The 57,430-nt window shown below is 71.1% G+C and carries 50 protein-coding genes, 2 pseudogenes and 1 riboswitch (2 of these 53 running past the window's edge); of the genes and pseudogenes, 16 read left to right on the top strand and 36 right to left on the bottom strand.

Translation table 11 applies throughout. From position 1 onward, the window contains the following. The 3 genes from ACGFZA_RS05545 to ACGFZA_RS05535 form a co-directional block, all read left to right on the top strand. Positions 1-516: the 3' portion of an aldo/keto reductase gene (locus ACGFZA_RS05545; RefSeq protein WP_385284148.1), read on the top strand. Its footprint begins 441 nt before the window's first position; only the last 516 of its 957 coding nucleotides appear in the window; its start codon lies off the left edge, out of view; it ends in the stop codon at positions 514-516. Between the two features lie 219 nt (positions 517-735). Continuing rightward, on the top strand, positions 736-1,926 hold the full coding sequence (locus tag ACGFZA_RS05540; protein ID WP_385284151.1) for a PQQ-dependent sugar dehydrogenase: 1,191 nt from the start codon (positions 736-738) through the stop codon (positions 1,924-1,926). 47 nt (positions 1,927-1,973) lie between these two features. Beyond that, complete coding sequence (locus tag ACGFZA_RS05535; RefSeq protein WP_393677299.1) at positions 1,974-2,189, top strand: DUF6191 domain-containing protein; 216 nt, start codon at positions 1,974-1,976, stop codon at positions 2,187-2,189. Between the two features lie 57 nt (positions 2,190-2,246). On the opposite strand, the gene ACGFZA_RS05530 is transcribed toward ACGFZA_RS05535, so the two are convergent. The 6 genes from ACGFZA_RS05530 to ACGFZA_RS05505 all read right to left on the bottom strand — a co-directional run bounded on the left by ACGFZA_RS05530 (position 2,247) and on the right by ACGFZA_RS05505 (position 8,050). After that, positions 2,247-2,873, bottom strand: a complete 627-nt coding sequence (locus ACGFZA_RS05530) for a hypothetical protein (RefSeq protein WP_393677297.1) — start codon at positions 2,871-2,873, stop codon at positions 2,247-2,249. A gap of 13 nt (positions 2,874-2,886) precedes the next feature. Beyond that, positions 2,887-3,474, bottom strand: a complete 588-nt coding sequence (locus ACGFZA_RS05525) for a hypothetical protein (RefSeq protein ID WP_393677295.1) — start codon at positions 3,472-3,474, stop codon at positions 2,887-2,889. Continuing rightward, entirely contained in the window at positions 3,471-5,138 is a 1,668-nt protein-coding gene (locus ACGFZA_RS05520; protein WP_393677293.1) for a hypothetical protein, read from the bottom strand. Before ACGFZA_RS05520 ends, ACGFZA_RS05525 begins: the two co-directional genes overlap by 4 nt. Positions 5,139-5,347: 209 nt before the next feature. Beyond that, positions 5,348-6,439, bottom strand: a complete 1,092-nt coding sequence (locus ACGFZA_RS05515; RefSeq protein ID WP_393677291.1) for an alpha/beta hydrolase — start codon at positions 6,437-6,439, stop codon at positions 5,348-5,350. Positions 6,440-6,501: 62 nt separating this feature from the next. Beyond that, positions 6,502-7,746 (bottom strand): serine hydrolase domain-containing protein, encoded by a 1,245-nt coding sequence (locus ACGFZA_RS05510; RefSeq protein ID WP_393677289.1) that lies wholly within the window; start codon positions 7,744-7,746, stop codon positions 6,502-6,504. Positions 7,747-7,810: 64 nt separating this feature from the next. Then, entirely contained in the window at positions 7,811-8,050 is a 240-nt protein-coding gene (locus ACGFZA_RS05505) for a hypothetical protein (RefSeq protein WP_393677287.1), read from the bottom strand. 258 nt (positions 8,051-8,308) lie between these two features. Here ACGFZA_RS05505 and ACGFZA_RS05500 point away from each other — a divergent pair. Then, positions 8,309-8,449 (top strand): annotated as a pseudogene (locus ACGFZA_RS05500) (helix-turn-helix domain-containing protein); the annotation flags it as partial. 363 nt (positions 8,450-8,812) lie between these two features. Further along, positions 8,813-10,807, top strand: coding sequence for an NACHT domain-containing protein (locus ACGFZA_RS05495; protein WP_393677651.1), 1,995 nt, complete (start codon positions 8,813-8,815; stop codon positions 10,805-10,807). A 42-nt stretch (positions 10,808-10,849) separates the two neighbouring features. Here ACGFZA_RS05495 and ACGFZA_RS05490 read toward each other — a convergent pair whose 3' ends face one another. From ACGFZA_RS05490 to ACGFZA_RS05475, 4 genes are all read right to left on the bottom strand, one after another. Continuing rightward, positions 10,850-14,014, bottom strand: coding sequence for an AAA family ATPase (locus ACGFZA_RS05490; RefSeq protein ID WP_393677649.1), 3,165 nt, complete (start codon positions 14,012-14,014; stop codon positions 10,850-10,852). 57 nt (positions 14,015-14,071) lie between these two features. Then, entirely contained in the window at positions 14,072-14,251 is a 180-nt protein-coding gene (locus ACGFZA_RS05485; protein ID WP_385284129.1) for a hypothetical protein, read from the bottom strand. A 472-nt stretch (positions 14,252-14,723) separates the two neighbouring features. Next, positions 14,724-15,434 carry a hypothetical protein gene (locus tag ACGFZA_RS05480; protein ID WP_393677284.1) on the bottom strand — a complete coding sequence of 237 codons (711 nt, stop codon included), beginning with the start codon at positions 15,432-15,434 and terminating at the stop codon, positions 14,724-14,726. A gap of 177 nt (positions 15,435-15,611) precedes the next feature. Next, complete coding sequence (locus tag ACGFZA_RS05475; protein WP_393677282.1) at positions 15,612-17,843, bottom strand: MMPL family transporter; 2,232 nt, start codon at positions 17,841-17,843, stop codon at positions 15,612-15,614. 341 nt (positions 17,844-18,184) lie between these two features. Between ACGFZA_RS05475 and ACGFZA_RS05470 the strand changes: the two genes are divergently transcribed. Next, complete coding sequence (locus tag ACGFZA_RS05470) at positions 18,185-20,098, top strand: protein kinase (RefSeq protein ID WP_385284137.1); 1,914 nt, start codon at positions 18,185-18,187, stop codon at positions 20,096-20,098. A gap of 97 nt (positions 20,099-20,195) precedes the next feature. On the opposite strand, the gene gatB is transcribed toward ACGFZA_RS05470, so the two are convergent. The 9 genes from gatB to ACGFZA_RS05425 all read right to left on the bottom strand — a co-directional run bounded on the left by gatB (position 20,196) and on the right by ACGFZA_RS05425 (position 31,511). Further along, positions 20,196-21,704: an Asp-tRNA(Asn)/Glu-tRNA(Gln) amidotransferase subunit GatB gene (gatB, locus tag ACGFZA_RS05465; protein WP_393677279.1), complete on the bottom strand. Its 1,509-nt coding sequence runs from the start codon at positions 21,702-21,704 to the stop codon at positions 20,196-20,198. 14 nt (positions 21,705-21,718) lie between these two features. Then, entirely contained in the window at positions 21,719-21,961 is a 243-nt protein-coding gene (locus tag ACGFZA_RS05460; protein ID WP_148020961.1) for a hypothetical protein, read from the bottom strand. Then, positions 21,958-23,460, bottom strand: a complete 1,503-nt coding sequence (gatA, locus tag ACGFZA_RS05455; protein ID WP_385284142.1) for an Asp-tRNA(Asn)/Glu-tRNA(Gln) amidotransferase subunit GatA — start codon at positions 23,458-23,460, stop codon at positions 21,958-21,960. The genes ACGFZA_RS05460 and gatA overlap by 4 nt, the downstream gene beginning before the upstream one ends. Before the next feature lie 5 nt (positions 23,461-23,465). Then, positions 23,466-23,762 carry an Asp-tRNA(Asn)/Glu-tRNA(Gln) amidotransferase subunit GatC gene (gene gatC, locus ACGFZA_RS05450; RefSeq protein WP_003966094.1) on the bottom strand — a complete coding sequence of 99 codons (297 nt, stop codon included), beginning with the start codon at positions 23,760-23,762 and terminating at the stop codon, positions 23,466-23,468. Positions 23,763-24,187: 425 nt separating this feature from the next. Then, positions 24,188-26,362 (bottom strand): putative bifunctional diguanylate cyclase/phosphodiesterase, encoded by a 2,175-nt coding sequence (locus ACGFZA_RS05445; RefSeq protein WP_393677275.1) that lies wholly within the window; start codon positions 26,360-26,362, stop codon positions 24,188-24,190. A gap of 384 nt (positions 26,363-26,746) precedes the next feature. Further along, positions 26,747-28,957, bottom strand: a complete 2,211-nt coding sequence (gene ligA / locus ACGFZA_RS05440) for an NAD-dependent DNA ligase LigA (RefSeq protein ID WP_385286537.1) — start codon at positions 28,955-28,957, stop codon at positions 26,747-26,749. A gap of 30 nt (positions 28,958-28,987) precedes the next feature. Continuing rightward, positions 28,988-30,013, bottom strand: a complete 1,026-nt coding sequence (locus ACGFZA_RS05435) for a methionine synthase (RefSeq protein WP_393677272.1) — start codon at positions 30,011-30,013, stop codon at positions 28,988-28,990. A 180-nt stretch (positions 30,014-30,193) separates the two neighbouring features. Then, on the bottom strand, positions 30,194-30,883 hold the full coding sequence (locus ACGFZA_RS05430; protein WP_393677270.1) for an SDR family oxidoreductase: 690 nt from the start codon (positions 30,881-30,883) through the stop codon (positions 30,194-30,196). Positions 30,884-30,971: 88 nt separating this feature from the next. After that, positions 30,972-31,511, bottom strand: coding sequence for a TIGR00730 family Rossman fold protein (locus tag ACGFZA_RS05425; RefSeq protein WP_385286543.1), 540 nt, complete (start codon positions 31,509-31,511; stop codon positions 30,972-30,974). Positions 31,512-31,588: 77 nt separating this feature from the next. On the opposite strand from ACGFZA_RS05425, the gene ACGFZA_RS05420 reads away from it, so the two are divergent. Then, positions 31,589-31,924 (top strand): DUF427 domain-containing protein, encoded by a 336-nt coding sequence (locus ACGFZA_RS05420; RefSeq protein ID WP_393677267.1) that lies wholly within the window; start codon positions 31,589-31,591, stop codon positions 31,922-31,924. 107 nt (positions 31,925-32,031) lie between these two features. Continuing rightward, a complete protein-coding gene (locus ACGFZA_RS05415; RefSeq protein WP_385286546.1) occupies positions 32,032-32,832 on the top strand; it encodes an alpha/beta fold hydrolase in 801 nt (266 codons plus the stop codon). Between the two features lie 95 nt (positions 32,833-32,927). Here ACGFZA_RS05415 and mnmA read toward each other — a convergent pair whose 3' ends face one another. Then, positions 32,928-34,058 (bottom strand): tRNA 2-thiouridine(34) synthase MnmA, encoded by a 1,131-nt coding sequence (mnmA, locus tag ACGFZA_RS05410; RefSeq protein ID WP_393677264.1) that lies wholly within the window; start codon positions 34,056-34,058, stop codon positions 32,928-32,930. Between the two features lie 61 nt (positions 34,059-34,119). Between mnmA and ACGFZA_RS05405 the strand changes: the two genes are divergently transcribed. After that, positions 34,120-34,797 carry an N-acetylmuramoyl-L-alanine amidase gene (locus tag ACGFZA_RS05405; RefSeq protein ID WP_385286549.1) on the top strand — a complete coding sequence of 226 codons (678 nt, stop codon included), beginning with the start codon at positions 34,120-34,122 and terminating at the stop codon, positions 34,795-34,797. A 70-nt stretch (positions 34,798-34,867) separates the two neighbouring features. Here the strand turns inward: ACGFZA_RS05405 and ACGFZA_RS05400 are convergent, their stop codons facing one another. From ACGFZA_RS05400 to ACGFZA_RS05390, 3 genes are all read right to left on the bottom strand, one after another. Then, positions 34,868-36,037, bottom strand: coding sequence for a cysteine desulfurase family protein (locus tag ACGFZA_RS05400; RefSeq protein WP_393677261.1), 1,170 nt, complete (start codon positions 36,035-36,037; stop codon positions 34,868-34,870). 143 nt (positions 36,038-36,180) lie between these two features. Beyond that, positions 36,181-36,516: a DUF4190 domain-containing protein gene (locus ACGFZA_RS05395; RefSeq protein WP_393677259.1), complete on the bottom strand. Its 336-nt coding sequence runs from the start codon at positions 36,514-36,516 to the stop codon at positions 36,181-36,183. A 67-nt stretch (positions 36,517-36,583) separates the two neighbouring features. Beyond that, a complete protein-coding gene (locus ACGFZA_RS05390; RefSeq protein ID WP_385286608.1) occupies positions 36,584-36,760 on the bottom strand; it encodes a hypothetical protein in 177 nt (58 codons plus the stop codon). A gap of 87 nt (positions 36,761-36,847) precedes the next feature. Between ACGFZA_RS05390 and ACGFZA_RS05385 the strand changes: the two genes are divergently transcribed. Continuing rightward, on the top strand, positions 36,848-37,489 hold the full coding sequence (locus ACGFZA_RS05385) for a TetR family transcriptional regulator (RefSeq protein ID WP_385286554.1): 642 nt from the start codon (positions 36,848-36,850) through the stop codon (positions 37,487-37,489). A gap of 41 nt (positions 37,490-37,530) precedes the next feature. Next, the gene (locus ACGFZA_RS05380) at positions 37,531-38,394 is read left to right on the top strand and encodes an alpha/beta fold hydrolase (RefSeq protein ID WP_393677256.1); all 864 of its coding nucleotides are present in this window, start codon (positions 37,531-37,533) and stop codon (positions 38,392-38,394) included. On the opposite strand, the gene ACGFZA_RS05375 is transcribed toward ACGFZA_RS05380, so the two are convergent. The 11 genes from ACGFZA_RS05375 to ACGFZA_RS05325 form a co-directional block, all read right to left on the bottom strand. After that, positions 38,342-39,334, bottom strand: a complete 993-nt coding sequence (locus tag ACGFZA_RS05375) for a helix-turn-helix transcriptional regulator (RefSeq protein WP_385286556.1) — start codon at positions 39,332-39,334, stop codon at positions 38,342-38,344. The two genes, ACGFZA_RS05380 and ACGFZA_RS05375, sit on opposite strands and share 53 nt — an antisense overlap. A gap of 52 nt (positions 39,335-39,386) precedes the next feature. Beyond that, positions 39,387-40,253, bottom strand: coding sequence for a thioesterase family protein (locus tag ACGFZA_RS05370; RefSeq protein ID WP_385286558.1), 867 nt, complete (start codon positions 40,251-40,253; stop codon positions 39,387-39,389). An 85-nt stretch (positions 40,254-40,338) separates the two neighbouring features. After that, positions 40,339-40,998: a trimeric intracellular cation channel family protein gene (locus ACGFZA_RS05365; protein WP_385286560.1), complete on the bottom strand. Its 660-nt coding sequence runs from the start codon at positions 40,996-40,998 to the stop codon at positions 40,339-40,341. Between the two features lie 18 nt (positions 40,999-41,016). Beyond that, entirely contained in the window at positions 41,017-42,228 is a 1,212-nt protein-coding gene (locus ACGFZA_RS05360) for a dipeptide ABC transporter ATP-binding protein (RefSeq protein WP_393677647.1), read from the bottom strand. Between the two features lie 47 nt (positions 42,229-42,275). Continuing rightward, positions 42,276-43,358 (bottom strand): ABC transporter ATP-binding protein, encoded by a 1,083-nt coding sequence (locus tag ACGFZA_RS05355; RefSeq protein ID WP_385286561.1) that lies wholly within the window; start codon positions 43,356-43,358, stop codon positions 42,276-42,278. Beyond that, complete coding sequence (locus tag ACGFZA_RS05350; RefSeq protein WP_385286563.1) at positions 43,355-44,365, bottom strand: ABC transporter permease; 1,011 nt, start codon at positions 44,363-44,365, stop codon at positions 43,355-43,357. The genes ACGFZA_RS05355 and ACGFZA_RS05350 overlap by 4 nt, the downstream gene beginning before the upstream one ends. 141 nt (positions 44,366-44,506) lie before the next feature. Beyond that, positions 44,507-46,273, bottom strand: a complete 1,767-nt coding sequence (locus ACGFZA_RS05345) for an ABC transporter substrate-binding protein (RefSeq protein ID WP_385286564.1) — start codon at positions 46,271-46,273, stop codon at positions 44,507-44,509. A 72-nt stretch (positions 46,274-46,345) separates the two neighbouring features. After that, positions 46,346-47,344, bottom strand: coding sequence for an ABC transporter permease (locus ACGFZA_RS05340; RefSeq protein ID WP_385286565.1), 999 nt, complete (start codon positions 47,342-47,344; stop codon positions 46,346-46,348). A 421-nt stretch (positions 47,345-47,765) separates the two neighbouring features. Beyond that, positions 47,766-48,572, bottom strand: coding sequence for an enhanced serine sensitivity protein SseB C-terminal domain-containing protein (locus ACGFZA_RS05335; RefSeq protein WP_385286567.1), 807 nt, complete (start codon positions 48,570-48,572; stop codon positions 47,766-47,768). Between the two features lie 174 nt (positions 48,573-48,746). Further along, entirely contained in the window at positions 48,747-49,517 is a 771-nt protein-coding gene (locus ACGFZA_RS05330; protein WP_393677250.1) for an enhanced serine sensitivity protein SseB, read from the bottom strand. Positions 49,518-49,619: 102 nt separating this feature from the next. Beyond that, positions 49,620-50,306 carry an AAA family ATPase gene (locus ACGFZA_RS05325; protein WP_385286570.1) on the bottom strand — a complete coding sequence of 229 codons (687 nt, stop codon included), beginning with the start codon at positions 50,304-50,306 and terminating at the stop codon, positions 49,620-49,622. A gap of 169 nt (positions 50,307-50,475) precedes the next feature. Beyond that, positions 50,476-50,571: riboswitch (glycine riboswitch) on the top strand. Positions 50,572-50,713: 142 nt separating this feature from the next. Here ACGFZA_RS05325 and gcvT point away from each other — a divergent pair. The 5 genes and pseudogenes from gcvT to ACGFZA_RS05300 all read left to right on the top strand — a co-directional run. Beyond that, the gene (gcvT, locus tag ACGFZA_RS05320) at positions 50,714-51,880 is read left to right on the top strand and encodes a glycine cleavage system aminomethyltransferase GcvT (RefSeq protein WP_393677247.1); all 1,167 of its coding nucleotides are present in this window, start codon (positions 50,714-50,716) and stop codon (positions 51,878-51,880) included. 92 nt (positions 51,881-51,972) lie between these two features. Beyond that, complete coding sequence (gene gcvH / locus ACGFZA_RS05315) at positions 51,973-52,350, top strand: glycine cleavage system protein GcvH (protein ID WP_393677244.1); 378 nt, start codon at positions 51,973-51,975, stop codon at positions 52,348-52,350. Positions 52,351-52,369: 19 nt separating this feature from the next. Next, positions 52,370-53,629, top strand: coding sequence for a serine hydroxymethyltransferase (gene glyA / locus ACGFZA_RS05310; RefSeq protein WP_385286574.1), 1,260 nt, complete (start codon positions 52,370-52,372; stop codon positions 53,627-53,629). Between the two features lie 154 nt (positions 53,630-53,783). Beyond that, positions 53,784-55,166, top strand: coding sequence for an L-serine ammonia-lyase (locus ACGFZA_RS05305; RefSeq protein WP_385286576.1), 1,383 nt, complete (start codon positions 53,784-53,786; stop codon positions 55,164-55,166). 356 nt (positions 55,167-55,522) lie between these two features. Further along, positions 55,523-55,777 (top strand): annotated as a pseudogene (locus tag ACGFZA_RS05300) (type II toxin-antitoxin system VapC family toxin); the annotation flags it as partial. Positions 55,778-55,932: 155 nt separating this feature from the next. Here the strand turns inward: ACGFZA_RS05300 and ACGFZA_RS05295 are convergent. Both ACGFZA_RS05295 and ACGFZA_RS05290 read right to left on the bottom strand, forming a co-directional pair. Further along, positions 55,933-56,706, bottom strand: a complete 774-nt coding sequence (locus ACGFZA_RS05295) for a thioesterase II family protein (RefSeq protein ID WP_393677241.1) — start codon at positions 56,704-56,706, stop codon at positions 55,933-55,935. A gap of 14 nt (positions 56,707-56,720) precedes the next feature. Beyond that, positions 56,721-57,430, bottom strand: partial view of a beta-ketoacyl-ACP synthase III gene (locus tag ACGFZA_RS05290; protein WP_393677239.1) — the 3' portion only. The gene runs 229 nt beyond the window's last position; the window shows 710 of its 939 coding nt (coding positions 230-939); its start codon lies off the right edge, out of view; it ends in the stop codon at positions 56,721-56,723.

Here is a 57,430-nt window from a genome sequence, read left to right as displayed (position 1 = left end):
GCCCGGCGCCGGCGCGGAGCGCGCACCCACGACGAAACGATCCGGCAGCTGGAGCGGGTCCAGCAGGTCTTTCCGGTGAGCGCGGTCCAGGCGGAGCTCTCGGTGTGGTCCCCGCAAGCGTTGGAGGCGCTGCTTCCGTGGTGTGCGGCGCGTGGGGTCGGGGTCCTGGCCGCGATGCCTCTGGGCAGCGGCTATCTGACCGGGACGCTCACTCCGGGCCAGGGTTTCGAGCCGGAGGACCTGCGGGCCCGGCATCCGCGGTTCACCGCCGAGATGATGGCAGCGAACCAGCCGGTGCTGGTGGGGCTGCGGCGGATCGCGGAACGGCACGGGGCGACGCCGGCACAGGTGGCCCTGGCCTGGGTGCTGCGGCAGGGGCCGCAGGTGGTGCCGGTGCCGGGGACGAAGCAGGAGCGGTGGGCCGTCGAGAACGCGGGGGCGGCCGGGCTGACGCTGACGGCGCGGGACCTCGACGAGATCGACCGGCTGCCGGCCGCGCGGGAGTCGTGGGACTGAGCCCCGGCGGAGGGCCGTTCGCGGGTGAAGCCTGATCGCCGGACGAAAAAGTCCGCGGGCTTCGGGAACCCTGGGCGCGGCCGCGGTGTAAGAACAGAGGGACAGGCGGTCGTCGAAGGGGTCGGTGCTGTGCGCGGTGCGAGGTTCGGATCTGTGCGGGAACCGGTGGGGCGTCAGGCGGCGCCCCACGGGAGTGGTCACGGCGTGCGGCGGGGAACGGTGGCCGTGCTGGCGGCCGGCGCCCTGATGCTCGCCGCGGGATGCTCCTCGCAGGAAGGGGCCGAGAGCACGGCGGGCCAGGGGGTGAACTCACCGGCCGCCTCGTCCGCGCCCCCGTCCGGCCGGGCGGCCTCACCGTCCACGTCGCCGTCGGCCACGCCTCCCCCGGCCGATCTGCCGCCCGCGAAGGGCTCGGTGAAGGTGGTGTCGACCCTCACGGAGGGGCTGGACTCGCCGTGGGGTCTCGCGGAGCTCCCGGACGGCGACCTGCTGGTGTCCTCGCGCGACAAGGGGACGATCACCCGGATCGACGCGAAGACCGGGAAGAAGACGCTGCTGGGCACCGTGCCCGGGGTGGCACCGGCCGGCGAGGGCGGGCTGCTGGGCCTGGCCGTCTCCCCCGACTACGGCACGGACCACCTGGTGTACGCGTACTTCACCACCGCGTCGGACAACCGCATCGCCCGCATGCTCTACGACGAGGACGGGACGACCCCCGGTCAGCTGCTGGGCGCCCCGGACACGATCCTGCGGGGCATCCCGAAGGGGGCCATCCACAACGGCGGCCGGATCGCCTTCGGCCCGGACCGCATGCTGTACGCGGGCACGGGCGAGACGGGGGACGACGGTCGCGCGCAGGACAAGGACTCGCTGGCCGGCAAGATCCTGCGGATGACCCCGGACGGTGAGCCGCTGCACGGCAATCCGCGGGCCGACTCCGTGGTGTATTCGTACGGTCACCGCAATGTGCAGGGTCTGGCGTGGGACGGGCACAAGCAGCTGTGGGCGGCGGAGTTCGGCCAGGACACCTGGGACGAGCTGAACCGGATCGTGCCGGGCGGGAACTACGGCTGGCCGGAGGCCGAGGGCAAGGCGGGCAAGGCGGGTTTCCTCGATCCCGTGGCACAGTGGAAGACGTCCGAGGCGTCCCCGAGCGGTATCGCCTTCGCCGAGGGATCGATCTGGATGGCCGGTCTGCGGGGTGAGCGGCTCTGGCGGATTCCGCTGTCCGGTACGGCTGACAAGGAACCTCTGGCGGCACCCCAGTCGTTCCTCAAGGGGAAGTACGGCCGTCTGCGCACCGTTCTCGCGGCGGGCGGCAACAAGCTCTGGCTCGTGACGAGCGAGACGGACGGCCGCGGTACCCCCGAGGCGGGGGACGACAGGATCCTGGTGGTCGAGGTGCGTTAGGCCCTGCGGCCGCCGGTGGCCGCAGCAGGCGGAAGGGTGCGTGGCCCGTGTTCAACTTCTTCGAGGAACTCTTCGCACCCGGCCGCAAGCACACCGCCGAGGAACAGAAGCGGCTGGAGCTGACCCGGGTGGATCTGGGCATCGGTGACCCCGCGCGCGGCCCCATCGACCTGACCTCGGGCAAGGTCGTGGTCAGACCCTCCGATACGCACCAGGAGTCCGCCCCCGACGCGGCACCGGATACCCCGGACAGCCAGGGGTGAGCATGGTCCCCACCCGACCGACGCCGCGCTCGGCGTCGGTCGGGCAGCCGCCGCCGTTCAGCTCGTCCGTTCGATGTCGGCTCCGACGATCACACCGTCGAGCACCGTGTATGTGCCGGTGTACGCGTGCCGGGCACCATCCGTCTGGTATGCCGTGATATCCACGTACACGGTGTCGTCCTGGGCATCCGTCACGGAGACGGCATCGCGCGCTGTCTCTTCGAAGCCGGACACGTAAGTGGAGTAACTCGTGCCGAGGTTCTTGCCGCCCAGCTCCCAGGCAGTGGCGAAGTCGGCACTGTTGATCGCGTCGTAGTAGCGCTGCACCGTCTCTGTCGGTCCTTCGATCTCGGGCCGGTCTTCGTCCACCTCCGGCGGCGGCGAATCGCTCTCGGGCGGATCGGGCTCGTTCAGGTCGTCCCCGTACGGCTCCGCCACGCCGTAGGACGTGTCGGAAGGAGGCGGGGTCGGCTCCGGACCGGCGGTGAGGGCCGGGTTCTGTCCCTCGGCACCGTTGTCGTGTGCCCGCATCCAGATCGCCGCACTCGCCACCGCGACCAGGAGAACGACCATGGCCACCAAGATCAGCACGCGCGCCCGGTCGCTGGCGGGGGGCGCCTGTCCGCTGCCGCCCCCCGGTGCCGAGCGCACCCAGCGCTGCCCGTCCGGATCCCACTGATTCATCGGGAAGCACTCCTCATCCGCTCAACTGGGCGATCGCCTGGAGCACGGCCGAGGCCGAGGCGAGCCCCGCCGCCGCTGTCGCACCGAGCTCCAGCCGCTCCCGGAGCCGGTCCAGTCGGTCCCGAGGCACGCGGCCGGAGCCTTCCGTCGCGCCCTCGACCTCCGCAAGCCCTTCGTCGAGTTCCGCGACCTCCTCGGTTCTGGTGAGCACGCCCAGGTGTCCTCGCAGTGCGGTGACGGCCGCGAGCAGTTCGGGCGACACATCGACCAGCTCCCAGGAGGAGTCCACCGCACGGGCGTCGCTCCCCGAGGCCACCGCACCACCCGTCATGGCGCCGATACCGATGCCGCCCGGGACGACCGGCGGGGTGACCGCGTTGCCTGGCGGGTGAGCCCTCGTCGCGGAGTTGCCCACGCGCCGGCCGCGGTCCTCCGCGAGTGCACGCGCACCGGTCGCCGCGGCACCTCCGGCCATCAGCCCAATGGAGATCCCCCCAGGCGCAGGCCCCACCGCACCGGCGTCCTCGTCATCGGCCGCACCCCAGAACTCCTCGTCCTGCGTACCGCCCCCGGGCTCGCGGCTGTCGCTGTGCTCCGTCATCGAACGTCTCCTTTGCTGTGGGTCGCCGAGGAGCGCTCGCCCGTGGCGACCGCTCCCCCGTGCATCGTTCCGATGAACACCCCGCCCCCGCTGACGGTGACGACCTGGTGCTCGAATTCGCCCGTCTCGTAATCCTTGGCGCGCAGTGCCTCGCGTACCCCGCTCGCGATGCGGTCCTGAACCGTCCGCACGTACCGCTTGACGTCCATCTCCTGGAACACCGACAGTTCGGCCGTGCTGCCCAACTCCCTTACGGACATGACCGGTCCGTCGGGGAACGCGCGGCGCGGGTTCGCCAGCCAGGTACGGAGCTCCGCCAGGCCCGTTCCGATGAGAGAGACCCCCGCGGCGAAGTTGGCGGTGGGCGTGGCGAGCACGGCGCGTACCGCGTCCCGGAGAGGGTCGGGCTCGCCACCTGCCTCGATCACATCGACGGCCCGGAACTCGGGACGGACCGGGGTGAGAACATGCGGCACGACTTCCAGGACGAGCATGCCGCCCTGGGTGTGGACGCGGACGAGAACCGAGACCACGACCTGTTCGTCCCACGCCCCGATCCGGATGCGCAGGAAATGGCGTCGGCCCTCCGCGCCCTCGCCCACTGCCTCGTCGAGATGCCGGTCGGCTGTGCTCGGGCTGTAGTCGACGTCCCAGCGGGCCGCACCCGTCGGGAGGTACACGAACTCCTCGACCTCCAGAGTACGCAGCCGGTCCCTGCCGAAGGACGCCGCAGAGGTGCGCAGGGCCTCCAGTTGCGGCTTGATGAGGTCGATGACCTCCCGTCCTGACAGCGGACCGGCTGCCACTCCGGTACCCGGCTCCGGATGCGTGGCCGGCACGCCGTCCGCCCCTTCCCCGCCCTGCTTCTTCAGCTCCATCACCAGCGACCATGGCTCTTCGTAAGGCCGTCCGGCACCGATAAACGGGCGGAACGGATCATAGACCGTAAGAGCCGCGTACTGCTCGCGCGCTATGGCCTGGCCGATGCGCTGGTAGCGGACGGTGTCGGGCAACGCCTCACGCGGGGCCCTGGAGAATGTCCCGGAGCCCAGTTCCGTACGCATGACCGCCGTGACCTGCCTGCGGTACGCCCATACGGGCAGCGTCAGAACGGCGGGGAAAAGTACCGCTGCCCAGGCGTCGGCCCCGCCGAAGAGAGCGAACAGGGCAGCCGCCCAGTACACGAGCGCCGCGACGGCGGGCACCACCGGGAGCAGCATCTTCAGCCGCCCCCGGGTGGCCTGCTCGACCATCCGCCGGTCCAAGGTGAAGAGGGCGACCCCGAGTCCGGTCGCGCCCCGCACCACCCCCGGGAGGAGGCAGACCAGCGCGTAGGCCACCCACCAGGGCAGGGGCAGCAGGGCCTCTGAACCGATGCCGGCCCACCCCAGCCCGATGAACATGCCCCACAGAGCCAGCAGCATGAGCGCGGTCCGCGTCTCGCCGCGTCGGGCACGTAGCGCATGCACGAGGACCGGCAGCACGTCGATACCGAGCGAGGGGGCGACCGGACGCTCCTCGTGCAGAACGAGTTCCTGGATCACCCGCCCCCGGAAGTCGCTGTCGAGATGGACACCCGCGCACAGAAGCCGCGTCGCGTCACTGCGCACCCCCGCGTACGGCGTGGATTTCCGGTTCGTCCCGCCCCCGCTGTGCAGAGTCAAGGATCGCTGCCGTACGCGCTCGTTCCCCGCTCCCGGGTCGCGCCCCGGCGCCATTTGCGTCATGTGCCGCTCTCTTCCTGGTTCGCTCTTCCTCGTGTGCCGCTCTTCTCCGCGCCCCGGGTCGGACCGTGCCCCGCCTCCAGTGGTGCCAGGACACGGTCCCGTCGTGGTGCCGGGCCCTCGCCGCCCGGGGCCGGCCGCCCGCCTGTTCAGCCCGCCGCGTCGAAGGAGTCCTGGAGGCGGGGTACGTAGTCGGCGAACGCCGGTGCCCAGCAGCCGTAGTTATGGCCTCCGTCACAGGTGGGGGCGAGTGCCGCCCCGTTGCCGTAGTCGACCAGGCGGCTGGTCAGACCGAGCGTGTCCATGCGGGCCTTGACATTCCTCGCCGCGATCGCGGTGAAGTGATCGATCAGGTCGTTGTCACCGGAGTAGAGCGTGACGTCGGTGTCGGCGAGCTTGGCCAGATTGACCGGTGCGGCGGGGTCGACCGCCTTCCAGATCCGGTCCGCGTTCAGAACCGCGTACGGGGAGCCGAAGATCGCGTCGCTGTCGACCGTGGGCCCGTAACCGGTGCACTCGCCCGTCCCGGACGGGCTGGAGGTACTCACGGCGCACCAGGCCCCCGTGATGTTGAGTTCGGTGGCCAGCACCGCCGCGCGAACCTCCGCCATGCCGAAGTCGATGCCTCCGGAGAGAGAGGCGACATGGCCGAAGAGGTCGGGCCGGGCCTCGCCGTAGTGCAGGGCGCCGAACCCGCCCATCGACAGGCCGACGACGGCTCGATGACCCCGGTCGGCGAGGGTCCGCAGATTGGCGTCGATGAAGGGGACAACCTGCTTCAGGTGGAACGTCTCCCAGTTCGCCGCACCCTCTGCGGTGTTCTGCATGAGCCAGTCCGCATACCAGCCCTTGCGGCCTCCGTCCGGCACCACAGTGATCATCGAGTCCGAGTGCAGCGCCGGGGCGGCCGCGGCGTCGTCCGGATTCCCGGGCCCGCCGTGCAGGAAGTACGCCACCGGCCAGCGCTTGTCCGGGGCAGCCCGGTATCCGCTGGGCAGGAAGATACGGATCTTGTGCTTCCCCGCTACCTGAGGGGTGGTCACAGTGATACTGAAGTCGGTGTCCGAGTACACCTCGGCGCCCCCGGCCACTTGGGTCAGCCCGTAACCGTCGGTCAGCATCGGCGGGGCGGCGCCGTCGGCGTGGGCGAGCGGTGCAGCGAGGGTCACCGTCATCGTCAGCGCGGCGGTGGCCGCGGCGGTTCGGGCCCGGGTCCACCGGATGGTCGTCAGGAACTTCATCGTGCGTCCTCTCAGGGAACGGGAAGCGCTTGCGAAGCAGTTGTCGCCGTCATGACGGCCGTTCACAAGGCGCAGAACGCCTCGGTCGCGGCCTTGGTGGTGTCCAGTTGCCCCTTGGTGCCGCCGGCCAGGTGGTACTCGTTGTTCGCGAGCAGCACCTGCTTCTCGCCGTCGTCGCTGGTGAACCACTCGCTGAAGTAGCCGAGCACCGCGCCGTTGTGCCCCCAGACCCACTGCCCGCAAGGCAGTTTCATGTGTTCGACGCCCAGCCCGTAGTCGGTATCCGTGGCCGCCGGGACGGTGGTCTTGAGTTCGGCCGTGAGCTCCGGCCCGAGCAGACTCCCCGAAACCAGAGCCCGGAAGAACGTGGCCATGTCGTCCAGTGTCGACACCATGGCCCCGGCGGCCCCGCCGACCTGCACGTTGGAGACCGTGACGTCGAGCCTGAAAATAAGCGCCTGGATCGCGTAACCGCGCAGGTAGTTGCCATACAGCGCGGGATCTGTGGCGGGGAAGCCGGTGTCGTGCAGACCGAGCGGTTCGATGATGCGCCGCTGGATCTGCGTGCCCGCGTCCTCCCCGGTGACAGCCTTGATCACCATGCCCGCGAGCACGTAGTTGGCGTTGGAGTAGCCAAACCTCTCGCCCGGCTCACCGACCGGCGCATGCTGGGCCAGGGCGATGTCGACCAGAGTCTGGGGGGCCCAGGCCTTGTTGGGATCGGAACCGACGGAGTAGACCCTGCCGATGTACTCGGGCAGGCCCGAGGTGTGGTTGAGCAACTGACGGATCGTGATGGTCGATCCGTCATAGCCATTTGCGGCGACCGCTCCGGGCAGCCACTTGGCGACGGTATCGGCCAGCGAGAGCTTCCCCTCGCCCACCAGCTGAAGCAGTACGGTGGCGGTGAACGCCTTGGTGTTGCTGCCGATCCGGAACTTGGCCTTCGGGTCTGCGGGCACCCTGTTCGTGAGATCACCCAGGCCCGCGCGAATGTACTGGGCGGTGTCGCCCTTCCGTACCATGCCGATCACGCCCGGGTACCCGTCGGCGATGCCCTGCTGGGCGCCGGCCTGCAGAATGTCGGCCGGGGACTGGGCGGCGGTCGATATCCCGGCGGTCGCGGAGCCGGTGGCCGGGACAGCGGCGGTCGCCGTGCCGACAGCGGTCATCAGCAGGCAGGCAGCGGCGGCCACCGGCACCAGCCGGCGACGGCGGCCGCGCACCCACGAGGTGGGCCGGGCGGGGCCACCGGTGGAGCGGTTCGCCGCGCCGGGCTCGATGGCTGCTCCGGAATCATCGCGCATTCTCATTCTGTGTCCTGTCTCTTTCGGTCGGTCATTCCGACTGTCGGTGGGCTTCGACCACGCATCAGCGCCGATAGGCGGCCGCGATAATCAGCAGAAGGGCGAGCAAGCCCGCCACTTGGAGGCAGGCGAGACCGCTGATACGGCTATCCTGTGGATTTCTTCGACCGGTCTCCACATGGCCACCGGCGTGAATCCCCGGGTGCTGCTTGTTGTAGTGATCCAGTTGGCGTTGTGCGCCCTCTGACTCGGCGAGCCAAGGGGTCTTGAATCCGCATTCTCCGCACCAGAATCGATAGACCATGTCAGTTCCTCATGAGTTGCTGCAGAAAAGGTTCATGAGAGGCGATCAGGTCGGACGCCGGTGCCGGTCCTGCCCCGTGGACGCCGTCCGCCTCCGGGGTGCCCCGCAGGGAGCGCCGCTCCGTCTCGGCGCACTGTCCGGGCACCACTGATCGTGCTGTTCACGCCATCCGGCGAACAGGACAGGTGACCGGCCATATATGACCGGTCGCCGCCGGTAGGGTCGTCGGGACGTGCTCGGTGGCGAAGGGAAGTCGAAGTGGCGGATCAGCTCGGCACTCTGCTGCGTCGACTACGACGTCAAGCTGGGCTCACGCAGGAACAATTGGAGACACTGTCCGGCGTGAGCGTGCGGACCATCCGCAGACTGGAGAACGGCAGACCCGGCGACCATCGGCTGGGGACGGTGAACATGCTGGCGGACGCGCTGGAGGCCGGGCCCGAGGACCGTCGGCTGCTCGCCGCCACGCTCGCGAGGTCGGAGGCCGTACCGGCCGGGGAACCCGCGCCCGCCCCTGCACCGATATCCGCCGCCGTACCGGAATCCACGCACACTGTCCTACCCGTACCCGCACAGAACTCCGGGCAGGATGACCCACGGATTCCCGGACCGAGCCCTGAGCGGATTCCCGCAATGGCTCCCGCGCCACATGTCGGCCTCACTCCCACCGCTTCACCTGCTCACGGTGAACTCGCCACCGTTGCCGCCGAATTAGCCAGGGAAATCCGGCGCCGCTGGCGGCGCGAAGAAGAACATCGCAAGGTGCATGACCCTTTTCCGCTTCCGGTGCGCTGGAAGAGCGCCCCCGAACTGCTGACCGACCGTCCGGTGACCATCCAGCGTCAGCCGCCGGGAGCGACACCGGACCGCATGGACCTGAGTGGCGATCTGGGCAGCGTGGCCGAGGTCTACCGGCGGATCGGGTCCGGGCGGCTCGTTGTCCTCGGCCGGGCCGGATCCGGCAAGTCGATCCTGACGATCAGGTTCGTCCTGGACCAACTGGAGGCCCGCGAGCCGCACAACCGGGTGCCGGTGCTCTTCAGCATCGGCTCCTGGGATCCCACGGCCGTCGCGCTGCGGGACTGGCTGGTCGACCGGTTGGTGCGCGACCACCCGCATCTCACCCGCCGGACCCCCAATGGGTCGTTGCTGGCCGCGGCCCTGGTCGACGCGGATCTCGTGCTGCCGGTCCTGGACGGCTTCGACGAGATCGCGGAGGGTCTGCGCAGTACGGCCCTGAAGGTGCTCAACGCCACCTCTCTGCCGCTCGTCCTGACCACCCGAAGCGACGAGTTCGCCGAGGCCGTGCAGGAGGCCGGTGCTCCGCTGATCTGGGCCGCCGGCCTCGAACTGACCGATCTCACCCTCAAGGACCTCTCCGACTACCTGCCGCTGACGGCCCGGGCGGTCCCCCGCGGCAACGACGGCACCGCACCGGTCTGGTCCCCCGTGCTGGACCGGTTGCACGCGGGGGAAAGCGGGGCGGCCGCCCTGGCCAGGGTCCTGAGCACCCCGCTCATGGTCGTCCTGGCACGGACGATGTACAGCGAGGCACGCGACAGGAATCCGGCGGAGCTGCTGGATACCGGGCGCTTCCCCGACGAGAAGTCGCTCGAGGAGCACCTGCTGACGGGCTTCGTGCCGACGGTCTACCGGCACCACATCGCCGAGCGCGACGCCACCGGCCACCAGGAACGGCAGTGCGATCCGGAGCGCGCCGAGCGCTGGCTCGGCTTTCTCGCCCACCATCTGGCCCGGCTCGACGGCGACCAGCAGGACCTCGCGTGGTGGCGGATCGGTGATTCGCAGCGGCTGTCCACACGACTGATGTCGGTGGCGGTTTCCTCTGCCTTCTGCGTCGCGCTCGCCGTGTGGATCGTCAGCCTGGTCAACATACCGTTCCCGGTCGGCGAGACCCTTGTGTCGGGTTGCTTGATGGGGGCGACCGCCGGTCTGGCCTTCGGGTGTGTCCACTCGATCCTGACCCGTTTCGGCAGCACGGCCTTCGAACCCGCTCACGTGCGGCTGCGGCTGCACGGCGGGGGCACCGCCGCAGGCCGCAGACCAGCGCGCACGTTCCTCGCCCGGTTCGCTGCCGTACTGCCGGGTGGTTTCGTGATGGGCGTCGGATGTGCCTTGGCCTTCGCCCTCCAGCGCTGGCTTTACTACGGCATCCCACTTGCCAACGAACTGGTGATCAAAGCCACCCTCATCAACATGCTGGTCCTCGGCCTGATCCTCGGGACAGCTGCCGGGCTGGTCTTCGGGGCCGTGGCCATGTTCGAGGCGCCGCTGGACGTGTCCTCCGCGGCCACCCCGGCGGATCTCCTGGCCTCGAACCGCACGACGGTGGTCCGGCAGGTCCTCGTACTGGTCCCGATGCTCACCGCGACCATCGCGGTCGGCGGGCGCCTGATCGCCGGCCTGCTGGACGGAATCGTCGGACCCCTTGTCTGGGACGTGACGAGCGCGCTCGTCATCGGTGCCGTCGGCGGGATCGGCGGCACATGCTCGTACGCACTCTCGTTCACCGCCTGGGGACGGTGGCTGGTCCTGTCCCGGGTGTGGCTGCCCCTGACCGCCAAACTGCCCTGGGACACGGTGGCCTTCCTGGACGACGCATACCGCCGGGGTGTCCTGCGCCAAACCGGCGCGGTGTACCAGTTCCGACACATCCGGCTCCAGCACCACCTCGCCCGCTCGTACCGCGAGCACCAGAGAATGTACGCACCTGCCCGGTTCCCTCCGAGAGCGTGAGTGCGGGCCCAGCCGGCCTCAGCCCTTCCGGTGACTCGATGCCTATCGGCCCTGCACGTCCCCCTTCGGCTCCCGGTACAGCCGCAGCCGGTGGGCGAGTGCGGCCGCCTCGCCGCGGCCGGTGACGCCGAGCTTGGCCAGGATGTTGGAGACGTGCACGCTCGCGGTCTTGGGCGAGATGTAGAGCTCCTCGGCGATCCTGCGGTTGGTGTGACCGGCGGCCACGAGCCGGTGCACGTCCTGCTCGCGCGGGGTCAGCCCGAAGGACTCCACCGCGGCGGCCGCGGCGGCCCTGAGCTGATCCTCCGAGTGGTGCCGGGCGCCCTGCTCGTCACCGTGGTCCGGGACGGTCACGGCCACCGGGATCGCGTCGCCGGAGGCCGCTGCGGGGCCGTGAGCGGTGTCGGGGCCGGTGAGGGTGATACGGGCACGGCCTGCCAGCAGCTCGATGGTCTCGGTCAGCGGGCGCGCCCCGAGGCTCCGGGCGGTGCCGTGGGCGTCCCGCAGCAGGGCGGTGGCCGCGGCCCGGTCGCCGGAGGCGATGAGCAGGGCCTCGGCCCAGCGGTGGCGGATCTGCGCCAGTTCGTACGGACGGTGCAGTTCCGCGAATGCCTGGGCGGCCCGGGACCAGTGGCCGGGGGTGTCGAGGCCTTCGGCGCGGGCCAGTTCGGCGTCGATCAGCACGGCGTAGGCGGCCCAGATGGGGACGAGCGTCGGCAGCCGCTTGAGGTGGCCGCGCACGAGTTCGAGGATGCCCGGTCTGCCCGGTTCGGTGGCGGGGAGCCCCCGTGCGTCGGCCTCGGCCGCCGCGACGACGTGCAGCAGCGGGAAGGCGTACCGCTGGGTGCCGGTCGGGAAGCCCTCGGCCGCCTGGGCCTCGAAGGCCGCCCGTGCCTCGGTGAGGTTCCCCTGCTGCACAGCGATGGTGAGGGCGTGGCGGACGAGGTTGACGACGTGCTGCGGCTGCGGATCGCTGGAGCCGAAGCTCCTTCTGGCCAGGGCGAGTTGGCTCTCCGCCTCGGCGATGTCCCCGCGCGCCAACGCCACTTCGGTGCGGCGTGCGGCGACCAGACCCTGGGACTTGCGGGACAGCGCCTTGCGGGCGGCGGCCTCCGTGGTGGCCAGGGCCTCGTCCCAGCGGCCGAGGGAGAACAGCGACATCGCCTGGTTGGAGCGGGCCCATGCCTCCATGTCCGCGACACCGTGGTTGTGGCAGACCTCGATGCCGTGGTCGGCCGCGGCCACCGCGTCCAGGGAGCGGCCCATGGCTTCGAGGGTGGAGGGGAGGTTGATACTGGCGCGCCCCATGATGCCGACGAGACCCAGCTCGTCGGCCCGGTCGCGGACGGCGTACATCTCGGCGATGCCCTCGTCGACGGCTCCGGCATCGGCGTTCAGCCAGCCGCGGGTGAGCCGCGCGTGCAGCTCGATGTACTCGTCGCCGACCAGCCGGGCGTACTCCACGGCCCGGTCGGCCGCGGCGAGGGTCTCGGCGCCGGGCCGGTGCAGGGCGCCCCAGCCCGCCACGCTCATCAGGACGTCCGCGTGCACGGCGGACGGGGGCAGGCCCCGCACCAGCTCCTCGGCCCTCGCCAGTTCCTCCCAGCCGTCGCCCCGGGCGACGTCCTGGACCAGCCGGGAGCGCTGGACCCAGAACCAGGCGGCGCGCAGGGCGTCGTCCTCGCCCTCCAGGATGCGCAGGGCCTTCTTGCAGAGGGTGAGGGCCCGTTCGCGCTCTCCGCCGAAGCGGGCGGCGACGGTGGCTTCGGCCATCAGGTCGAGATGGCTCAGCGGGGTGGAGCCGTCACGGCTGCAGGCCGGGTACACCTCGGCGTAGTCGATGGGACGCAGCGTCGCGCGAATCTCGGCGGGGACGTCGTCCCACAGCTCCATCGCCCTTTCCAGCAGCCGCAGCTGCTCGGCGTAGGCGTTGCGGTGGCGGGCTTCCACCGAGGCTTTCAGTACGGCGGGCAGGGCCTTGGCCGGGTCGTGCGCCCCGTACCAGTAGCTGGCCAGGCGCGTGGCGCGTTCCCCGTCGCGGACGAGGGCGGGGTCGGCCTCCAGGGCCTGGGCGTAGCGGCGGTTGAGCCGGGAGCGCTCGCCCGGGAGCAGGTCGTCGCTGACGGCCTCGCGGACCAGGGAGTGCCGGAAGCGGTAGCCGTTGCCCTCCGGGGTGGCGAGCAGCAGATTGGCGCCGACCGCTCCGCGCAGGGCTTCGATGAGCTCGTCCTCGGCGAGTCCCGCGACGGCGGCCAGCAGTTCGTACTCGACGGTGGAACCGCCCTCGGCGACGGTGCGGGCGACTTTCTGGGCGTCGTCGGAGAGCGCCTCGACGCGGACGAGGAGGAGGTCGCGCAGGGAGTCGGGCAGCCCGTCCCCGTCGCCGCACTCCAGACTGCAGGCGAGCTCCTCGACGAAGAAGGCGTTTCCGTCGGAGCGCTCGAATATCTCGTCCACCAGGGCGGGTTCGGGGGTGCCCGCGAGAATGCCGGCGAGCTGGCGGCGGACCTCGGCCCGGTTGAACCGGGAGAGCTCGATGCGGCGTACGGTACGCAGCCGGTCCAGCTCGGCCAGCAGGGGGCGCAGGGGGTGGCGGCGGTGGATGTCGTCGGCCCGGTAGGTGCCGATCACGACGAGGCGGCCGCTGCGCAGCGTTCGGAAGAGGTAGGCCAGCAGGTGCCGGGTGGAGGAGTCGGCCCAGTGCAGGTCCTCCAGGACGAGCACGACGGCGCGGTCCGCCGAGATGCGCTCCAGGAGTCTGGCGGTGAGCTCGAAGAGACGGGCGGTGCCGTGCTCGTCGGCCGCGTCCCGGCCGGCCTCGCCGAGCTCCGGAAGGAGGCGGGCCAGTTCGCCCTCCTGGCCCGCGCAGGCGGCGGCCATCTCCTCGGGCAGGATGCGGCGCAGGGCTCGCAGGGCGGTGGAGAAGGGGGCGTACGGCAGGCCGTCGGCTCCGATCTCGACGCAGCCGCCGACGGCGACGACGGCCTCGCGGCGGACCGCCACCGCGAGGAACTCCTCGACCAGCCGGGTCTTGCCGACACCTGCCTCGCCGCCGACGAGCAGCGCCTGCGGCTCGCCGCCGCCGCCGCCGGCCGGGGCGGTGCCGGCGGCGGTGGCGCGGGCGAGTGCGTCGGCGAGTGCGGTGAGTTCACCTGTGCGGCCTACGAACACGGGACTGACTGACCTGGTCTCCACGTCGCCGAGCATCGCACATGGGTCCGACAGGGCGGTGCCGGGAAGTCGGACAGGCATGGCCGTCCGTCCTTACGCGGCGTGCGCGAACTGCTCCCGGTCCCTCTCCGCGCTCACCGTCCTCTCGCGTTCCCGGCGTGCGGTTCCCCGCGCCTCCTTGTGGGCGCGGCGGGCCTCCCGGACGAGCCGCTGGTTGTCGGCGCGGCGGACGAGTTCGGCTGCCATGATCTTGTGGAGTTCCAGCTCGTACATGTGATTCCCCCTGGGGACGGGCCCGTTGGGCCTCGGTGGCGGCAGTGCTTCTGCCGTGCCACCACTCTCGTCCCCCAGGGGGTGGTGCCGCATCGGGCGAGTTCCGCATCTGTGGCGGCAGGGGGCCTTAGGGAGGGGCTTACTCCGCCGCACGGGCCCGGCCGGGGCGCCCGCGCATGCCTTAGACCGCACCTCGGGGTGACGTACGGGAGGAACCGTGATCTCCACAGGCGGACAGAACCGGCTCGGGGCCGGGTCGCCGCAACGGCCTCCGCGGTCCGTCGTGCGGACGCCGAGGGTCAATACACCTAAGGGCTGTCCCGCAATTCCTGGCGGGCGCACGACGACAGCTACGGCACCTCGCCGCGTTGTCGAAACACCCGAATACATCCAGTATGCGGGCGCCTCTCCGCCTTGCGATGCACCGCATCTGACGCCGTGCGCTGATCCACCAGGAATTGCGGGACAGCCCTTAGCCCGCCGTCGCCGGGGCCGTCGGCAGGGCGACGATGAGGTCGAAGTACATGCACACGGCGATCAGCATACCCAGGACGGCGAGGGCGATTCCCCCCTTGGCGACCGCGCGGATCCAGCCAGGCTGCGGGTGCGCGGACGGGGCGCCGAACGCCGGACGGACCAGGACGTAGACGCCGACGAGCAGTGCGAGCAGGCCGAAGAGGCCGTTGACCAGGGCGGTGGCGTGCCACGCGTCGCCGTAGATCTCGGAGATCTGCTGTGCGGCGGACCCGCCGGACGAGGTCTTCATCTGCCCGATCAGCGTCTCGCGCTCGGCGGCTACCCGGCCGCTCCAGGCTCCGGTGAGCGAGACGACGCCCAGTCCGGCGGAGACGACGGCCGCGGCGGCGGTGGCGAGGCCGGAGGACTCCTTGTCCGACGCGTCGTCGTCCTCGTCCTTGAAGATGTCCGTATCCGGGCCGAGGTCCTGATCCTCGTCGAGATCCTGCTCCGCGTCGGCGCCGGACTCCGGGCCCGCCTTGTCGAGCCGCGTCGCCGTGCCGCTGGTCGCGGCGGTGTCGGTGGCGTCCTTCCCGGTGGTGCTCCCGGCCGTCGTGTCCGTGCCCGTGCCGGTGGTCTTGTCGAGGGTCGTCCGCGCGGTGGTCTTCGACCCGCCGTCGCCCTCGGCGACGGGAGCGGTGGGAGTAGGGGGAGTCGTGGGGTTCATCTGCCGCACGCTAGGTGCGGCAGATGAGAACCCTCTTAACGCACCGTCCGGGCTCGGCTCTCCCGCCCCGCCCCGGGCCCGCCGGGCCCGCCGTGGCGGCGCCCGCGCCGCCGGTCACCGAGTCGTGTGTCACACCGCAGGTCACGGTGATCCGGCGAGCACCGCGACCCGCTGCGCTCAGCGCACGCGCTCGACGGTCGCCGCGACGTCATCGCTCCCGGCCCCGTCCGCGTACTCCCCCGGGACCTCCGCGCGCGACGAACCGCAGTCGGGCGGCTCGATGCTGATGCGCGGCAGCCGCCGGTCCAGCCAGCCGGGCAGCCACCAGTTCGCCCCGCCCAGCAGGTGCATCAGGGCGGGGACCAGCAGGGTGCGCAGGACGAAGGCGTCCAGGGCAACGGCCGCGGCCAGCGCGATGCCGAACATCGCGATGACCCGGTCACCGCTGAGCACGAAGGCGAGGAAGACCGAGATCATGATCACGGCGGCCGAGTTGATCACCCGGCTGGTCTCGGCCAGGCCGACCCTGACCGCCCGCCGGTTGTCTCCGGTCTCCAGCCACTCCTCGTACATCCGGCCGACCAGAAACACCTGGTAGTCCATCGAGAGGCCGAAGAGCACGGACACCATGATCACCGGCAGGAAGGGTTCGATCGGCCCCGCACTGCCCAGACCCAGCAGTTCGCTGCCCCAGCCCCACTGGAAGACGGCGACGACGACGCCGAACGAGGAGGCCACCGCCGCCACGTTCATCACCGCCGCCTTCAACGGGATGCCGACCGAGCGGAAGGCCATCAGCAGGAGCAGACAGCCGAGGCCGACGACGACGCCGATGAAGAGCGGGAGTTTGCCGATGATGATCTGGGCGAAGTCGTCGTAGCTGGCCGTCACACCGCCCACATGGGCCTGGAGCGAGGTGTTCTCGGACGCCTTCGGCAGGACGTCGGTCCGCAGCCGGTCCACGAGCTCGCTGGTCTGCCGGGACTGCGGTGCCGAGTCCGGGACGACGGTGACGTACGCGGTGTCGCCGCTGGAGTTGTACGTCACCGGGTAGGCCCGGTCGACCCCGTCGGTGGCGCGCAGTGTGGCAGGCAGGGAGTCCATCGCGAGCCGGTCGTCGGCGCCGTCCAGGTGTGCGGCGACGGTCAGCGGGCCGTTGACGCCGGGGCCGAATCCGCTCGCCAGCAGGTCGTACGCCTGCCGGGTGGTGGAGGACTTCGCGTTGTTGCCCTGGTCGGAACTGCCCAGGTGGAGCGAGAACGTGGGAAGCGCGAGGACCAGCATCACGACGGCGGCGAGGCCGCCGAGCAGCTTGGGGTGCCGCTCCACGAAGGCGGACCAGCGGGCCGCGAAGCCGGTGGGCAGTTCCGGCTGCGGGCCGTGCTCGGCCAGCCGTCCGCGCTCGCGCCGGCTCAGCGCGCGCATGCCGATGAGCGACAGGAGCGCGGGCAGCAGCGTCACGGATGCCGCCACGGTCAGCACGACGGTGAGCGACGCCGCGATGGCGACACCGTTGAGGAAGCTCAGCCGCAGGATCAGCATGCCGAGGAGGGCGATACAGACGGTGGCCCCGGCGAAGACGACCGCCCGGCCCGTCGTCGCGACCGCGTGCTGCGCCGCGTCGGTGACGGTCATGCCGCGCCGCAGCCCTCTGCGGTGCCGGGTGACGATGAAGAGGGCGTAGTCGATGCCGACGCCGAGCCCCACCAGCATGCCCAGCATGGGCGCGAAGTCGGCGACGGTCATCACGTGTCCGAGCAGCACGATGCCCGCGTACGCCGTGCCGACCGAGACGAGGGCGGTGGCGATGGGCAGCAGGCTGGCGGCGAGCGAGCCGAAGGCGAGGAAGAGGACGACGGCGGCGACGGCCACCCCGACGGCCTCGCTGAGATGGGCGGCCGGTGCCTCGGTGAGGGCTATGGCGGAGCCGCCCAGCTCCACCTGGAGGTGCTCGCCCGCGGCGGCCTTCGCGGTGTCGACGACGGCCCGGGCCTGCCCGGCCGGCACGTCGTCCGCCTGCCGGTCGAAGGTGACGGTGGCGTAGGCGGTGTGCCCGTCGGGGCTGATCCGGCCGGATCCGGGGTCCGTGTAGGGCCCTTCGACGGCCCCGACGCCCGGCAGCCGTTCGACGGCGTGCAGGGTGGCGGTCATCTTCTGGGTGACGTCCGCCGCCCGCACGGTGGAGTCGTCGGTGTGCCAGACGATGGTGCCGGTGTCACCGCCGAGATCCGTGAAGCCGTTCTTCAGCAGCTCGGCCGCCCGCCCGGACTCGGTGCCCGGCGCCTCGTAGTCGTTGGAGTAGGCGGAACCCGCGAACACCGCCGCGGCCGCCGTGCCGCCGAGGGCGAGCAGCCAGATGAGGACGGCGAGGAGGCGGTGCGTGACGCACCAGCGGGCGATGGCAGCCAAGGGACGTGCTCCCTGCGGGTTCGTGGCCTCGACGCGGGTCCGGCAGAGCCGTCCGCGTGAGAACGCATGACCTGAGTGCCGTCACTCTGACAGCCAACTGAGATCATTTGCCCGTTTCGTGGCATTACTCACAGGGCCCGGATCCACATATGAGCGACACCGGCACCGCCGTACGGCGGGGGCGCACACCCGGCGCGGCAGCAGCCGCACCGCCCTCGCGGGTGGACGCCCTTCCGGCCGGAAGCCGCCCGCGCGGGAAGCCGGACCTTGTCTCCGTTGACCGGGGCCGCACCGACCCGGCAATCTTATGAGCCGTCAATTACCGTCCTCTGGGGGCCCAGTTGAACAGTGCGACGCACCACATCGGACCGGATGCGTCTCCGGACAGATACCGTCTGCTCAATTCCATCGGCCGGGGTGGCGAAGCCGTCCTCTACCGGGCGGAGATAGAGCTGGACGGGGCACCCGAGACCGTGGTCGTGAAGGTCCTGGACTCGAAGACCACGATCACCATCGAGCAGTTCCAACGGCTCAGCGCGAAGTGGCAGGAGCAGGCGGAGCTCCTGCGGTTCGTGAACCGTCCCGGTGTCGTCGGCGTGCGCGAGCACTTCGAAGGGCCGCCGATCCACAGCCGCGGCGACGCCTCGACCGCTGCCGGACGCGCCCTGGTCCTGGTCATGAACCATGTGGACGGCCTCGACCTGCGGGACTGGCGCGCCGAGCGGACCCTCTCCAGCCACGCCGAGCGCCGGGAGGTGCTGCGGACGCTCGAACAGCTCGCGGACGTGCTGGACTGGCTGCACTCGGGCCGGGCGACTCCGTCCGGGCGCACCGTCGTCCACGGCGACCTGTCCCCCGGCAACGTGATGGTCGACGAGCACGGTCAGGCCACGCTCGTCGACTTCGGGCTGAGCAAGCTGACCGCGGACCACCAGACGGCCGAGGTCTGGTTCACGCCCGGCTACGCCGCCCCCGAGGTCTTCGAGGGCAAGCGGACGCCGAACACGGACCGGTACGCCTTCGGCGCGATCGCCTACTTCCTGCTCAGCGGCCAGGCCCCGCCCAGCACCCCCGAGCAGCTGCGTGCCGCGCTGCGCGCGCTCCCGCAGGTGGCCGCCGCGGCTCCGGAGCGCTGCGAGCGCATCCTGTCCGTCTGCGCGGCCGAACCCGACAAGCGGCCGGAAAGCCTGTCCGCGTGGGTGAAGGACGTGCGCTCGGCCGTGGTGTCGACCACGACGACCGGCTCCTCGGCGCGCGACGCGGTACCGGGGGCAGGGGCAGCCGGGGAGTCCGTGCGGGACACACCGCCGGCGGTCGCCCCCGCCCTCATACCTCCGCCGCCGCTGCTCCCCCCGCCGGGAGGCCCGGTCGCCACTCCCCCTCCGGCACCCTCCACGCCGCCGCCCACGGCGCCGGACAGCCCCCGGTCCGTCTTCCCGCCGCCGATCACGGCCTCGTCGGACCCGGGTGTGTCACCGCCCTCGACGGTGAATCCCGGCACCGCGACGGCGGCCTTCGCCTCCGCCACGCCCTTCCAGGATCCGGACCCCGCCCCCCAGTCCCCGCAGGCGTCCCCGCCGCCGAAGAAGAAGCGCAGGCTGTTGCGGATCGCGCTCCCCGTGGCGGCCGTGGTGCTCTTCGCCGCACTGGGCGCATGGGGCGTACAGGCCCTGAACGGCGACAAGGACGACGAAGGGGCGGGTACCGGTGGGGCGAGCACGCAGTCGTCTCCCGCGTCGACCCCGGAGGTGACCGAGGAGGAAACCCCCGGCACCGAATCGGACACCCCTGTCGCGGAGCCGGGCGCCGAGGGCGACGACACGGCCTCCGCGTCCCCGGAGCTGACGGACCCCGGATCCGTGGAGGACGCCTCGCAGATCTCCCTGACGACGCTGAACACGGTGGCCGAGCCCGCGGCGTTCGAGGTGGGTTCCGCGAAGATCAACACGCAGTTGCACAATGACGCCTTCGTGGCCACGCCGGACTGCGACGTGGAGCCGTACATGGAGTTCAACCTCGACCGGGCGTGGACGACCTTCGATCTGACCGCAGGCATCGACGACGACTCCACCTACGAATCGGGACGGCTGACCATCAAGGTCGACGACAAGACGCTGTGGGTCGGCACCCTGCAGCTGGGCATACCGCAGAAGCTGTCACTGAAGGTGGACAACGGGCTGCGCCTGCGGATCCACATCGACTCGAACTGCGACGGCGCGATCCTCGCCCTCGGCACCCCGCTGCTGAAGCGCTGACGGTCCGGCGACGGCCTGGGGCCGGGCAACGGACAAGGGGCGGTGCACCGGTCTCCCAACCGGTGCACCGCCCCTTGCCGGACGTACGACGAAGGACTCAGCCCTCGACGCCGAGCTTCTCCAGGATCAGCTCGCGCACCCGGGCCGCGTCCGCCTGGCCACGGGTGGCCTTCATGACGGCGCCCACGAGCGCACCTGCGGCCGCGACCTTGCCGCCACGGATCTTGTCCGCGATGGCGGCGTTGCCCGCGATGGCCTCGTCCACGGCCGTGGACAGCGCGCCCTCGTCGGAGACGACCTTCAGGCCGCGCTTCTCGACGACGGTGTCCGGGTCGCCCTCGCCCGCGAGGACGCCCTCAAGGACCTGGCGGGCCAGCTTGTCGTTGAGATCGCCGGAGGCGACGAGCTCGGCGACCCTGGCGACCTGCGCCGGGGTGACACCCAGCTCGTCGAGACCGCGGCCGGTCTCGTTGGCGTTACGGGCGAGCTCGCCCATCCACCACTTGCGGGCCTGGTCCGACGGAGCGCCCGCCTCGGTCGTGGCGACGATCAGATCGACCGCGCCCGCGTTGAGGATGGACTGCATGTCGTGCTCGGAGACACCCCACTCCTCCTTGAGCCGGGCGCGGCGCAGCCGCGGCAGCTCGGGAAGCCCCTTGCGGAGCTCCTCGACCCACTCCCGGGCCGGAGCGACCGGCACCAGGTCGGGCTCGGGGAAGTAGCGGTAGTCCTCGGCGTTGTCCTTGATGCGGCCGGCCGTGGTGGAGCCGTCCTCCTCGTGGAAGTGCCGGGTCTCCTGCACGATCGCGCCGCCCGAGTTCAGCACCGCGGCGTGGCGCTGGATCTCGAAGCGCGCGGCCCGCTCGACGGAACGCAGCGAGTTCACGTTCTTCGTCTCGGAGCGGGTACCGAACGCCTCGCGGCCGTGCGGGCGCAGCGACAGGTTCACGTCGCAGCGCATCTGGCCCATCTCCATGCGGGCCTCCGAGACGCCGAGCGCCTTGATGAGCTCGCGGAGCTCGGCGACGTACGCCTTGGCGACCTCCGGGGCGCGTGCGCCCGCACCCTCGATCGGCTTGGTGACGATCTCGATGAGCGGGATGCCCGCGCGGTTGTAGTCGAGCAGGGAGTGGGACGCGCCGTGGATGCGGCCGGTGGCACCGCCGACGTGCGTCGACTTGCCGGTGTCCTCCTCCATGTGGGCGCGCTCGATCTGCACCCGGAAGATCTCCCCGTCCTCCAGCTGGACGTCCAGATAACCGTCGAAGGCGATCGGCTCGTCGTACTGCGAGGTCTGGAAGTTCTTCGGCATGTCCGGATAGAAGTAGTTCTTCCGGGCGAAGCGGCACCACTCGGCGATCTCGCAGTTCAGCGCGAGGCCGATCTTGATGGCGGACTCGACGCCGATCTCGTTCACGACCGGCAGCGCGCCGGGCAGCCCGAGACAGACCGGACAGGTCTGCGAGTTGGCGTCCTGCTTGAGCTCGGTGGAGCAGCCGCAGAACATCTTGGTCTTGGTGCCGAGCTCGACATGGACTTCGAGGCCCATGACGGGGTCGTACGTCGCGAGGGCGTCCTCGTACGACTCCAGGTCAATGACAGTCACTGAAACTTTCCCTCTCAGCCCAGCAGGACGTCGTCGTCGCCGAGACGCTTGAGCTCGCGGTAGAGGATCGCGAGTCCGGTCACGATCGCGGCGGCGGATACGGCGGCGTCGATCAGCCGCAGTGTGTCGTTGTCCTGGCGGGCCATCTTCACCTGCTTGAACACGCTGAGCGCGCCGAAGGCGGTCGTACCCATGGATACGTACGCGCCGGTCTTGGACTTCTTGAAGTTCTTGGCCTTCTTAGCCATTGCGCTCATAGCGACGGAGCCTCCTCAAGCAGCGGGTGTCCCCACTTTTCCACGAAAGCGGCCTCGACGGCGGCTCCGACCTTGTACAGCCGGTCGTCCTTCATGGCGGGGGCGATGATCTGCAGCCCGACCGGGAGACCGTCCTCCGGCGCCAGGCCGCAGGGAAGCGACATGGCGGCGTTGCCGGCCAGGTTGGTCGGAATGGTGCACAGGTCCGCGAGGTACATCGCCATCGGGTCGTCGGCACGCTCGCCGATCGGGAAGGCGGTGGTGGGCGTCGTCGGGGAGACGATGACGTCGACCTGCTCGAAGGCCTTCTCGAAGTCCCGCGTGATCAGCGTGCGGACCTTCTGCGCCGAGCCGTAGTACGCGTCGTAGTAGCCGGAGCTCAGCGCGTACGTACCGAGGATGATGCGGCGCTTGACCTCGTCGCCGAAGCCGGCCTCGCGGGTGAGCGCGGTGACGTCCTCGGCGGACCTCGTGCCGTCGTCGCCGACCCGCAGGCCGTAGCGCATGGCGTCGAAGCGGGCGAGGTTCGAGGAACACTCGGACGGCGCGATGAGGTAGTACGCCGAAAGGCCGAGGTCGAAGGACGGGCAGTCCAGCTCGACGACCGTGGCGCCGAGCGACTTCAGCAGCTCGACCGACTCGTTGAAGCGCTGGACGACACCGGCCTGGTAGCCCTCACCGGAGAACTGCTTCACGACACCGACGCGCATGCCCTGTACGGAGCCGTTGCGCGCGGCCTCGACGACCGGCGGGACCGGGGCGTCGATGGAGGTCGAGTCGAGCGGGTCGTGCCCGGCGATGGCCTCGTGCAGCAGCGCCGCGTCCAGGACCGTACGGGCGCAGGGCCCGCCCTGGTCGAGGGAGGAGGAGAAGGCCACCATGCCGTAGCGGGAGACGCCGCCGTAGGTGGGCTTGACGCCGACGGTACCGGTGACGGCGGCGGGCTGGCGGATGGAGCCGCCGGTGTCCGTGCCGATGGCGAGCGGGGCCTCGAACGACGCGAGGGCCGCCGAGGAGCCGCCGCCGGAGCCGCCCGGGATGCGGGTGAGGTCCCACGGGTTGCCGGTCGGACCGTAGGCGCTGTTCTCGGTGGAGGAGCCCATGGCGAACTCGTCCATGTTGGTCTTGCCGAGGATGACGACGTCGGCGGCCTTCAGCCGCTTGGTGACGGTCGCGTCGTACGGCGGGACCCAGCCTTCGAGGATCTTCGAGCCGACGGTGGTCGGCATGTCCTCGGTGGTGAAGATGTCCTTCAGCGCGAGCGGGACGCCGGCCAGCGGGCCCAGCTTCTCGCCGGCCGCCTTCTTGGCGTCGACGGCGCGGGCCTGCGCGAGCGCGCCCTCGCGGTCGACGTGCAGGAAGGCGTGGACCTTCTCGTCGATGGCCTCGATCCGGGCCAGGTGGGCCTCGGTGACCTCGACGGCCGTGAGCTCGCCCGAGGCGATCTTCGCGGCGATCTCGGCGGCGGTGAGCTTGATGATGGTGCTGATGTCCGTCATGGCTTTTAGTCCTCCCCCAGGATCTGCGGCACCTTGAAACGCTGCTGCTCCTGGGCCGGGGCGCCGGAGAGCGCCTGCGCGGGGGTGAGCGACGGACGGACCTCGTCCGCCCGCATGACGTTGGTCAGCGGCAGCGGGTGGGAGGTCGGCGGTACGTCTTGGTCGGCGACCTCGGAGACGCGGGCGACCGCGCCGATGATGTCGTCGAGCTGACCGGCGAAGTGATCGAGCTCTTCGCCCTTCAGCTCCAGACGTGCCAGCCGGGCGAGGTGGGCGACCTCCTCGCGCGTGATGCCAGGCATGCAGCGATCCTCAGGGGTTGGTGTGTGGTTTTGGCCGGGGACCGGCGGCACGCTTCCGCCGCCCGTCCCAAGGACAGATTGCGCGGCGTCCGGTGCGTGCGATCGCAAGGCGCCGGAGCGCCCTCGTGGCGGGACCACGTGGGCGTTTCGGCGACGCGGCGAGCGTGCGTGCCAGGCGTCGCGCGGCAGGTGGAAATATGCCGCCGGCCCCCAATCCTATGGGGTCGCCCGCACCGGCTACGGCCACCCGGGGAACACCCGCTCGGCGAAGCGGCCGCGGGACGGAGTCCGGGACCGCCCGGCACGCGGTGACGAGGCGGCCGCCGAGCGCCCATCGAGCCCGTCCACCGCTCGCGGACTCAGCGGCCGCCGGGCGCCCCCGGCCGCCTCCGCAGCCCGCGCCCCGAACCCCCCGCCACCTCGCGCTACGTCGTCGCGGGCCGCGAGTCGACCGCCCGCCCGGACGGCCGCTGCTCCAGCTCGGCCGGCGCCGTCGCGGCGGCCACACCCGCTGCCGCGGCGGCCGCCGCGGCAGCGGCTGCCAGCTCCGCCGGCCGCCGCCATCCGTGCTCGCCGCGCGCCCGCAGCCACGCCGTCGTCTCCTGGGGCGGCATCGCGGCCGCCACCAGCCATCCCTGCACCGCGTCGCAGCCCAGGTCCCGCAGCCGCTCCCATGTCTCGTCGTCCTCGACACCCTCGGCGACGACCACCAGACCGAGCGAGTGGGCAAGGTCGATCGTGCAGCGGACGATCTCCGCGTCCTCGTGGTCGATGGCGAGCCGGGCCACGAACGACCGGTCGATCTTGAGCTCGCTGACCGGCAGCCGGCGCAGATGGACCAGCGAGGAGTAGCCCGTGCCGAAGTCGTCCAGGGACATCTTCACGCCGTGTCCGGTCAGTCCCGCGAGGGTGTCCGCGGCCCGCTGCGGGTCCTCCAGCAGCACGTGTTCCGTTATCTCCAGCTGGAGGGCGCCGGCCGGGACGCCGTGGCGGGCCAGCCGGGCCGCGACACCGCCCGCGAACCCCGGGGTGTGCACGTCGCGCGGGGACACGTTGACCGCGACCGGGACGAAGAGGCCCTGCGCCCGCCACCGGGCGACCTGGGCCAGCGCGGTCTCCAGGACGTACTCCGTGAGGTGGGGCATCAGCCCGGACGACTCGGCTATGGCGATGAACTCGTCCGGGGGGACCCGCCCCCGCTCCGGATGCACCCAGCGGACCAGCGCCTCCAGGCCGGCCACCTGGCCGTCGAACCGGACCTTCGGCTGGTAGTGCAGTTCCACCTCACCGGCGTCCAGCGCGCGCCGCAGATCACCGAGGAGGCCGAGCCGGTCCGGGGTGTTGCTGTCCCGCTTGGACTCGTAGACCTCCACACCCGTCCGGTCGCGCTTGGCCTGGTACATCGCCACGTCAGCACGCCGGAGCAGCCCTTCCGCGTCCAGCGCGTGGTCGGGGTAGACGGCGACTCCGGCGCTGGCCTCCAGCACGAGCGTGAGTCCGTCGAGGTCGAGCGGCGAGGAGAGCTCGGCGACGAGATGGCGGGCGACCCGCTGGGCGCTGGTGGTGGAGTCCGCGGTCGGCAGCAGGACGGCGAACTCGTCGCCTCCGAGCCTGGCGGCCTCCGCACCGCGCGGCAGGGCGAGCCGCAGCCGGTCCGCTATCTGCAGCAGCAGCCGGTCCCCGGCGAGGTGGCCGAGGGTGTCGTTGACCGCACGGAAGCGGTCCAGGTCGATCAGGACGAGGCCGACCCGGCTGCCGAGGCTCTCGGCCTCCTCCAGCGCCGTCCAGGTCCGCTCCAGCAGCCACTGTCTGTTCGGCAGTCCGGTCAGCGGGTCCCGCAGCTGCTCCTCCGCCCTGGCACGGGCGATCCAGAGCGTGGAGTCGAGGGCGATCAGGGGGACCGCGAAGAGGGGCAGCAGGACGGGCATGGCCATCGCGACGACACAGATGAGCGGTGCGATGCCGAGGAGGGCGACGGCGACGAGCCCCTGCCGCAGCAGCGCGGTACGGGCGACCGTCGGCAGTCCGCCGCTCTGCGGGGACCGGGCGTACCACAGCAGGACCCGGGTGACGAGAAGATAGGTGGAGGCCGCGAGCAGGACTTCCGGCACCGCGTCGATGCCCCAGTCGAGTGGCTGCCAGGGCGATTCGACACTCTGCACCTCGCCGAACGCGGCAAGGACCAGCGCCGCCGCGCCGACGCCCAGGATGTCCACCGCTCCGTGCAGCAGCCCCTGCCACCAGCGGTGGCGTCGGGCCACACCGACGAGGACGACCACGACCAGGCTGACCAGGCCCGCGGGCACCCAGCCGTAGAGGAGCAGCACGGCGAGGGTGAGGGCCGCGCCGGAACCGGTGCCGCCCCACCAGCGGTCGCGGCCGAGCGCGACCAGATGGCCGACGACTATCCCGGTGAGCACGGCGAGCGACCAGCCGGCGCGCCCGTCCGGGAAGAGGGCGTGCCCCCTGCTCACCGTCCGGTAGAAACCGGTCGCGAGCTGGACGGTGGCGACGGCCACGACGACGGCACCCACTTTGGGCATGGGGCCGACGAAACCTTGCAGCCGCGACACCGGTGCGGCGTTCTCGGTCGGTTTCATTCCGTCCCTCTCACAGCCGGCGGTGCCGATGTCACCTGATGATCCGTTCCGTGCCACCACGCCGCGATTCCGCCCAGTGGCCGGGCACCGCGGGCGCATCTCCCAACAGTAGGCCGCAGAAGGCTCCCAGGGGCAGCGGTCTACAGCTCTTGCTCGAATGCGAACCGACCATCCGTCAGTATCTGGTATGCGCCGATCGGGTGAATCCGACGGTGCGTCACACCCCTCTCACCCTCCGGCGCCGCCGCCGTCCGCCACGCGTCGAAACCTCCGGGGTGACCGCCCGGCCCGGCGGACCGCCTGCTCCACGGTGGCTGTCCGCTCCCTGCTGCTCCGCGGGTGCCCACCGCTCCACGACTGCTCCTCGGCTGCCGTCCGCTCCGCCTACTGCTCCCCGACCGGAACCGCGGCATCGCGTGCCGCGTCGGGCCCCTGGTCGAGCAGCACCGCGAAGCCGTCCTCGTCCAGCACGGGCACCTTCAGCTGCATCGCCTTGTCGTACTTCGACCCGGGGTTGTCGCCGACCACCACGAAGGACGTCTTCTTCGAGACGGAACCGGTGACCTTCGCCCCGCGGCTCTGGAGGGCGTCCTTCGCCCCGTCCCTGGTGTGCCCGGTCAGGGTGCCGGTGACCACGACGGTGAGACCTTCGAGCGGCCTCGGCCCCTCCTCCTCACCGGCGCCCTCGTCCTCCATACGGACCCCGGCCTCGCGCCATTTGCGCAGGATCTCGCGGTGCCAGTCCTCGGCGAACCACTGCTTGACCGACGCGGCGATGATCGGCCCGACCCCGTCGGCGTCGGACAGCTCCTGCTCGGTGGCCTCGTCGATCCGGTCGATGGACCGGAACTGCCGGGCCAGCTCCTGGGCGGCGACCGGTCCGACATGGCGGATGGAGAGCCCGGTGAGGATCCGGGCCAGCGGTGCTTCCTTCGCCGCGGCGATGGCGTCCAGCATGCCGAGGGCGTTCTTCTTCGGCTCGCCCTGCTGGTTGGCGAAGACCGTCGCGATCTTCTCCTCACCGGTCTTCGGGTCCCGCTTGGGCAGCCCGCTGTCCATGTCGAGGACGTAGGCACGGATGGGCAGGAGCTGCTCGACGGTCAGTCCGAACAGGTCGCCCTCGTCCCGCAGCGGCGGTTCGGCGGGCTCCAGCGGCCGGGTCAGGGCTGCGGCGGCGACGTATCCGAAGTGGTCGATGTCCAGGCACTTGCGGCCCGCCAGATAGGCGACCCGCTCCCGCAGCTGCGCGGGGCAGGAGCGGGCGTTGGGGCAGCGGACGTCGATGTCGGCCTCCTTCATCGGCCGCAGCTCCGTCCCGCACTCGGGGCAGTGGGTGGGCATGACGAAGGCACGCTCGGTGCCGTCGCGGAGGTCGGCGACCGGGCCGAGGATCTCCGGGATCACGTCGCCGGCCTTGCGGAGCACGACCGTGTCGCCGATCAGGACGCCCTTGGCGCGGACCACGTTCTGGTTGTGCAGGGTCGCGAACTCGACCTCGGAGCCCGCCACCTCGACCGGTTCGACCTGGGCGTACGGGGTGACGCGGCCGGTGCGGCCGACGCCGACGCGGATGTTGACCAGCTTGGTGTTGACCTCCTCCGGCGCGTACTTCCAGGCGATGGCCCAGCGCGGTGCGCGGGAGGTGGAGCCGAGCCGTCCCTGGAGCGGGATCTCGTCGAGCTTGACGACGACTCCGTCGATCTCGTGCTCCACGGAGTGCCGGTGCTCGCCGAAGTACGCGATGAACTCCCGCACCCCGGCGAGGGAGTCCACCACCTTGTTGTACTTGGCGGTGGGCAGACCCCACTCGTGGAGCAGCTCGTAGGCGTGCGAGAGGCAGTCGATGTCGAAGCCCTCGCGGGCGCCGATGCCGTGGACCACCATGTGCAGGGGCCGGGTGGCGGTGACCTTGGGATCCTTCTGGCGCAGCGAACCGGCCGCCGCGTTGCGCGGGTTGGCGAAGGGTTTGTCCTCCGCCTCCACCAGGCGGGCGTTCAGCTCCTCGAAGGCGTCCATCGGGAAGAAGACCTCGCCGCGGACCTCGACGAGCGCCGGGATCCGGTCGCCCTTCAGCCGGTGCGGGATCTCCGCGATCGTACGGACGTTGGGCGTGATGTCCTCGCCGGTGCGGCCGTCGCCCCGGGTCGCGGCCCGGGTCAGCAGCCCGTGCTCGTAGGTCAGGTTGACCGCGAGTCCGTCGATCTTGAGCTCGCACAGGTAGTGATAGCCGGTCGCGCCCACGTCCCGGGCGATCCGCTCGCCCCAGGCGGCGAGCTCCTCGTCGTCGAAGGCGTTGTCCAGCGACAGCATCCGCTCGCGGTGCTCGACGGAGGTGAACTGCGTCCGGTACGGCCCCGCGACCTTCTGGGTCGGCGAGTCGGGTGTGCGCAGCTGCGGGTGCTCGTCCTCCAGGGCCTCCAGCTCACGCATCAGCCGGTCGAACTCCGCGTCGCTGACGACCGGCTGGTCGTTCACGTAATAGCGGAAGCGGTGCTCCTCGACCTGCTCGGCAAGGAGCGCGTGCCGCTCCCGCGCCGGGGCCGGCACGGCCGTCTCCTGTTCGCCCGGCAGTGGCGTCTGCTGTTCGCCGGCCATCGTCCCGTCCTCCCGTTGCCCAGCGCCCCGTTACTCAGGGTTGTCTGCGAGCGATTTCGCGGCCCGGGCGCAGTGGGCGAGCGCGGCACGGGCGTACGCGGGCGAGGCACCCGCGAGACCGCACGCAGGGGTGATCGCCACGGACTCGGTCAGAGTCCCCGGATTCAGCCCCAGCCTGCGCCACAGCGTCCTGACACCCATGACGCTACCGCCCGGGTCGGACAATTGGCCCGAGGCCGGGTCGGTGCCCGGCACCACGCCGAGGAAGAGCTGGGTTCCGCCCTCGACCGCTTCCCCGATCGCCTCCTCCTCACGCTCGGTGAGCAGGGAGAAATCGAACGAGATCCCGTCGGTCCCGGCCCGGCGCAGCAGGGCGAACGGCACGTCGGGGGCGCAGGTGTGCACGACCGTGGCGGCGTCGCCGGCCGCACCCAGCACCTCGCGCAGCGTGTCCTCGACCACCTGGCGGTCCACGGCCCGGTACGTGCGGTAGCCGCTCGCCGTCCTGATCCGCCCGAGCAGGACGCCGGTCAGCGACGGTTCGTCGAGCTGGAGGACGACGCGCGCACCGGGCATCCGGCGCCGCACCTCGGCGAGGTGGTTGCGCAGCCCCTCCGCGAGCGAACCGGCCAGGTCGCGGCAGGCGCCCGGGTCGCCGAGGACGGCCTCGCCGCCCCGGCGCTCCAGCGCGGCGGCCAGCGTCCACGGCCCGACCGCCTGCACCTTGAGCGGGCCTTCGTACCCCTGGGTGAACTCCTCCAGCGCGTCGAGGTCCTCGCCGAGCCAGGACCGGGCCCGGCGGGTGTCGCGCCCCGGCCGGTCGCTGATGCGCCAGCCGCTCGGCTCGACGTGCCCGTACATCTCGACGAGCAGCCCGATGCTCCGCCCGATCATGTCCGCGCCGGGCCCGCGCGCGGGCAGTTCCGCCAGATACGGCACACCCTGGCCGTCCCCGAAGGAGCCGGTGACGGTCTTCGCCGCCTCCCGCGCGTCGCCTCCGGGCATCGAACCGATTCCGGTGGCCGGGCACCCGCTGAACTTGCTCTTCTCGCTCACGCGGGAAGCCTACGGCGGTTCCCGGCCCGGACCGTCAGCGGCCGGGACGCACTGTTCGCCACCTCGGCCGTCAGCGGCCGGGGTTCGCTGCTCGCCGCCCGGACCCTCAGCGGCCGGGCCGCACCCTTCGCCGACGCGGCCGCCAGCAGTCCGGACGCTGCCGTACACCGCGTCCAGCCGTCAGCGGCCGGGCCGCACCGTGAGGTCGTTGACCTCGGCGTCGCGCGGCAGGTCGAGCGCCATCAGGATCGTGGTGGCGACGGACTCCGGGTCGATCCAGCGCGAGGCGTCGTACTCCTTGCCCTCCTGCTGGTGGACCTTGGCCTGCATGGGGCTGGCGGTGCGGCCCGGGTACACGGACGTCACCCGGACCCCGTTCCCGTGCTCCTCGTGACGCAGCGAGTCGGCCAGCGCCTTGAGCCCGTGCTTGCTGGCGGCGTACGCGCTCCACTCGGCGTGGGCGGCGAGCCCGGCGCCGGAGTTGACGAAGAGGACGTGGCCCTGTGCGACGCGCAACTGGGGCAGCAGGAGGCGGGTCAGCTCGGCCGGGGCGACCAGGTTGGCGTTGAGCTGGAAGTGCCAGGCCTTGGGGGTGAGCTCGCCGACGCGGCCGAGCTCGACGACACCCGCGATGTGCAGCAGCGAGTCGAGCCGCTCCGGCATCGGCTGCTGGCCGAAGGCCCAGGAGAGCCGGTCCGGGTTGGACAGGTCGCCGACGATCGTGCGGGCGCCGGGGTGGAGCGCGGCCAGTTCCTTGGCGCGGCCCGCGTCACGGGCCAGCAGGACGAGCTCGTCGCCGCGCTCCGTGAGACGGCGGGCGACGGCTGCGCCGATGCCGGAACCGGCACCGGTGATGAGGTGTGTGGACATGCCCCCATCGTCGCACCCGGCACCCCACCACCCGCACGTCACCGCAGGCCCGCCCCCTCGTGGCACCCGGCACCCCACCACCCGCACGTCACTGCAGGCCAGCCCCCTCCTCCAGGTAGGCCAGGGCGCCGACCCCGTCCTTGGCGAAGAAGACCAGCTCGGTCAGCGGGAGCGGCAGGAAGCCCTCGTCCTCCATGCGCTGGAACTGCTGGCGCAGACCGTCGTAGAACCCCGCGGTGTTGAGCAGCACGACCGGCTTGGTGTGCTTGCCGTGCTTCTTGAGCTCCAGGATCTCGGTGGCCTCGTCGAGCGTGCCGGTGCCGCCGACCATGACCACGATCGCGTCGGACTTCTCCAGGAGCAGCGCCTTGCGCTCGGCGAGATCCCGCGCGATCACCATCTCGTCGGCGTTGGTCCGCGCCTTCGCGGCCAGGAAGTCCACCGACACCCCGACCAGCTTGCCGCCGGCCTCCTGCACACCGTCGGCGACGACCTTCATCAGCCCGCTCTCCGAACCGCCCCAGACCAGGGTGTGCCCGCCGCGGCCGATCAGCTCGGCGAATTCGCGGGCGGGCACGGTGTAGCGGTCGTCGAGGTCGGCAGCGGAGAGGAAAACGCAGATCTTCATGGATGCCACGGTAGAGCCCGGCACGGCCCGTGCGGAATCCGGGGAAGAAACCCGCAGCCGGTGGAGCTGAGGAGAACATGACTGCCACCCGAGGACACCACATCACCGTCGCGCCCGGCACCGAGCATGTGCGCGTGATCCGCGACGGAGTGCTGCTCGCCGAGAGCCGGCGCCCGCTCGTCCTGCGCGAGACGGGCTGTCCGGTCCGCTACTACCTGCCGCCCGAGGATGTCCGAACCGAACTGCTCACGGCGTCGGACACCCGAACCCACTGTCCGTTCAAGGGAGATGCCGCTTACTGGTCGCGCCCGGAGGCCGCCGATCTGGTCTGGGCGTATCCGGACCCGAAGGACGAAGTGGCCGCGATCAAGGACCACTTCTGCTTCTACGACACCGAGACCTTGGCTGCCTGACGGCTCGACCGGCCGTCAACAACCGCTCCGAGCTGCGGAGAAGGGAAAGTTCAGAAAGTTTTCGCGGGGAGCGATGAGTTTTCGCACGCCTCGCAGTCCATCTCCACATGGACAAGACTCTCTCCCGCGACGGCACTCTGATCGCGTACCGGCGCCGGGGCGAAGGACCGCCGCTGATCCTGGTGAGCGGCGCGCTGGGCACCGCGGTGACCGAGGCTCCGCTGGCCCGTCTCCTCGCGCCGCGCTTCGAGGTCGTCACGTACGACCGGCGCGGCCGGGGCTCCAGTGGGGACAGCTCGCCCTACGCGGTGGAGCGCGAGATCGAGGACCTGACCGCGCTCGCGGAGGCGGTGGGCGGGCGGCCCTCGGTGTTCGGTGTCGGGGCCGGCGGCGCGCTGGCCCTGGAGGCGCAGGCCGCCGGGCTCCCGGCCGCCCGGCTCGCGGTGTACGAGCCGCCGTACACCCCGGGCGCGTCGGGCCTGCTGTTCAAGGCCGGCTGCACGGCCCGGCTGCACCGGCTGCTGTCGGCCGGGGACCGGGGCGGGGCGGTGGAGCTGTTCCTGTCCGTGACGGGCGTCGCGGCCGACATGGTCGCCAGGATGCGGCGAGCGCCCCTGTGGCGGACCCTGGAATCCGTGGCGCACACCCTGGCCTACGACGACGCGGTGCTGGGTGACGGCGGGATTCCGGCCGAGCGGTTCGCCTCGGTGACGGCGCGGACCCTGGTGGTCTGTGGCGGCTTCAGCCCGGCCGGTGCGAGGACGTCGACCTGTCTGCTGGCGGACGCCCTGCCCCGGGGCCGGCACCGCACGCTCACGGGACAGGCCCGGGAGCTGGCGCCGCAGGCCATCGCTCCGGTGCTGGCGGAGTTCTTCACCCGGGACGCGCACGTACGGCAGGCGTCCTGAGAGGCACGCGGGCGGGCCGGGGGGCCGAGAACACCCCGCGCGGCTACGCCCGTACAGGGGTCGGGCGTTCCCGCGCGGGGCATCTGCGGTGGCGGTCAGCCCGCCGCCGCGGTCTCCCGCCGCACCGTCGTGGCGATCGTCGCCGACCCGACCACGCGGGTCCCGTCGTACAGCACGACCGCCTGGCCGGGGGCCACGCCCCGTACCGGCTCGGTGAAGGTGACGTGGAGCGTGCCGTCGAGCAGTTCGGCGCTCACCTCGGTCTCGCCGCCGTGGGCGCGGAGCTGGGCGGTGTAGGTGCCGGGACCGGACGGCGGTGTGCCGCACCAGCGGGGCCTGATCGCCGTGAGCGCGGTGACGTCGAGGGCCTCGACGGGGCCGACGGTGACCGTGTTGTCGACCGGGGAGATGTCGAGGACGTAGCGGGGCTTGCCGTCGGCGGCCGGGTGGCCGATGCGCAGGCCCTTGCGCTGGCCGATGGTGAAGCCGAAGGCGCCCTCATGGGTGCCGAGCTTCGTACCGGACTCGTCGAGGATGTCGCCCTCCGCCTTGCCGCCGAGGCGGTCCGCCAGGAAGCCCTGGGTGTCGCCGTCGGCGATGAAGCAGATGTCGTGGCTGTCGGGCTTCTTGGCCACGGCGAGACCGCGGCGCTCGGCCTCTGCACGGATCTCGTCCTTGGTGGTGAGGGTGTCACCGAGCGGGAACATCGCGTGGGCGAGCTGGCGCTCGTCCAGGACGCCCAGCACATAGCTCTGGTCCTTGGCCATGTCCGAGGCGCGGTGCAGCTCACGGCTGCCGTCCTCGGCGAGGACGACGGTGGCGTAGTGGCCGGTGCAGACCGCGTCGAAACCGAGGGCCAGGGCCTTGTCGAGCAGCGCCGCGAACTTGATCTTCTCGTTGCAGCGCAGGCACGGGTTGGGGGTGCGCCCCGCCTCGTACTCGGCGACGAAGTCCTCCACGACGTCCTCGCGGAAGCGTTCCGCGAGGTCCCAGACGTAGAAGGGGATGCCGATGACGTCCGCGGCACGGCGGGCGTCGCGGGAGTCCTCGATGGTGCAACAGCCCCGGGCGCCGGTCCGGAAGGACTGCGGGTTCGCGGACAGGGCGAGGTGCACACCGGTCACGTCGTGGCCCGCCTCGGCGGCGCGGGCGGCCGCGACGGCGGAGTCGACACCGCCCGACATGGCGGCGAGCACGCGGAGGGGGCGCTGGGAAGTCTGAGTCATAGCTCCACCAGGGTACGGGTCGCCGGGAACCGAATGCTCGCGGATAAGCGTTGTCGGTCACATGGGGAGCAAGGGGACGGCGGGCGCCAAGGGCCCCGCAGGATCGGGGACCGGCAGCGGGATCAGCCGGCGCGCGGTGCTGATCGGCGGCGCCGTCACCGCGGCGGGCACGGCGGCGCTGGCGCGGGAGCAGCTGAAGCGGGCCTGGTGGCGGCTGCCCGGGGTGGAGAAGCCGCGCACGCCGGGTGAGGTGGATTACGCGCGGGCCACCTGGACCGCGGCCTCCGATGCGAACTGGCGGCGCGCGGACCGCCCCGACGACTACGACATCGACCGTGTGGTCATCCACGTCACACAGGGTAGCTTCACCAGCGCGGTCGAGGTCTTCCAGGACCCGGGACACCGGGCCGCGGCGCACTACGTGGTGCGCAAGGACGGTCATGTGACGCAGATGATCCGCGAGCTGGACGTGGCGTTCCACGCGGGCAACCGCTCCTACAACGAACGCAGCGTGGGCATCGAGCACGAGGGCTTCGTGGAACGCCCGCAGGGCTTCACGACCGCGATGTACGGGGCGTCCGCCCGGCTCACCGCGGCGATATGCGCGAGGTACGGCATCCCGGTGGACCGCGAGCACATCATCGGGCACGTGGAGGTGCCGGGGACCGACCACACGGACCCGGGGAAGGGCTGGGACTGGGACCGCTACATGAAGCTGGTCCGGGCGGCGAAGGCCTGAGCCCGCCCGGCGCGGGGGCGGGCCGGTCCGGGCGGCGAAGGTCTGAGCCCGCCCCGCGCGGGGGCGACCGTCAGCTGAGTCCCGCCGTCCTCGCCCGCTCCACCGCCGGGCCGATCGCCCGCGCCACGTCCTCGACGTCCTGCTTGGTCGAGGTGTGGCCCAGCGAGAAGCGCAGGGTGCCCCGGGCCAGGTCGGGATCGGTACCGGTGGCCAGCAGGACGTGACTGGGCTGGGCGATCCCGGCCGTGCAGGCGGAGCCGGTGGAGCATGCGATGCCCTGGGCGTCCAGCAGCAGCAGGAGCGAGTCGCCCTCGCAGCCGGGGAAGGTGAAGTGCGCGTTGGCCGGCAGCCGTCCGCCGGGGGCCGGGTCGCCGCCGAGGACGGCGTCGGGGACCTGCGCGAGGACGGCCGCTGCCAGTTCGTCGCGGAGCCCGCCGACCTCCCGGGCGAAGTCCTCGCGCCCGTCGGCCGCGAGCCGTCCCGCGAGGGCGAACGCGGCGATGCCGGGCACGTCCAGGGTGCCGGAGCGCACGTGCCGCTCCTGCCCGCCGCCGTGCAGCACGGGTACGGGGGTGTACTCACGGCCGAGCAGCAGCGCGCCGACGCCGAACGGGCCGCCGATCTTGTGCGCGCTCACGGTCATCGCGGCGAGTCCGGAGCCGGCGAAGTCGACGTCGAGCTGCCCGAATGCCTGCACCGCGTCGGCGTGCATCGGGACGTCGAACTCGCGGGCGACCCCGGCCAGTTCACGTACCGGCATGATGGTGCCGATCTCGTTGTTCGCCCACATCACGGTGATCATCGCGACGTCGTCGGGGTTGCGGACCAGCGCCTCGCGCAGCGCCTCGGGGTGGACCCTGCCGTAGCGGTCGACGGGAAGGTACTCGACGGTGGCGCCCTCGTGCTCGGCGAGCCAGTCGACGGCGTCCAGCACCGCGTGGTGCTCGACGGGGCTGGCCAGGACCCGGGTGCGGCGGGGATCGGCATCGCGGCGGGCCCAGTAGAGCCCCTTCACCGCGAGGTTGTCCGACTCGGTGCCGCCGGAGGTGAAGACCACCTCGCTGGGGCGGGCCCCGAGGGCGTCGGCGAGGGTCTCTCTGGACTCCTCGACGGTACGGCGGGCCCGGCGCCCGGCGGCGTGGAGTGAGGACGCGTTGCCGGTGGCGGCGAGCTGCGCGGTCATCGCCGCGATCGCCTCCGGCAGCATCGGCGTGGTCGCGGCGTGGTCGAGGTAAGCCATGGTGGGCTCGATTCTACGAGCCTGCGGCGGGGCGTACGGCGGGCGCATGGGGTCCCCCCGCCCGCGCACCGTGAAACGCGCGGTCCGGCCCGCCCGGTCCGGAGCCCGATCCGGTGGGGGCGAGCGTCGGTACGGGTACTCCGTCAGCTGCCGAAGTTCCAGGCGACGACGCCGTTTCCGGTGACGAGGAAGGCGAGGATCACCAGGTCGGCGACGCCGAGTGCGAGCCCGAGCAGGGCACGGCCGCGACGGGTGGTGGAGCGGGCCAGCGCGACGATCGCCATGACGATGGCCGCCGGGCCGAGCAGGAGGTTCATCACCAGGAGGCCGACGAGGCCGAGCACGAAGGACGCGACGGCGAGACCGTCCGCGTCCCGGGCGCGCCGCTTGACCGGGGCGGCCGGCGCCGGGGCCGAGGTGTCGCCGACGGGGGGCCGGGATGTGGCCTCGGAGCGGCGGGCGAATGTGGTGAGTGTCATCGTGCGGACTCCTTCGGATCTGGACGGTCTCGATGGTCTGGAAGCGCTGCGGTGGACGGCCGGGCCGTCACTGGGAGCGGCGGCGTGCGCCCGTCCGCTCGCGCACGGCGAAGACCAGGAGCCAGCAGCCGATCAGGGCGCCGAGGGTGAGGGACAGAGGAAGCGGAATCTGGACCACCGCTCCCAGCACGATCCCCAGCAGGAGCAGGGCGGCGACGAGGACGATCATGGTCAGCCTTTCCACGATTGAGAGTACGACTGTTCACTGACTTGTCAGTCTAGCCTTGCGTCCCCCTTCCCCGCCCCGGAGAACAGTTGTTTACTGAATGGCATGAGTCACACCGTCGGCATCCGTCAGAGCCAGAAGCTGAAGACGCGCCAGGCCCTGCTCGACGCCGCCCTCGGGCTGCTGGAACACCAGAGCCTGAGCAGCCTCGGCCTGCGCGAGGTGACGCGTGCCGTGGGGGTCACGCCCACGGCCTTCTACCGGCACTTCGACGACATCGCCGCGCTCGGCGTGGCCTTGGTCGAGCAGACGCTGGAGAGCCTGCACGGGATGATCGGTGCGATCCTCGCCGAGACCGGCGACAGCGAGGTCCGGCTGGACCGCAGCGTCGGGCTGATAGCGCGCCATGTCCGGGAACAGCCCGCGCACTTCCGCTTCATCGCGCGCGAGCAGCACGGCGGTGTCGGCCCGGTCCGCGAGGCCATCGCCGCCCAGCTCCAGCGGTTCGCCGAGGACGTGGCGGCGGCGCTCGCCGAAGAGCCCGAGTCACGGGGCTGGAGCGAGGAGGATCTGCTGATGCTGGGCGGCCTCTACGTCGACCACATGGTGATCACCGCGTCGGCCATGCTGGACGCCGGCCCGGACGGCGACGCCCAGGTGGCCCGCGTCGCCCGGCGCAGGCTGCGGCTGGTCACCCTCGGCCGCCTGCACTGGCTGGACGGACCCGCGCAGGACGCCGCGCCCTGAGAAGGCCGGGCGGACGGGGCGGTACTCCTAGGCTGCGCGTCATGAGCGATGACACGTGGACCCTGGACCGTACGTTCCCCACCTCCGCCGGGGAGGTCCGCTGGGACGTCCTGGGCCGGGCCGAGGCGCCACCGGTCGTCCTGGTGCACGGCACGCCCTTCTCCTCGTACGTCTGGCGCGGCGTGGCCCGGGCACTGGCCCAGGACCACCGGGTGTACGTCTGGGACCTGCCCGGATACGGCGAGTCCGCGCAGTTCGAGGGCCAGGACGTCACTCTCGCCTCCCAGGCCCGGGTCCTCGCCGAACTCCTCGGCCACTGGCAGCTGACCGAACCGGTCGTGGTGGCCCATGACTTCGGCGGCTGCGTCGCCCTGCGCGCCCATCTGCTGCACGGCGCCCGCTACCGCCGCCTCGCCCTGGTCGACCCGGTGGCGCTCGCCCCCTGGGGCTCGCCCGCCTACCGACTGCTCGGCGAACACGCCGGGGTCTTCGCGCAGTTGCCGCCCGCGCTGCACCGGGCACTGGTGCGGGAATACGTGAGCTCCGCCAGCGGCCCCGGGCTGTCCCCGGCCGTGCTGGACCGGCTCGTCGCACCGTGGTGCACGGAGTCGGGCCGGCCCGCCTTCTACCGGCAGATCAGCCAGAACGACCAGCGGTTCACCGACGAGATCCAGCACCGGTACGGGGAGATCTACGTGCCGGTGCTCATCTGCTGGGGCGCCGACGACACCTGGATCCCGGTCGCCCGCGGCCATGAACTGGCCGCGCTCGTCCCCGGCAGCGAACTGCGGATCATCGAGGGGTCCGGGCACCTCGTGCAGGAGGACGCCCCGGCAGAGCTGACCGCCGCGCTCACCGGATTCCTCCGGACACCCCCGGCTCCCCGCCCGCGTACAGAGCCATGACCGCGGCCGCGTGCGCGGCGAGGACCGTGCGGGCCTCCGGCGGCGCCAGCACCTCGACGTTCGGGCCGAAGGAGAGCAGTGAGCGCGCCCACTCCACCGATTCCACGGCGAGTTCGGCCCGCAGCCACTCGCTCTCCGGCTCCTCGGGTCTCGGCCTGCCCGTGAGCGCGCCCGCGTTCAGCCGAAGGAACAGGTCCAGCCGGGAGCGGTGCACCCGTACCCGCAGGGCCACCTCCCCCTGCCGTTCCTCGACCTGACGGCGCAACTCCTCCCAGACCTGCGCCAGTTCCACGCCGGGCCGGCGCACGACCGGGTCCTCGGCGAGGGTGGCCCCCCGCACCCGGTCGGCGCGGAAGAGGCGCGGCTCCCCGTCGCGGTCGGCGACCAGGTACCAGACGCCCGCCTTCACCACGAGGCCGTAGGGATCGACGGTGTAGGTGCGGGCCGCCCCCGTGCCGCTGTGCCGGTAGCGCAGCCGCAGCCGCCGGTCGGTGAACACGGCTTCGTGCAGGTCGGCGATGTCGACGGCGGTACGCGGTCCGCTCATCCAGCGCACCGGGTCCACGAGGATCCGGCGGCTGGTCAGCTCGGCCGCGGGCCGGTGCGGGGCGGGCAGCGCCGCCATCACCTTGCGCAGCGCGGAGCCGATCGCCTCGTCGAGCCCGAGCGCGGCGTGGGCGCCGTCGGCGGCCAGGACGAACAGGGCGCGCGACTCGTCGGCGGTCAGGCCGGTGACATCGGTGCGGAACCCCGGCAGCAGGGCGATGCCGCCGTGGCGGCCGCGTGCGGCGTAGACGGGCACACCGGACGCGGAGAGCGCCTCGACGTCCCGGTAGATGGTGCGTACGGAGACGTCGAGGCGCTCGGCCAGTTCGGTGGCGGGCACCAGGCGGCGGGTCTGGAGCAGCAGCAGGATCGAGAGCAGCCGGTCGGATTTCACCCGTCCAGCATCCCCCGGCACGGCATCCCGGCGGCCGGACCGGGGCGGGACGTCAGCTGCGCGGTGCGCGGGCGAGCTGGCGGGACTGGGCGACCAGCCGGTCCGCGCTGTCCCAGACGTCCGCGTCCTCCTCCAGGAAACCGCCCGCCAGGTTGCGGGTGGTGATGGAGACGCGGAGCGGGCCCGGCGCGGGGCGGCAGCGGATGTGGGTGGTGAGCTCGATGGTCGGGGTCCAGCCCTTGAGCCCGAGCTCGAAGGAGGTCGGCGGCAGCGCGTCGACGGTGAGGAGCAGGGAGAGCGGGTCGGCGTCGCGGCCGTCCGCGAGTCCGAACCAGCCGCGCATCTCGCCCCTGCCGGACGGCTGCCCGATGGCCCAGCCGATCGTCGCCGGGTCGAGCTTGATGTCCAGCCGTCCGGTGATCGCGGAGCTGCCGGGGATCGGGGCCGGGCCGTCGCTCGGGCCCAGGCAGTGCTCCCGGGGCGGGATGGCGGGCGGCTTGGCCGACGTGCGGATGTCGTCGGTCAGGGCGTCGAGGTCTCCGTAGGTGGCGATGACCCGGATGCGCTCGATCTCGGTGCCGTCCTCGGCGTACTGGAAGAGGGAGGCCTGGCCGGTGGAGAGGGTGCGTCCGGTGCGGACGGTCTGGGTGCGGATCACCGCGGGACCGGGCACGGACGCGGTGAGGTAGTGCGCCGAGACCGAGAAGGGGTCGGGGTGCGGCAGCGCCTCGCCGAGTGCGCGGCCGAGCATCGCCAGCAGATAGCCGCCGTTGACCGCGTGGATGATCGTCCAGCCCGCGGAGAGCTCGGCGTCGTAGACGCCTTCCTCGCGGAGGGTGACGGCGGTGTCCCGGTCGAACTCGCTGTCCCCGATGATCGCCTGCGCGGTCGGTGCCGCCTGCTCTGCTGCCTGTGCCATGGCATGCACGGTACACCGATTGTATTACTGAGCGGTAGCTTTTTGGGTGTGTGAGATGAGGCTCCCGCGAGGCCCTGGCCCCGGACTACCCCTCCTCCGCCGTCGCCGAGCGCCGGTTGTAGGCGCGCGGGGCCCGCCAGTGGAAGCGCAGCGCCAGCAGCCGCAGCACGAACGCCGTGATCACGGCCGCCCCGCTGGTGAAGGCGTTGAGCACCTCGAAGCGGATGCAGATCGCGATCATGGTGGCGCCGACGATCGCGGGCACCGCGTACAGATCGCGGTCCCAGCGCAGCAGCGACGGCACCTCGTTGGCCAGCACGTCGCGCAGCACACCGCCGCCGACCGCGGTGGTCAGGCCGAGCGCCGCCGAAGCGGTCAGGCCCAGCCCGTAGTCGTACGCCTTCACCGTCCCCGTGACGCAGAAGAGCCCGAGGCCGGCCGCGTCGAAGACGTTGACGCCGACCTGGATGCGTTCCACGTGCGGGTGCAGGAAGAAGACGAGCCCGGCGGCGAGCAGCGGGGTGGTGAAGTAGCCGAGATCCGTGAAGGCGGCGGGCGGCACCGCGCCGATGATCACGTCACGGAACAGCCCCCCGCCCAGCGCGGTCACCTCGGCGAGCACCGCGATGCCGAAGACATCGAAGTTCTTGCGTACGGCGAGCAGAGCGCCGGAGATCGCGAAGACGAAGATCCCGACGATGTCGAGCGCATGCTGGACGGAGGGCGTGAACAGTTCGTTGAGCACCGGGCAATTGTGCCGGTCCTACTCCTTGGGGCTGTCCTCCGAGGCCTCGGAGGCTTCCGCCGGTGTCGCGGACGTCCCTGCGTCGGGCCGCGCAGCCGTCTCCGCCTCCGGCTCGTCGGCAGGGGCCGGCTCCGCCTTCGCGACGGTGACCAGCTCGACCGCTTCCCGGGCCGCGGCCAGCACCGGCTCCCCCGGCACCTGGTCCGGAGCGTTCTCCGGGTGGTGGCAGGCGACCTGGTGGCCGGTCTTCAGCGCGATCAGCGGCGGCTCCTGCGTCTTGCAGATCTCCGTCGCCTTCCAGCACCGGGTGTGGAACCGGCAGCCGCTGGGCGGCGAGATCGGCGAGGGCACATCGCCCTTGAGCAGGATGCGGTCGCTCTTCTGGCCGCGCCGCCGCGGGTCCGGCACCGGCACCGCGGACATCAGGGCCTTGGTGTACGGGTGCATGGGCGCCGAGTACAGCGACTTGCGGTCCGCCAGCTCGACGATCTTGCCCAGGTACATCACCGCGATGCGGTCCGAGACATGGCGGATGACCGAGAGGTCGTGCGCGATGATCACGTACGTGAGCCCGAGCTCGTCCTGGAGGTCGTCCAGCAGGTTGACCACCTGCGCCTGGATCGACACGTCCAGCGCCGAGACCGGTTCGTCGGCGACGACCAGCTTCGGGCGCAGGGCGAGCGCGCGGGCGATGCCGATGCGCTGACGCTGTCCGCCGGAGAACTCGTGCGGGTAGCGGTTGTAGTGCTCGGGGCTGAGCCCGACCAGCGACAGCAGCTCCTGGACGTGGTTCTTGAGACCGCCCTCGGGCTCGACGCCCTGGAGCCTGAACGGCGCGCTGACGATCGTGCCGATCGTGTGCCGCGGGTTCAGCGAGGAGTACGGGTCCTGGAAGATCATCTGGACGTCGCGGCGCATCGGCCGCATCTTGCCCATGGACAGGTGCGTGATGTCCCGGCCCTCGAACTCGACCTTGCCGCCCGTCGGCTCGATCAGCCGGGTGATGAGCCGGCCCATCGTCGACTTGCCGCAGCCGGACTCGCCGACGACGCCCAGGGTCTCCCCCGGGTACACCTCGAAGTCGATGCCGTCGACGGCCTTGACCGCGGCGGTCTGCCGTCCCAGCAGGCCCTTGCGGATCGGGAAGTGCTTGACCAGGCCCTCGACCCTGAGCAGCGGCTCGCGCGAGGCGGTGGCCTGCTCCGGAATCTTCACGTCCTTCTCCAGCACCGGCGGATCCTTCTTCTCGCTCACGTCGCTCACCTCACGCGCCTCGCTCACAGCTTCGGCGCAATCTCTTCGGTCCAGATCCGGGTCCGCTCCTCCGGTGCCATGTGGCAGGCGGAGAAGTGACCGTCGCCGACCAGCTCCAGCTCGGGGCGCGTCGTGCGGGTGAGGTTGTCCTTGGGGATGTCCGCGTACGGGCAGCGCGGGTTGAAGGCGCAGCCGGAGGGGACGTTGATCAGCGACGGCGGCTGGCCCTTGACGGGGATCAGCCGCTCGGTCTGCTCACGGTCGATGCGCGGCATCGAGGTCAGCAGGCCCCAGGTGTACGGGTGCTGGGCCTCGTAGAAGACCTTCTCCGCCGGACCGCGCTCGATGCACCGGCCGCCGTACATCACCAGGAGCTCGTCGGCCATCTCCGCCACGACCCCGAGGTCGTGGGTGATCATGATGACGGCGGAACCGAACTCCTTCTGCAGGTCCCGGATCAGGTCCAGGATCTGCGCCTGGACGGTGACGTCCAGGGCGGTGGTCGGCTCGTCGGCGATGAGCAGTTCCGGGTTGTTGACCAGGGCCATCGCGATCATGGCGCGCTGGCGCATACCGCCGGAGAACTCGTGCGGGTGGGCGTCGACGCGCTTGTGCGGCTCGGGGATGCCGACCCGGTCGAGCATCTCGATGGCACGGGTGCGGGCGATCTTCTTGCTGACCTTGTTGTGGACCCGGTAGGCCTCGATGATCTGCGCACCGACCGAGAAGTACGGGTGCATCGCGGAGAGCGGATCCTGGAAGATCATCGCCATCTTGCGGCCGCGCAGCTCGCGCACCCGGGCGTCGGACGCGCCGATCAGCTCCTCGCCGTCCAGCCAGACCTCGCCGGAGATGCGGGCGTTGGGGGCCGTGCGGTGCAGGCCGAGCACGCCGAGCGAGGTGACGGACTTCCCGGAGCCGGACTCGCCGACGATGCCGAGGGTCTGCCCGGGCTTCACGTCGAAGCTGACGCCGTCGACCGACTTGACCAGCCCGTCGTCGGTCTGGAAGTGGATGCGCAGATCCCGTACGGAGAGGAAGGCCTCGTCGGAACGCCGGCCGGCCACCGGCTCGCCCGGCGCCTCGGTCTTGGAAACCTCAGTCACGAGAGCCTCACCCTGGGGTCGATGGCGGCGTACACCAGATCCACCAGCAGATTGCAGATGACGATGAAGAAGGCGGCGACGAGGGTCACGCCCATGACGATCGGAAGGTCGTTCTCCTGCACGCTCTTGATGGCGTACTGGCCGAGTCCGGGGAACGAGAACACGGTCTCGGTGATCACGGCGCCTCCGACCAGCAGCCCGAAGTCCATGCCGAAGATGGTGACGATCGGGGTGAGCGCGGCCCGCAGACCGTGCTTGCCGATGACGACGCTCTCCTTGAGGCCCTTGGCGCGGGCCGTACGGATGTAGTCCTCGCCCATCGTCTCCAGCATCCCGGCTCTGGTGATGCGGGCGTAGAGCGCCGAGTAGAGGAAGGCGAGCGAGCACCACGGGATCAGCATGTTCCACGCCCAGTCCAGCGGATTGTCCGTGAACGCGACGTAGTTGATGCCTTCCCAGATGGGCCACTGCACCGTCAGCGCGCCCAGCGCGAGCATGCCGGTGAAGAAGATCGGCAGGGAGACCCCGGCGAGCGCGACACCCATGAAGAAGCGGTCGAGGATCGAGCCCCGCTTCAGCGCGGAGACGACACCGATCGCCACACCGCTGATCAGCCAGATCACGGCGGCACCGATGGCCAGCGAGAACGTGACCGGGATACGCGCGGTCAGCTCGGGCCAGACCTCGACGTGGCGCTTGAAGGAGTAGCCGAAGCACGGCACACCGCAGTGTGTGGCCTCGGGGCCGAACTGGAAGTCGGCGCCGACGAACAGCTGCTTGAGGAAGTGCCAGTACTGGATGTACAGCGGCTGGTCGAGGCCGAGGTTCTGCTTGACCGCGAGGACGGACTGGGGATTGGCGTCCTTGCCCACGTACTGGGCCGCCAATTGGTCCATCGTCTGCCCGGCCAGCCGGGGGACGAGGAAGAAGATCGCGAAGGTGACTGCGCTGACGATCAACAGCAGCAGTACCGCGCCGAAGACGCGTCGGATGATGTACGCAGCCACAGCTATCCGGCGCCGGTATCAGCTCGCCGGGGGTTACCCAAGCGCTCGGACACCGTGCCTTCACCTGCCTTTCGGGACAATTCTGGGGGTCCGGAGGCCGCTCCCCGGGGCGCGTGCGCGCCCCGGGGAGCGGGGCCGTTCCTACTTGGCGGAACCCATCAGCACGTAGTCGTACATGCCGAGGTAGGCCTGGGTGACCGTGACGTTCGTCGCGGACTCCGGGCGGAGCAGCAGGTTCTTGCGGTAGATCAGCGGCACGGCGGTGGCGCCTTCGGCGACAGCCCTGTCGACGTTGGCCCAGGCCTTCGCACGGGCGGTGTCGTCCGTGTTGGCGATGCCCTCGTTGAGCAGCTTGTTGATCTTCGGGTCGTTCAGTTCCTGGACGTTGTTACCACCGGACGGCTTGATGGCCGAGCCGTTGATGATCTGGTCCAGGAAGCCGAAGCCGGTCGGCCAGTCCGCACCCCAGGCGCTCATGATCATGCCGAGCTTGTTGGCGTGCACGTAGCTCGGGTTGCCCGCGAAGTTCTGGAAGTACTTGCCCGCCGGGAAGGTCTTGATCTCGGCGTTGACGCCGATCTTCTTCAGCGAGGCCTGCACCGCGGTGACCATGGCCATCTCGGCGGGACGGTCGGAACGGGCCGAGATCTTGGTGTCGAAGCCCTTCGGCTTGCCACACTGCTTCAGCTCGTCCTTGGCCTTCGCCTCGTCGCCCTTGTGGCCGGCGGACTCGTACATGTCGAACTTCTCATAGCCGTTGACCGTCGGCGGCAGCAGGGTCGTCGCGACGTCACCCTTGGGGTCGCCACCCTGCGCGGCCTGGACCGACGCCTTGTCGATGCCCCACTGCACGGCCTTGCGGCAGTGGACGTTGTCGAACGGCGCGACGTTGACGTTCAGACCGATGTACGAGGTGGCACCCGCGTACGAGTTGTCGGTCTGCTTCTTCAGTGCGGCCTTGGTGAGGACCTTCGGCTGGGTCGCCGGGGCGACACCGGTGCCGGCACCGTCGACGGTGATGTTGTCGGAGAGCAGGTTGTTGTCGACCGTCTCCTGCTTGACCTTGAAGCGGACCGTCACCTTGTCCGGCAGGGCCGGGCGGATCGGGTCGGTCTTCGGGTCCCAGTTCGTGTTGCGGACGAGGGTCGCGCCGCGGCCCTCGTCGTACGACTCGAACTTGTACGGGCCCGAGGACACGATGTGCTTCACATAGTCGGCACCCTTGTCCTTCGCGGCCGGCACGGGGGCCGTCTGCGAGAACGTCGCCAGGTAGTCGAAGTCCGCGAAGGCGTCCTTCAGCTTGAAGACGATCGTGAGGTCGTCCGGCGTCTCGATGGAGGCGATGCCGTTCGGGTTCTTGTCCTTGTACGGACCCTTGTACTTGTCGCCGCCGAGGAGGTGGGCCTTGAAGTACGTCGGGCCGTTGGACAGGGCCTCCGGCGCGAAGTTGGAGCGCTCGACGGCGTACTTGACGTCCTTCGAGGTGATCGGGGTCCCGTCGTCGTACTTGAGACCCTTCTTCAGCGTGTACGTCCAGGTCTTCGCGTCGGGGCTCGACTTGCCGAGGCCCTCGGCGAGGTCCGGGACGACCTCCAGGCCGTCCTTGCCGGCGGCCGGCTTGAAGGACGTCAGGCTGCGGCTGTACAGGCGGGCGAAGTTCTGCACCCAGCCGTAGTACGTGTTGCCGGGGTCCAGCGAGTCGGGCTCGTCGGACATCTCCAGCTTGAGCGTCCCGCCCTTCTTGTCCGTCTTGTTGACGATCGAGGTCAGCGCGGCGTCGGTGGCGCCGGCGCCACCGCCGCTGCCCTTGCTGCCGCTGCTGTCGTCGTCGGAGCCGTTGCACGCGGACGCTCCGAGCATCAGGACCACAGCCGTGGCGACCAACGCTGTCGTTTTTCTGGTCTTCACCTGAGGAAATCCCCCTCAATCGATGGTTGCCGTGGCATGTCGCACGTCGTCGTGACGAGCGCCCGGGCACTGCTACTTACTACGGGGGTCGAGCGCATCACGCAGCCCGTCTCCCAGCAGGTTGAACGCCAGCACCGTGACGAAGATGGCCACGCCCGGCACGATCATGTACATCGGGTCGTTCTCGTAGAAGTCGATCGCGTTGGTGAGCATCCCGCCCCAGGACGACTGCGGCGGCGCGATTCCGACTCCGAGATAGCTGAGACCCGCCTCGAAGAGGATGTTCGAGGGGATGAGCAGCGTGGAGTACACGAGAACGGGCGCCACCAGGTTCGGCAGCAGCTCCCGGAAGAGGATGAAGGGGCCGCGGGCACCCAACGACCGTGCGGCTTCCACGAATTCGCGATTGCGCAGGCTCATGGTCTGGGCGCGGACGATACGGCCCATGTACGGCCAGCTGAAGAAGCCGATCACGAAGATCAGTACGGCGATCCTCAGCGGCAGGCCCTCCAGGCCGAACGCGCCGTCCTGCAGCGCCGCCGAGATGGAGATCGCGAAGAGCAGCAGGGGGAAGGCGAGGAAGGTGTCCATCATGCGGCTGATGACGGTGTCCGCCCAGCCGCCGTAGAAGCCCGACACCACACCGAAGAAGACGCCGATCACCACGGAGAGCAGGGTGGCTCCGACCGCGACGACCAGGGACACCCACGAGCCCTCGATGATCCGGGTCATGATGTCGCGGCCGTACTGCGGCTCGACGCCGAGCGGATGGCTCCAGCTGATGCCGCCCCAGTCGCCCTTGGGGGCGAGCAGCGCGGGGTCGATGAGGTCCTGGTGGAACTCGTTGGGGTCCAGCCCGAAGACGGCCTGGATCGGCTTGGAGAGCACGGCGAGCAGGATCAGCAGGATGACAACGATGCCGCCGGCCACTGCCACCTTGTCGCGCTTGAAGCGCGTCCAGGCGATCCGTCCGAGCGAACGGCCTTCGATCTGGCTCTGTTTGACTCCCGTGAGTACTGCCTCCGGCTGCGCCTGGGCAGCCGATCCGGTGGTCTCGATCGGTGCGGTCACAGTGCCTCTGACCCCTCCCGCCGGCGGTGGCCGGCCCCTACTCGCCGCGGTGACGGCCTGGCGCGTGTCAGCCGGGGGTGCTTGACCCGGCTGATGTGTTCGGTGCGATGAATGCGTCTGTGGAGTGACCGCCGGTGCAACCTCGTACAAAGGGCGGACGATCCCCACTAGCCGGGAGTCTTCAACGCCGTTGCGATCACCCGCCAGACCTGACGGGGAATGTTTGCTCAAACGTGATGCGGTCAGTGAGCTTCCGTTATCCGGACAGTTTGATCGATTGAGCGGACTACTCGGCCGCTAATCCACCAGAACGGACATGCCGCCCAACGGGCGCTATTGAGTGGCTATTTGGGTGACCGCAGCGGGCGCGTTGTCCGCCGGATAGCCGTTTGTCCGATCCTGGGCAGGGGACCGCGCGGGGCTAGTAGGCGCGCGGGGCGGGACCGGGGGTCTGCGGGTAGCCGTAACCGGGAGCGACGACGGCGCCCCGGCCGGCCGGGGCGTGCGGCTCGCGGTCGTAGAACGGACGGGCGTTGGCACGCAGCCACATCGCGACCGGGTCGTACTCGTCGGCCATCGCGACCGTGGAGACCGGGAGCCCCTCCGGGACGGTGCCGATGGACTGCTGCATCATCGCCCGCACGGCGTCCACGGACGGCGCGCTCGTGTCGTACAGATCGAGACCGACGGCGAGGTACGGGACGCCGAGCGCGGGCTGCACCCAGGCGCGGCGCAGCGAGCGGATCGCGGGGGTGTGGTGGGCGTTCTGCGTGAGCTGGGCGTAGAACTGCGGGATCTCGATGGCGGGTTCACTGATCCGCAGCGGTCCGGCGGGCATCCGGTCGAGGCCGGTGGCGATCCTGCGCAGGTCCAGCCAGGGGATGCCCACGCCGCCGCCCCGCGCGTGCGGGTTCAGCCAGATGCCCCAGCGGTCGGGGAACAGGGCGCGGGCGATGTCGCGGCCGCCCACGACCTCGTGGTCCCGGCTCCAGCCGCTGGCGGAGAGCTCCTGGGCGGAGGTGACGCAGGGGGCGTAGCCGAGGCCGTCGATCTCCATGTTGCCGTACTGGGCGTCGGGCGAGCCGGCCCGGCCGTGCCAGAGCAGCATCCAGATCCGGTCGGCCGCCAGGGCCTGGAGGAGTGCCTCGTACGCGTCGTAGCGCCCGGGCGTCACTTGGCGCAGCATGTGCTCGACCTGCCCGGCCGCCGCGCTGCCTGCCGCACTCACCCTGGGTCCCGCCCCTCTTCGATCCAACGTCTCGGCCTGCCGCTCCCGGGCTCTCGGGGGCGGCGCGGTGCCGAGGCACCAGCCATCAAACCAGCTTATGCGGCGGCCCTGACACCGACTTGACTCCGCGGGCCGCGGCCGTCGGCCCGCGGCCCCGGCCCCCTTGCCGTGCCGCTACTCGGCGGGGCGCTGGTAGAAGGGCCGCACCCGGGCCCGCATCCAGTCGGCGACCGGGTCCTGGGCCACGTCGAGCAGCACCAGGTTGACCGGCCAGGGCACCTCGACGCGCCCCAGGGCCCGGCCCAGGGCGTCCATGGGCGCGTTGCGTCCGGCGCCCTCCCAGGTGGAGAACTCGATGCCGACGAAGAGGACGGGGTCGCCGCCCTCGATGCTGGCCAGGGCGCGGCGGGCGCTGAGCACGACGCCGCTGGCCTCGAACTCCCCGGCCGCGGCGGAGAGGAAGTCGACGGGCTCCTCCTGCCAGTCCGGCTCGTACAGCCGGACCCGGCCGCCGCTGGACGGTCCGTCGAGCGGGGTGCGTCCGGTCCGGCAGAGCTCGGCGACGGCGGGCGGCGGCAGCGGGACGCCGACCGCGCCGCCCGGGTTCACGGCGATGCCGAGCTGCGGGGGCAGGCCCCGGGCGAACTCGCGGGCGGGGGCCACGGTGAAGGACATATGGGCGCCGACGCAGGCGAGGAACTGCTGTTCGGAGCTGAACACGGGGACGTACGGCGCGCCCTCGATGTCCAGCGTCGGCAGATCGAGGTCGGTGGCATCCGGCGAGCCGCCGTTGGGCAGGGGCACCCAGAGGTGGCTGCGGCCGAGCACCTCCACCAGCCGGCCGCCCGCCTCCGGGCTGCCGAGCGAGGCGCTCAGCACTTCTTCGAGCTCGTTGGCCGGCCATCCGCCCTGCGGATGGGTCCGGGCCGGTGCCGGAATGTCCACTGTCTCCCTCTCTCGCCCCATGTCGTGCAGCAAGAGGTTAACGCCGCTCCCCGGTTACCCGTCGGGCACACACAGCCTGTCCAGCCCTCGGACAGGTCTGTCTCAGCCCTCACCCTGTGCGTCTGCGAATGTGATCCGCGTCAGCAGGCCCGCCGCCTCCCGGTCGAGCAGCACCGCCGAGGCGCATCCGAGCGGCAGCAGACCCGACTCGGTGTCCCGCAGCAGCCGCCCCACGGCCCTGCGGTGGCGGGCGAACGCGTACCCGGAGACCCCGCGGCCGCGCTCACGCTGTCCCTCCCGGGCCGTCTGCGGGGTGACGTCGAGCAGGACGAGGTGCAGGACGCGGCCGCGCCGCCGGGCGTACCGGGCGAGCCGGCCGCGCACCCAGGCCTGGGTGCCGCAGTCGTGGACGACGACGGAGACGCCGGAGCGCAGCACCCGCCACAGCCCCCAGTAGTGGGCGACGCGGACGAGCGGGCGGTAGAGGACGTACGGGAGTAAGCGGGGCAGCCGGGCCGCCCAGCGGTCCCTGGTGTCCTGGGAGTCGATGGCGTGCGCGGCGACGGCCCGTGCGATGAGGGTCGACTTGCCGCTGCCGGGCAGTCCGGACACCACCACCACGTCGCCCGCCGAGAAGTGCAGGCCGTGCGGGCTGTGCCCGCCCCGCTGCCGCAGGTCCCGTACGACAGGCGCGTGCGGGCCCACCCTCTCCCTGGCCGGCGCACCCGGCTGCGCGGGCAGTGCGCCGTGCGCGACCCCCGCGGTCGTCGCGTACCGCTGCAACGTCATCACCCTCCCCCTGTCGGCTGACCTACACCTGCCCAAGAAGTGTAAAGAAAAGGTAATGCGGCACAACCGTCCGACCCGCCGGATCCCCCGGAAGACCGGCATCGGTACCGGCCCCCCACTCTCCCGCAATGCGTGCGATGATGACCCCGTCAACTGCATATAGGCCGCTCGAATCCGCGCGGGAGAGTCCCGGCCATCGCGTGCCGGGCGCCGAAGGAGCAAGATCCTCCCTTGAATCTCTCAGGCCCCGTACCGCGTGGATGAGGCAGATCTGAAAAGCGAGTCGCCCTGCGGCTCCACCCAAGGTGCAAGCCGAACCCCTCCGGGGCCTCTCGGCGAACCTCTCAGGTTCCGATGACAGATGGGGAGGGATCGTCCTCGTCGTCATGCCCTGGGAGCCTTTATCCATGAGCACCGCCCCCCGCCTCACCGCCCACCCGTCGCCCGCCGCCACCCTGCCTGATAGTGCTGCGCACCAAAGCCCTATTCAGGCCCTGCACCGTTCGCTGGGTGCGACCATGACCGACTTCGCGGGCTGGGACATGCCGCTGCGGTACGCCAGTGAGCGCGACGAGCACAACGCCGTGCGCACGAAGGCCGGCCTCTTCGACCTCTCCCACATGGGCGAGATCACCGTCACCGGCCCCGAGGCCGTGGCGCTGCTGAACTTCGCGCTCGTCGGCAACATCGGCACCGTCTCCGTGGGCCGCGCCCGCTACACGATGATCTGCGCCGAGGACGGCGGCATCCTGGACGACCTGATCGTCTACCGGCTGGGCGAGACCGAGTACATGGTCGTCGCCAACGCGGGCAACGCCCAGATCGTGCTGGACGCGCTGACCGCCCGCGCCGAGGGCTTCGACGCCGAGGTGCGCGACGACCGCGACGCGTACGCCCTGCTCGCCGTCCAGGGCCCCGAATCCCCCGCCATCCTGGCCGCCGTCACCGACGCCGACCTGGACGGTCTGAAGTACTACGCCGGGCTGCCCGGCACGGTCGCCGGGGTCCCCGCGCTGATCGCCCGTACCGGCTACACCGGCGAGGACGGCTTCGAGCTGTTCGTCGCGCCCGGGCACGCCGAGCAGTTGTGGAAGGCCCTCACCGAGGCCGGCGCCTCCCGCGGCCTGATCCCGTGCGGGCTCTCCTGCCGCGACACGCTGCGCCTGGAGGCGGGCATGCCGCTGTACGGGCACGAGCTGACCACCTCGCTGACCCCGTTCGACGCCGGCCTCGGCCGGGTCGTGAAGTTCGAGAAGGACGGCGACTTCGTCGGCCGCAAGGCCCTGGAGGCCGCCGCCGAGCGCGCCGAGACCGCCCCGCCCCGCAAGCTCGTCGGCCTGGTGGCCGAGGGCCGCCGGGTACCGCGCGCCGGGTTCTCGGTCGTCGCCGGCGGCGAGGTCATCGGTGAGGTCACCTCGGGCGCGCCCTCGCCCACGCTCGGCAAGCCGATCGCCATGGCCTACGTCGACGCCGCGCACGCCGCGCCCGGCACCGAGGGCGTCGGCGTGGACATCCGGGGCAGCCACGAGCCGTACGAGGTCGTGGCGCTGCCGTTCTACAAGCGCCGGAAGTAGCGTCCGCACGCGTCAGGAAGTGACGCACTCCCGTCTCACACCGTAAGACCACCGTTCATCAGCACTCCCCCGCGTACAGGAGAATTCAGGTCATGAGCAACCCCCAGCAGCTGCGGTACAGCAAGGAGCACGAGTGGCTGTCGGCCGTCGAGGACGGTGTGGCCACGATCGGCATCACGGAGTACGCGGCCAACGCGCTCGGTGACGTCGTCTACGCCCAGCTCCCCGAGGTCGGTGAAACGGTGACCGCGGGCGAGACCTGCGGCGAGCTCGAGTCGACCAAGTCGGTCAGCGACCTGTACTCGCCGGTGACCGGCGAGGTCACGGCCGCGAACCAGGACGTCGTGGACGACCCGTCGCTGGTGAACTCCGCTCCGTTCGAAGGCGGCTGGCTGTTCAAGGTACGCGTCACGGATGAGCCCGCCGATCTGCTCTCCGCCGACGAGTACACCGCGTTCTCCGGCAACTGAGACCCCAAGGGACCACCTGATGTCGCTTCTGAACTCCTCCCTCCACGAGCTGGACCCGGACGTCGCCGCCGCTGTCGACGCCGAGCTCCACCGCCAGCAGTCCACCCTCGAGATGATCGCCTCGGAGAACTTCGCTCCGGTCGCGGTCATGGAGGCCCAGGGCTCCGTCCTGACCAACAAGTACGCCGAGGGCTACCCCGGCCGCCGCTACTACGGCGGCTGCGAGCACGTCGACGTGGTCGAGCAGATCGCGATCGACCGCATCAAGGCGCTCTTCGGCGCCGAGGCGGCGAACGTGCAGCCGCACTCCGGTGCGCAGGCCAACGCCGCCGCGATGTTCGCGCTGCTGAAGCCGGGCGACACGATCATGGGCCTGAACCTGGCCCACGGCGGTCACCTGACCCACGGCATGAAGATCAACTTCTCCGGCAAGCTCTACAACGTGGTCCCGTACCACGTCGACGACACGGGCGTCGTGGACATGGCCGAGGTCGAGCGCCTCGCCAAGGAGTCCAAGCCGAAGCTGATCGTGGCCGGCTGGTCCGCCTACCCCCGTCAGCTGGACTTCGCCGCCTTCCGCCGCATCGCGGACGAGGTCGGCGCGTACCTGATGGTCGACATGGCACACTTCGCCGGTCTGGTCGCCGCGGGCCTGCACCCCAACCCGGTGCCGCACGCCCACGTCGTCACGACCACCACGCACAAGACCCTCGGCGGTCCGCGCGGCGGCGTGATCCTCTCCACCCAGGAGCTCGCCAAGAAGATCAACTCGGCGGTCTTCCCGGGTCAGCAGGGCGGCCCGCTGGAGCACGTGATCGCGGCCAAGGCGGTCTCGTTCAAGGTCGCGGCGACCGAGGAGTTCAAGGAGCGCCAGCAGCGCACCCTGGACGGTGCCCGCATCCTCGCCGAGCGTCTGGTGCAGCCGGACGTTACCGAGGTCGGCGTCTCCGTCCTGTCCGGCGGCACGGACGTGCACCTGGTCCTGGTGGACCTGCGCAACTCCGAGCTGGACGGCCAGCAGGCCGAGGACCGGCTCCACGAGCTGGGCATCACGGTCAACCGGAACGCCATCCCCAACGACCCGCGGCCGCCGATGGTCACCTCGGGTCTGCGGATCGGCACGCCGGCGCTCGCCACCCGCGGTTTCCAGGCGGCCGACTTCACCGAGGTCGCCGAGATCATCGCGTCGGCGCTGAAGCCGTCGTACGACGCGGACGACCTGAAGGCCCGCGTCGTCGCGCTCGCCGAGAAGTTCCCGCTGTACCCCGGTGTGAAGTAGCCGGACCGGCGCGTTTGCACGTTGGGGAGGGGCACCCCGCACACTGAACAGTGAGCGCGGTGCCCCATCCCTTGTTCCCGCTCTTCGGGCCCACCCCCGCCCGTACCGCACCACCCGGCAGACAACGACGTCTACCACTGCTTAGGAGTCACCCGTGGCCATCTCGGTCTTCGACCTGTTCTCGATCGGCATCGGCCCGTCCAGCTCCCATACGGTCGGCCCCATGCGCGCGGCCCGTATGTTCGCGCGCCGGCTGAAGAACGAGGGCCTGCTGGCCCACACCGTCTCGATACGCGCCGAGCTCTTCGGCTCCCTCGGTGCCACCGGCCACGGCCACGGCACCCCCAAGGCCGTCCTGCTCGGCCTGGAGGGCGAGTCCCCCCGTACCGTCGACGTCGAGACGGCGGACGACCGGGTCGAGACGATCCGCGCCACCGGCCGGCTCAACCTCCTCGGCATGCACGAGATCGCCTTCGACGCCGACAAGCAGCTGATCCTCCACCGCCGCAAAGCGCTGCCGTACCACGCCAACGGCATGACGGTCTTCGCGTACGACCACGAGGGCGCCCTGCTCCTGGAGAAGACGTACTACTCGGTCGGCGGCGGCTTCGTCGTCGACGAGGACGCCGTCGGCGAGGACCGGATCGTCCTCGACGACACCGTCCTCAAGCACCCCTTCCGTACCGGCGACGAACTGCTGCGCCTCGCCCGCGACACCGGCCTGTCGATCTCCTCGCTGATGCTGGAGAACGAACGCGCCTGGCGCACGGAGGAGGAGATCCGCTCCGGCCTGCTCGGCATCTGGCGCGCCATGCAGGCGTGCGTCTCCCGCGGCATGTCGCGCGAGGGCATCCTGCCCGGCGGCCTCAAGGTCCGCCGCCGTGCCGCGAACACCGCCCGCCAGCTGCGCGCCGAGGGCGACCCGCAGACCCACGCGATGGAGTGGATCACCCTCTACGCGATGGCGGTCAACGAGGAGAACGCCGCGGGCGGCCGCGTCGTCACCGCCCCGACGAACGGCGCCGCCGGCATCATCCCGGCAGTGCTGCACTACTACATGAACTTCGCGGCCGGCGGCGCCACCGAGGCGGAGAAGGACGACAGCGTCGTCCGCTTCCTGCTGGCGGCCGGCGCCATCGGCATGCTGTTCAAGGAGAACGCCTCGATCTCCGGCGCCGAGGTCGGCTGCCAGGGGGAGGTCGGCTCCGCCTGCTCCATGGCCGCGGGCGCCCTCGCCGAGGTCCTGGGCGGCACCCCCGAGCAGGTCGAGAACGCCGCCGAGATCGGCATGGAGCACAACCTCGGCCTGACCTGCGACCCCGTGGGCGGCCTCGTCCAGATCCCGTGCATCGAGCGCAACGGCATGGCGGCGGTCAAGGCCGTCACCGCGGCGAAGATGGCGCTGCGCGGCGACGGCAGCCACAAGGTCTCCCTCGACAAGGTCATCAAGACCATGAAGGAGACCGGCGCGGACATGAGCGTCAAGTACAAGGAGACCGCCCGGGGCGGGCTCGCGGTGAACATCATCGAGTGCTGAGGTTGTAGGCCCTGACCAGCGCGTTTACGTCTTTCAGCGCTGTCAGGGCCTTCCCTGCTTACGCGGCGGAAAGTCCTGGAATCTCCCTGAGACAGGCGTGAAAGTCCCTGCAGAGTCCCTGACGGATCCTCGCCGATGGGCGCTCGACCTGGAAGTTCGCGACACCCGCGCAGCGATGGATGCCCCTCCGACACACCCGCTCGGAGAATCACCCTCATCCAGCGCCAACTGGAACGGGACCGGCTGCGCGAGCTCATCGAAGACGCGGAAACCGAACACGGCCCGGTCGATCAGGCGGCGGTCGACGCCAAACGCGCCATTCTCCGCGGCGACGCCGCGGGCTCGGCGGACGCCGCGTGAGCGGCACGCTCGTCCTGGACTGCGAGGGCCTGTCCAAACTGATGCGACGCACGCCCGAGATCACCGAGTGGCTGGCCGCGGCCGAAGCCGAAGACATCCGCGTCGTCACCAGCTCCGTCACCCTCGTCGAAGCACGCGACCCCAGGGTCGACCAGGCCCGCTTCGACTACGCAGTCTCCCGCGTGAACATCATCCCGCCCACCGAAGCCATCGCCCGCCACGCGAGCAAGCTCCTGGCCGCGGCCGGACTGCGTGCATGACACATAGGAGGAAACACTTCGCCGAGTCGCAGATCTGCTTTCATCCACGCCTCCTGACGGAACTTCAAGAGGCGTGGGCATGGAAGCGGGCGGCCGGAGGACCTCACGTCCTTCGGCCGCCCCTTCCGGCGTTCCGCGCCCCGACCTCAGCGCGCGCCCGCACCCGCGCGGCGCAGGGCCCGCTCCAGTACGTCCGCCACGAGCGGCCGGTTCTCCGGCGCCAGCAGTGCGAAGTGCTGTCCCTCCAGCGCGACCAGCTCGCACGACCCACGCGTCCAGGACGCCCACTGGGGCATCTGGTCGCTGGGGGCCAGCGGGTCGTCGTGCGCCGCCAGCACGAACAGGGGGGCGTCCACGCACCGTGCGCCGCGGTCCGATGTCTCCTTGCCGAGGGCCACGTCCGCGGCGAGGATCCGGGTCACCGCCTTCAGCAGGTAGGGGTTCTCCAGCACCTCCGCCGTCGTGCCGCCGCCGGCGAGCAGCACCTCGTACATCTCCTGGGGCGTCCGGGCGTCGAGGACCATCCGGCAGCCCCCGGGGACCTGCCCGCCGATCACCAGGGCCTTGCAGGAGTCGCCGAGGACCCCGGCGACGTGGAAGGCGAGCAGTGCGCCGAGGCTGTGCCCGAGCAGCACGGTCTCCACGTCCGGGTCCAGGAGTTCCTCGCGGGCGCTGTCCAGTACGTCGTCCAGCGTGCAGCCGGGCGGCTCGTTGAAGCGCCGCTCGCGGCCGGGCAGGGCGAGCCCCAGGATCTCGACGTCGGCGGGCACCGGCCCCAGGACGTCCGCCAGCGCGGTGGGGCCGGCCGCCGAGTGCGGCAGCACCACCAGCCGTCTGCGCGGCGCCGCGGGGGCGGACTCCGGCCGGCGGAGCACCGCCCACCACGTCCGGCGTGCGGTGGCGACCGGGTCTCGCGTCACGTCGGTCCCGTCTCTCAGGGGCAGCGGATGACCTGGCCCGCGTAGGCCAGACCACCCCCGAACCCGAACAGCAGGGCCGGCGCGCCGGAGGGGATGTCGCCCCGCTCCAGGGCCTTGGACAGCGCCAGCGGGATGCTGGCCGCCGAGGTGTTGCCGGACTCGACCACATCGCGGGCGATGAACGCGTTCCCGGCTCCGAGCCGCTTCACGAACGACTCGATGATCCGGAGGTTGGCCTGGTGGAGGACCACCGCGCCGAGGTCCTCCGGCGCCACCCCGGCCTTGTCGCAGACGCTGCGGGCGATGGCCGGGAGCTGGGTGGTGGCCCAGCGGTAGACCGACTGCCCCTCCTGCTCGAACGTGCCGTTCACGCCCTCGATGCGCACCACGTTGCTCAGCTCGGGTACGGCGCCCCACACGACGGGGCTGATCTCCGGCTCGGGGGCCGCCTCGACCACGGCCGCGCCCGCGCCGTCGCCGACCAGCACACAGGTGGTGCGGTCGTCCCAGTCGGTGAAATCGCTCAGCTTCTCGGAGCCGATCACCAGGGCGCGGGTCGCGGAGCCGGCCCGGATGGTGTGGTCGGCGGTGGCCAGCGCATGGGAGAAGCCCGAGCAGGCGACGTTGATGTCCAGCGTGGCCGCGCCGAGGATGCCCAGCTGGGCGGCGACACGGGCCGCGGTGTTGGGAGAGCGGTCGATCGCGGTGCAGGTCGCCACGAGGA

It is taken from the genome of Streptomyces sp. NPDC048211 (assembly GCF_043202315.1).
Classification (GTDB): Bacteria; Actinomycetota; Actinomycetes; order Streptomycetales; family Streptomycetaceae; genus Streptomyces.
The sequence above is the reverse complement of the archived record's forward strand: the minus strand, read 5'-3'. Positions and strand labels throughout refer to the sequence as shown.

What these genes read in the sequence shown, in the direction of transcription:
- ACGFZA_RS05530 (WP_393677297.1), bottom strand. Translation starts at nt 2,873, where the DNA reads ATGAATCAGTGGGATCCGGACGGGCAGCGCTGGGTGCGCTCGGCACCG.
- ACGFZA_RS05525 (WP_393677295.1), bottom strand. Translation starts at nt 3,474, where the DNA reads ATGACGGAGCACAGCGACAGCCGCGAGCCCGGGGGCGGTACGCAGGAC.
- ACGFZA_RS05515 (WP_393677291.1), bottom strand. Translation starts at nt 6,439, where the DNA reads ATGAAGTTCCTGACGACCATCCGGTGGACCCGGGCCCGAACCGCCGCG.
- ACGFZA_RS05510 (WP_393677289.1), bottom strand. Translation starts at nt 7,746, where the DNA reads ATGCGCGATGATTCCGGAGCAGCCATCGAGCCCGGCGCGGCGAACCGC.
- ACGFZA_RS05505 (WP_393677287.1), bottom strand. Translation starts at nt 8,050, where the DNA reads ATGGTCTATCGATTCTGGTGCGGAGAATGCGGATTCAAGACCCCTTGG.
- ACGFZA_RS05490 (WP_393677649.1), bottom strand. Translation starts at nt 14,014, where the DNA reads ATGCTCGGCGACGTGGAGACCAGGTCAGTCAGTCCCGTGTTCGTAGGC.
- ACGFZA_RS05485 (WP_385284129.1), bottom strand. Translation starts at nt 14,251, where the DNA reads ATGTACGAGCTGGAACTCCACAAGATCATGGCAGCCGAACTCGTCCGC.
- ACGFZA_RS05480 (WP_393677284.1), bottom strand. Translation starts at nt 15,434, where the DNA reads ATGAACCCCACGACTCCCCCTACTCCCACCGCTCCCGTCGCCGAGGGC.
- ACGFZA_RS05460 (WP_148020961.1), bottom strand. Translation starts at nt 21,961, where the DNA reads ATGAGCGCAATGGCTAAGAAGGCCAAGAACTTCAAGAAGTCCAAGACC.
- gatA (WP_385284142.1), bottom strand. Translation starts at nt 23,460, where the DNA reads ATGACGGACATCAGCACCATCATCAAGCTCACCGCCGCCGAGATCGCC.
- gatC (WP_003966094.1), bottom strand. Translation starts at nt 23,762, where the DNA reads ATGCCTGGCATCACGCGCGAGGAGGTCGCCCACCTCGCCCGGCTGGCA.
- ACGFZA_RS05445 (WP_393677275.1), bottom strand. Translation starts at nt 26,362, where the DNA reads ATGAAACCGACCGAGAACGCCGCACCGGTGTCGCGGCTGCAAGGTTTC.
- ligA (WP_385286537.1), bottom strand. Translation starts at nt 28,957, where the DNA reads ATGGCCGGCGAACAGCAGACGCCACTGCCGGGCGAACAGGAGACGGCC.
- ACGFZA_RS05430 (WP_393677270.1), bottom strand. Translation starts at nt 30,883, where the DNA reads ATGTCCACACACCTCATCACCGGTGCCGGTTCCGGCATCGGCGCAGCC.
- ACGFZA_RS05425 (WP_385286543.1), bottom strand. Translation starts at nt 31,511, where the DNA reads ATGAAGATCTGCGTTTTCCTCTCCGCTGCCGACCTCGACGACCGCTAC.
- ACGFZA_RS05420 (WP_393677267.1), top strand. Translation starts at nt 31,589, where the DNA reads ATGACTGCCACCCGAGGACACCACATCACCGTCGCGCCCGGCACCGAG.
- ACGFZA_RS05415 (WP_385286546.1), top strand. Translation starts at nt 32,032, where the DNA reads ATGGACAAGACTCTCTCCCGCGACGGCACTCTGATCGCGTACCGGCGC.
- mnmA (WP_393677264.1), bottom strand. Translation starts at nt 34,058, where the DNA reads ATGACTCAGACTTCCCAGCGCCCCCTCCGCGTGCTCGCCGCCATGTCG.
- ACGFZA_RS05405 (WP_385286549.1), top strand. Translation starts at nt 34,120, where the DNA reads ATGGGGAGCAAGGGGACGGCGGGCGCCAAGGGCCCCGCAGGATCGGGG.
- ACGFZA_RS05400 (WP_393677261.1), bottom strand. Translation starts at nt 36,037, where the DNA reads ATGGCTTACCTCGACCACGCCGCGACCACGCCGATGCTGCCGGAGGCG.
- ACGFZA_RS05395 (WP_393677259.1), bottom strand. Translation starts at nt 36,516, where the DNA reads ATGACACTCACCACATTCGCCCGCCGCTCCGAGGCCACATCCCGGCCC.
- ACGFZA_RS05385 (WP_385286554.1), top strand. Translation starts at nt 36,848, where the DNA reads ATGAGTCACACCGTCGGCATCCGTCAGAGCCAGAAGCTGAAGACGCGC.
- ACGFZA_RS05380 (WP_393677256.1), top strand. Translation starts at nt 37,531, where the DNA reads ATGAGCGATGACACGTGGACCCTGGACCGTACGTTCCCCACCTCCGCC.
- ACGFZA_RS05370 (WP_385286558.1), bottom strand. Translation starts at nt 40,253, where the DNA reads ATGGCACAGGCAGCAGAGCAGGCGGCACCGACCGCGCAGGCGATCATC.
- ACGFZA_RS05325 (WP_385286570.1), bottom strand. Translation starts at nt 50,306, where the DNA reads ATGACGTTGCAGCGGTACGCGACGACCGCGGGGGTCGCGCACGGCGCA.
- gcvT (WP_393677247.1), top strand. Translation starts at nt 50,714, where the DNA reads ATGAGCACCGCCCCCCGCCTCACCGCCCACCCGTCGCCCGCCGCCACC.
- gcvH (WP_393677244.1), top strand. Translation starts at nt 51,973, where the DNA reads ATGAGCAACCCCCAGCAGCTGCGGTACAGCAAGGAGCACGAGTGGCTG.
- glyA (WP_385286574.1), top strand. Translation starts at nt 52,370, where the DNA reads ATGTCGCTTCTGAACTCCTCCCTCCACGAGCTGGACCCGGACGTCGCC.